Raw genomic sequence first — 57,671 nt, forward strand, 5'->3', positions numbered from 1 at the left:
TTGCTGCATGGCCTTGGTCACTGAAAAAACTTAAACAACGTTTGAAAAAAGTAGATTTGAAAGATTATGAAGTGACGTATCAAACGACAAAAACTCATTAATTTGTAATTTTGATCAAATCTGTTGTAAGGAATAGGCAGTGTATTTTAGGTTTTCATGAAATACACTGCCTTCTTCGTTGAATATCTTCAAGAAATAAAAAAACAGGATAAAGATGAAAGAAGGTCAATCAAGTCGTACCGCCGAAGCTGCTGCTGCATTACGAGCCAATCATTTTCAAAATACAAAGAACCCTGTATTTTCAGACCCTTATGCTTTTGAGCTGACCAGTAAAAGCTGGAAAAAACTTCTCTCCAACTCATTTATTGTTAAAGTAATGAATTCTGCAGTTTTAAACCGCACTTTAGGTTTACTTACTGGACAAGTGGTCGGACGCTCTCGTTACGCCGAAGATTTACTTGATCAGGCAGTTCAGCAAAATACTCAACAATATGTATTAGTGGGTGCTGGCCTAGACTCTTTTGCACTACGTGAATCGCACCATTACCCTACTTTGAAAATTTTTGAAGTCGATCATCCTGATACTCAAGCGGCCAAACAAACTAAGCTAAAAAAGTTAGGAAACATTCCTACTACCGTTGAGTTTGTTGCGATTAACTTTGAAAAAGAGTCTATTTCAGAAGCTCTGACCAGAAGTATCTATGATTCATCCGCTCCTGCATTTTTTTCGTGGTTAGGCACAACGCACTATTTAAACCCGCAAACGACCTTGCAAACTTTAAAAAGTATTGCCGAATTTTCTGCAAACGGTAGTGAAGTGGTACTCGACTATTCGACCGATTTTCAGGAATTAAATGGTATTGAGCGACTTGGAAGTATGGGCGTTGCACAATTTACCCATTTGCTGAAAGAACCTTTATTAGGTCAATTTAAACCAATAGATTTACATCATGCAGTGGAGCAGATGGGATTTGAAGTGGTCGAAGATCTTTCAGGTGAAGCCATTACTGAACGATATTTTAATGCACGAATCGATGAAATTCGCCACACTTCAGCAACGCGTTTATTGCATCTGCGGTTAAACAAAAGCTGAGGTCCTAAGCCAAGAAAGCCCCAATTTTAGAAAAAATAAGCAAACAACTAAGCTTTATTAAATAAACCACTCTTTAGATGAAGGGAAAGCAAAAGCGCCCTTCATCTTTTATTTTTGTACTAAACGCATGGAATGAGGTGTTTTCCCATGCCATCTTTTATAAGCATGAATAAAACTGGCAGGTTCCGCATAACCTAACCACTCGGCAATTTGCTCAACTGAAGCTTTTGGTAATGCCAAATATTGCTCAGCTAAGACCTGCCTAACCTCTTCACGTATTTGAATGAAGGTCATCCCTTCTGAAGCCAAATGACGGCGTAAAGTACGAGCATTTAAATGCAAACGTTCAGCCACGATTTCCATCGTTGGCATTTCACCTCGCACAGTCATCAATTGCTGTTGTACCAAATTAATAAATTTCTTTTGGGTTTGACGCTTATCTAAAATTTGTCGACATTGTTCTTCTGCGGTATGTAGCACCAGCTCATTTGCCATTTGCAGCTTTTGATTAATTTTCTGTGCATCAAGCAGAACAAAACTTTTGCTAGAACCAAATTTAGGCATCACCCCAAATAATTTTTCATAAGCTTCTAAATGATCTGTAGGTTCAAAAGAAAAAGCCAAATACTGGCAAAAGTTATCTTGTACGAGGTCGCGTTGCACCGTAATAAGAGCGGCAGCATCGCGTTCAATAATAAACTGCCTAACCGCAGATGGGATGCCTTCCTCTTCAATATCGACACGTGTTCCTGCATCAGTATCTGAAACTAAAAAACGGGTAAACGCAAAAGTGAGGGAGAAATAAGTGAGAGCTAAATCTAGTGCTTCACGAATACTGGCACTGCTCATGAGTGCCATGCCTAATGGCCCAAATGTTGTAAAATGATAGCGTGTACCTACTTCTATGCCCAACACTGGTCGGTCTGGAAACTGTGCAACCAGATTATGAATGAGCTGTAATTCCTGTTGCCCTGACACCACCATATTCGGGTCAAGCAACTGCTGTTGACTCAATCCTGTTCCATCTAAAATGGTCTGATAAGAAGCACCTGCTTCCACTGCAAAATCAGCCATGAGTCGGACACTATGTATGCTGCGTTCAAATGCCCAAGCGTACGTCACTGTACTTTCCAAAATGTCCTCGAATCACAATATTTTGTCCTCATCCATCCTCTAAATCAAGTTAATAAACGTCTATTCTGCATACAGGAAATTGCGATTCTTTCGCCCACTGTTTTTAAGGATTTAGAGCAGCCTATGTTTAATTCGTCGACTAATTCAAATAAAAATGTACGCATCGCCATTATTGGCACTGGCTTTGGTGGTCTAGGCCTTGCCATTCGTCTCAAACAAGCAGGTTTTGAACAATTTACCCTATTTGAAAAAGCTGCCGATGTTGGTGGTGTATGGCGTGACAATACTTATCCAGGTGCTGCATGCGATGTGCCTTCGCATCTTTATTCTTTTTCTTTTGAACAGGAACTTGGTTGGAAAAAGCGCTACGGAACGTCTCAGGAAATTTATCAATATTTACGCCACTGTGCCGATAAATATGACGTTCGTCCGCATGTTCAATTTAATACTGAAATAGCCAGCGCCGAATTTGATGCTTTGCAAGGTGTATGGCACATTCAAAGCACGACTGGTGAACAGTTCGAAGCTGAATTCTTAGTGGGCGCGGTAGGCCAACTCAACCGCCCTGCCTATCCAAAACTTAAAGGTATTGAAAACTTTAAAGGTAAGGCATTTCACTCAGCGCGTTGGGATCATGACTATGACTTAACTGGCAAACGCGTTGCCGTAATTGGTACAGGTGCAAGTGCGATTCAGTTCGTACCAGAAATTGAAAAACAAGTAGCGCATCTCAATGTTTATCAACGTTCGGCACCGTATGTGATTCCAAAACCAGACCGCATTTACCAGCCACTTGAGAAAAAAGCTTTCCGTAAACTGCCAATTTTGCAAAGTCTGGACCGCATTTTGCAATATGGAAACCATGAAATTCGCCTACTTGCTTTTACAACTTCACTCAATGAAATGCCTTTGGTGGAATATTTATTCCAGCGCCACATTCGTAAAGTCGTCAAAGATGGCAAGTTACGCCATCGTTTAATGCCTGATTACCCAATTGGTTGTAAACGTATTTTAATCTCTAACCACTGGTATGAAACACTGACACAACCTCATGTCGATGTGATTAATACGGGCATTCGAGAAATTACTGAAAATGGCATTTTAGATACGGAAGGAAATCTGCGTGAAATCGATACCATTATTTATGGGACGGGCTTTGCCGCAACGGAATTTATGGCGCCAATGCAGATTACAGGCCTTGATGGTCGTACCTTAAAAGACACATGGAAAGATGGTGCAGAAGCTTATCTCGGTTTAACTGTGAGCGGCTTTCCAAACTTCTTTATGCTTTATGGTCCGAACACCAATCTTGGGCACAACTCAATTGTCTATATGATTGAAAGCCAAGTGAATTATATTTTAGATGCTATTCATACAAGCCTACAAAACAAACTTCTATTCACCAATGTTCGTGCAGAAGTTCAACATGAGTTTAATCAAAGCATTCAAGAAAAAATGAAAAAAACTGTCTGGGCACAAGGTTGTACCAGTTGGTATCAAACTGCCGATGGCAAAAATACCAATAACTGGCCAGGTTTTACTCTTGAATATCGACAACGTACTCGTCGCTTCGATGTTGAAAACTACACTCAGGTTTCGGCTATTTCTTAAACAAGCTTCACCATAGGAAATGAGAAAAATAAACGGAGAATTTTATGAAGTCTTTTAAAAATAAAGTCGCAGCTGTGACAGGTGCTGGTTCTGGTATTGGACAAGCACTTGCTATAGCACTCGCAAAACAAGGTTGCCATCTGGCACTTTCCGATATTAGTGAAGCTGGATTAGCTAAAACAGTCGAGCTGTTAACGCCTTATTCAGTCAAAGTAACCACTCAGAAAGTCGATGTGGCTAAACGTGATGAGGTTGCAACTTGGGCAAAAGCAGTTGTAAATGAGCATGGCCAAGTTAACCTGATTTTTAATAATGCTGGTGTCGCAATAGGTAGCACGGCTGAAGGTGTGAGCTACGAAGATCTTGAATGGCTCATTGGGATTAATTTTTGGGGTGTGGTTTATGGCACCAAAGAATTTTTGCCTTACTTAAAGCAAAGTGGTGACGGGCATATTATTAATATTTCTAGTATGTTTGGCTTAACAGCTCAACCGACCCAAAGTGCTTATAACGCCAGTAAATTTGCCGTTCGTGGTTTTACCGAATCATTGCGCCAAGAACTCGATCTACAAAATGCTGGAGTGAGTGCGACCTGTGTGCATCCGGGTGGTATTCGTACCAATATTGCTAAAGCTGCCCGCATGAATAATAGCGTCCAGTCTTTAGGAATGGATCCTTTAAAAAGTCAGGATGCTTTCGATAAATTACTTCGCACCCCTGCTGACGATGCCGCTCAACAAATTTTAGGAGCTGTGCGTAAAGACCGTCGCCGCTTACTGATCGGAGCCGATGCGAAAGCCGTTGATGTGATTCAACGTATTCTTCCACAGGGTTACCAAAAGATTTTTGCAACTGCGACTGCCTTGCAAACTCGCCTACTCAACAAATCAGCAAAATAAAAACAGTGGTCAGCATACTCTTCATTTTAAGAGATGCTGACTGACATTAAATGCTTAGTATGAGTCCTTATTATGAAGCAGCTTCTTGAATGGACCATCCGTACCACGCTACGTCCAGCTTTATCCCCTAAGACACCATTAAAGCTACAACGCTTTTGTAGTGATGCAGCTAGTGCAATTGTGCTTGGGCCACGTGGCTATAAAACAAAAAAGCAAACAATTGCTCAAGTACCGACCATTTATATTCAGCCCAAAACGACTCAATCAGGACTCGGCATTTTGTATTTACATGGCGGAGGCTATGTGGTGGGTAGCTCAAAAAGTCACGCTAAGCTTGCTGCTCAAATCGGACATGCTGCTCAAGCACAAGTCTGGTTACCTGAATATCGCCTAGCCCCAGAACACCCAAGCCCTGCTGCTATTGAAAATGTGGTTGCAGTTTATAAAGCTTTACTTGCCCAAGGACAAGACCCGAAAAAACTCGTGATTGCTGGCGATTCTGCTGGCGGTGGACTGAGTTTAAGTGCTGCAATTGCTTTACGAGATGCGGGTTTACCTTTACCAGCGGCTTTAGTTTTACTTTCGCCTTGGGTTGACTTAAGTCTTTCAGGAAGCACCATGAAAACTCATGCTGCTCAAGATGCGATGTTGTCAGAGGAATGGTTAGCTTGGTGTGCAAAAAACTATTGCGGACAAAAATCGGCAACCGATCCAACCTGTTCCCCACTTTATGCTGACTTAACTGGATTACCGCCTATTCTGATTCATGTCGGCACTGAAGAAGTTTTATTAGACGATGCAAAACGGCTCGCTAAACAAACCGAAAAGTATGGTATTCCGACGAACTTGAAGGTTTATGACCGAGTCGGACATGTTTTTCAGTTCCACGCAGGTATACTAAATGAATCTAATGACTCGATTGAGCGCATTGGGCAATTCATTGATAAACATACACAGTCAATATAAAAATATCGCCAGAGAGGAGTCCTCGGCATGACAACAAACAATTATGACTATGATTACCTCATTATTGGTTCAGGCTTTGGTGGCAGTGTTTCTGCTTGCCGTCTAACCGAAAAGGGCTACTCTGTTGCTGTAATGGAAATGGGGCGACGCTGGAAAGCTGAAGATTTTGCTAAAAACAACTGGAATACCCGCCGCTGGATTTGGCGCCCGGGCATGAAACTTTTTGGTTATTTCAATATGCGTTTTTTTCGCCATGTCACCATTATTTGCGGTAATGCTGTAGGTGGCGGCTCAATTACCTATGCCAACACTCTACTGGTTCCACCTGAACATATTTGGGATGAAGGCACATGGGCTGATGCTGCGGACTGGAAAAATGAAATGCCACAGCACTATGCTGAAGCAGAACGCATGCTTGGTGTGACTGATAATAAAATTTTAGGCCCTGCCGATCACATGCTTAAACAAATGGGTGAAGCTATCGGTGTGGGTCACACATTTAAACCGACTCGTGTTGCAACCTTCTTTCCACCAGAAGGTGAACAAGGTGGCAAGACCTACCCTGATCCGTATTTTAACGGCGAAGGTCCAGACCGCGGAACCTGTACCGCATGCGGCGGCTGTATGACGGGTTGTAAACACAATGCAAAAAATACTTTAGATAAAAATTATTTGTACTTTGCCGAAAAAAATGGCGCCAAGGTTTACGAAGAAACCAAGGTTGTTGACGTTAAACCACTCAATGGTAAAGCCGATGGCAGCGATGGCTATGAAGTTACGACTGAATGTTCAAGCTCATGGTTTAACAAACAACGTCGTACATGGCGTGTTCGAAATGTGATTTTCTCGGCATCGTCTTTGGGTACGCAAGAGATGTTGTTTCGCTTAAAACAGTCTGGTTCACTGCCAAATGTTTCTGATGATTTGGGCAATCGGGTTCGTACTAATGCTGAGTCGATTTTAGGTGTACGCTTTTTTGGTAAAGATGTCGACATGAGTAAGGGTGTTGCCATTGGTTCAAGTATTTACCTTGACCATGACACTCACATTGAAGCGACTCGCTACCAAAATGGTTCCGATGCAATGGGCCTTATGTGTACGTACATGGCTAAAGGCAAACCGGGTTGGACACGTATTTTCTTTTGGTTATGGGCCTTAATCTGCCATCCATTTATTTTCCTTCGCATGAGTAATCCAGTTGGTTTTGCACGTCAGACTTTAATTTTCTTAGTGATGCAAACAGCAGATGCTTCAATCAATATGCGCTTGAAACGTAATTGGTTTTGGCCTTTTGGTAAAGTGTTATCGAGCGAAGGTAAAAAGCTACCGGTTTATATTCCTCAGGCCAATACCTTTACTGAAAAAGTCGCCAAAATGTTTAATGGACACCCCATGACAACCATTACCGAAATTTTATTTAACGTGCCTTTTACAGCTCACTGTATGGGTGGTTGTGCGATTTCTTCAAGTCCAGAGCGCGGCGTGGTAGATGGACAAAACCGTGTCTTTAACTATAAAAATTTATATGTTGTAGATGGTTCAATGTTAGGTGCCAATTTGGGCGTTAACCCAAGTCTTACCATTACAGCTCTTGCAGAACGCGCAATGTCTTATATTCCAGCTAAACATACTTTAGATGAGCAGCAAGATCATAGAGTAGATGTAGAAACTATAGAGATCACTAAAGCTTCTGCCTAAAATAGAAATTTGTTTTATAAAAAAAGCCTATTAAAAAATAGGCTTTTTTCTTTCGCTTTTAAATTACATCGCCACGGCTTTAGCACGAGCTGCATGCAATTTTTTATAGCTCTCAATCAGACGTAAATGACGATCAAGTCCTTCTAGTTTCATGCTTGTTGGTGTTAAACCATAGAAACGAACGCTACCATCGACAGAACCTAAAACCGCATCCATTCGCGTGTCACCAAACATACGACGGAAATTAGTCAGGTAGTCCTCAAGCTCTAGTTCTTCATCTAACATCACTTCAAGCACCACGTTCATGCACTGATAGAACAAACCACGCTCAACGGTGTTGGTGTTATATTGCAAGTAAGTTTCAACTAGCTCTTTTGCTTCTTCAAACTGTTGTAAAGCAACATAAATCAGCAATTTCAACTCTAAAATTGTGAGCTGTCCCCAAACTGTATTGTCATCAAATTCAATGCCAATAAGTGTAGTGATTTCAGTGTAATCGTCTAATTCACATTCTTCTAAACGCTCAACCAATGCCTCAAGCTGCTCATCATCCAAACGATGCAGATTTAGAATATCTTCACGGAATGAAAGTGCCTTGTTGGTATTATCCCAAATCAAATCTTCAACGAGATAAATTTCTGAATAATCCGGTACTAAAATACGGCAAGCAGTCGCACCTAAGTGCTCATAGACTGCCATATATACTTCTTTGCCCATCTCTTCGAGAATACCGAACAATGTTGCAGCTTCTTCTGCATTCGACTCTTCGCCTTCGCCAGAAAAATCCCATTCAACAAAGTCATAGTCAGATTTAGAGCTAAAGAAACGCCAAGAAACCAAACCGCTTGAGTCAATAAAGTGCTCAACAAAGTTGTTCGGCTCAGTCACCGCATTACTTTGGAAAGTCGGTTGAGGTAAATCATTTAAGCCTTCAAAACTACGGCCTTGAAGTAATTCAGTCAGACTACGTTCCAACGCAACTTCAAAACTTGGATGCGCACCAAAAGATGCAAACACCCCACCCGTACGCGGGTTCATTAAAGTCACACACATTACAGGGAACTGGCCGCCTAACGATGCATCTTTAACTAATACAGGGAAACCTTGCTCTTCTAAACCTTTAATACCAGCAACAATACTTGGGTATTTTGCTAATACGTCTTCTGGAACATCGGGAAGTGCAATTTCACCTTCTAAAATTTCACGTTTTACAGCACGTTCAAAAATTTCTGACAAGCATTGAACTTGGGCTTCTTCCAAAGTGTTGCCTGCACTCATACCATTACTTAAGTACAAGTTTTCAATTAAATTTGATGGGAAATAGACAACTTCTTCATCAGACTGGCGCACAAAAGGTAGCGAACAAATACCACGCTCTACGTTGCCTGAATTGGTGTCATATAAATGTGTGCCAAGTAATTCATCATCTGGGTTATAAATCTCAAGACAGTATTCATCTAAGATTTCTTTAGGCAACTCACCATTTGGCCCCGGTTTAAACCATTTTTCATCTGGATAATGCACAAATTCAGCATTAGCAATTTCTTCACCCCAGAACTGGTCGTTATAGAAGAAGTTACAGTTTAAACGCTCAATAAACTCGCCTAATGCAGACGCTAAAGCACTTTCTTTAGTTGCACCTTTACCGTTGGTAAAACACATCGGAGACTGCGCATCACGAATGTGTAATGACCACACATTTGGCACGATATTACGCCAAGACGCGATTTCAATCTTCATGCCCAAATTTGCCAAAATGGCAGACATATTGGCAATGGTTTCTTCTAATGGCAGGTCTTTACCTTGAATAAAAGTATGGCTTTCTGAAGTTAAGCTTGGCAATAACAATGCTTGTGCATCTGCATCGATGCTTTCAACTTCTTCAATAATAAATTCAGGGCCAGTTTGAATGACTTTTTTAACAGTACAACGGTCAATCGAACGTAAAATTCCTTGGCGATCTTTCTCTGAAATATCGGCTGGTAATTCAACCTGAATTTTAAATGTTTGCTTATAGCGATTTTCAGGATCAACAATATTATTTTGCGATAAACGAATATTATCGGTTGGGATATCTCGAGCGGCACAATACACTTTTACAAAGTACGCTGCACACAATGCTGACGATGCTAAAAAATAGTCAAATGGGCCCGGTGCCGAACCGTCACCCTTGTAGCGAATTGGTTGATCGGCAATTACCGTAAAGTCATCGAACTTAGCTTCCTGTCGAAGATTGTCGAGATAATTAACCTTGATTTCCATGCTGGCACCTAAATATTTTTATGTGTCAGCACAGACACATAAAATTCTAAATATTGAAAAATAAGCCGAATCACAGCGAAGAAATTGACTTAAAAAAATGAGAGATTAAAGCCATGTGTTTAATGAGAGACTCAATTGGCTTTAATAAGATTGGCGGTATTATAGAGGGATTTTGTGCAGTTGATAACTAAAGTTAAAACATTGCTACTCACAATGTTTTAACTCGTCTTTAATTTACTTAAATATTGAGCGTTAAAACTTAAAAGTGTAATCGACATTCAAACGTGTTTCATTTGCCGAATGGAATGTCATATTGGTAGGCATATCGTTACGGTAGTGAGAAAAGCGAGCCCGCATTCCTAAACCTTTTAATTTTCCTTCGGGAATTTTATAGCCCAAATCAAACTCCATCGACTCTTCTTTAAAACGCTGATCGCCATATTGCAACAAATCAATGTCTTCGCCTTTTGCGTAGCGAGTCATAAAGCGTAGTCCGTTTAATGAAACATCACCTAACCACGCATTTTTAAAGTCATATTCATAACGAATCGAATAGACTTTTTCGTCTTTATTTGAATAGTCAGAGCTCATAAAATCAAGCACGACTGGACTTTCTGTTCCTGACAAAAATGGCAGACCAGTTGAACCAAAAGCCTGCATGTAGCCCAAAGAAACTGTATGGTTTTGATAGTTCAAACCAAATAAGCCACTAATATGGCGGTTATCGACCTCTCCTATTTTTTTGCTTCCAGTTTCCTCACTATTAAAGAAACGCACATCACTTAAAAAATTAAGCTGATCATTTAAAGGTTGTTTTCCGTTAAAGCCCAAAAATTGTTGCTGGTAAATGTCTTTCAGTTCAGCATGGTAAGCCCGTAGACGATAGTCCTTTAACTGATAGCTACCACCTAATGTATAAAAAGAGTCAGTGATGGCCGCTTTGTCAAAACGATGGTTAATATTGTCCGTTCCAACATCGGTATAACGAATTGAGTCGCGCTGACGTACTTCGTCGACATAAAAGCCTTCAAGTTGAAGATTTGGAATTTCATTTGAAACAAAGCGGATACCGCGATAAGTCTGAGGGAACAAACGCGCTGGTGATGAAAATATGGTTGGTAATTGTGGAACCAGATCACCTACAAAAAGCTCATTTTTCCTAAATTTAGCCTTTCCTGTAATGCCTATTTTTCCATAATAATCATCACGCGAGTTATCAGTATTCACTGGTAATAAGCCACTACGCGCATAGTCATCAGCACGGCTTCCCATCAGGTTAAAACCTGCCATTGCCAGTACATCGACACCGAATCCAACCGTACCTTCGGTATAACCAGACTGTCCTTTAAAAATTAGACCCTGCGCCCAATCTCTAGCTGCTGTATAGGGATATGGATCTTTTTTATAGTCTCGGTCAAAGTAAAAATTACGTAGTGTCAGCTCAGCTTTACTATCTGAAATAAACTCGGCATGCACAATTTGACTAAATAATGGGCACAAGCATACCCCCACCCATAATGGTGTCTTTTTCATTTTTTATCTCAACTATTTAATTTTTAATGGATTAAGGTGCTGTTTTAAGAGAGTAGTTTTGCTCTTTCTTACTTCGGTAAAAAGCATTACCCAAACTTAAAATCAGGAAAATAGCTAAAACAAAGACCACACCGTAATAGGCATACAGCGTTGCTGGTGCTATACCTTTATCTAGAAAAATGCCTGCAATCGTTGGCGATAAAATTGCCCCAATTCGTCCAAAACCAATTGCATAGCCCACGCCGCGACTACGGATTTCGGCATCATAAATTGTTGGAGAAATCGAATATAAACCTGCTACGCAGCCATTAATAAGTGTGCCGAGTAATAACCCCACCATGAGTGCAATACTGACTTGAGATGAGACTGCGACAAATAGAAAAACACATGCCGAGGTTAGCCCTAAAAACAGGCTTAAGGCATAGAAGATTTTCATGCGTGATGCCAATAAACCAATAATGGCTGCCCCGAAAATACCGCCAATACTAATTAAAATGCCGGTACTTACGCCTTGGTGTGGCGACATCCCCATTGAAATAAGAATTTTTGGTGTCCAGCTCATCACAAAGTAAAAGCCAAACATCACCAAAAAGAATGCAAACCACAAACAAAGTGTTTGAAATCCAAGTTGTCCAGCAAATAATTTGCCCAGTTCACTACCATTTTGCGTACTGATTTTTTCATAACGCGGCATAACGGGTAATTCGTTTAGCCCCATACGATTTACGGTTGCATTAATTCGTTCTAGTGCCTGTTTTGGTCGTTTCGCGAGTAAATAATCTAAAGATTCTGGTAATAACCATGCGCTGATTAGCAGCATTGCAATGGTAGTGATGCCACCTGCTAAAAAGATTGAACGCCAACCTAAATGCTCAATCAATGCCAGTGATAGCACTCCGCCAAGCGTCGCGCCAATTCCATAACCGGTAGACATTAAACTCACCGCGAGACTGCGCCAGCGAGCATTGGCATATTCACTTGCCAACACATTACTACTCGCAAGGATGCCACCCACCCCAATGCCGGTAATAAACCGAAGTGCTGCTAACATGCTGTGGCTTTGTACCAAAGCACAACCCAACATGCTAAGACCTGCAATTACAAGACAAACTAAGATGAGTAAACGGCGACCGATTTTATCGGCTAAAGGTGCGAGAAAAATGGAACCAGCAGCCATCCCAAAAAGGCCTGAACTAAGCAATAAGCCAATTTGTGCACCTGAAAGTGACCATTCTGCTGACACGGATGGAGCAGTAAATGCCATTACCATCACGTCAAAGCCATCAATAATATTGAGACAAATACAGATCAAAATAACGAACCATTGGTAGCGGCTCATGTTGTTTTGATTGATCTCACTTAGAACGTCTCTTTCCATTTGTGTATCTCCCTTGGATAAGACATACACACGACATTGCTAATATGAGCGATTGGGTGGTTATGCATATCCGTATCCATAATGACCTAGAGGAATATTTGTTTTTTGAGCATCCTGCTCTTTTTCTATACTGAATATTTGGATCCAAAAAATCAACAATATTTTTAAAATTTAATAAACAATAAATCAAATCATTGAAAAATATATTTATAATTTATTTTAACTTTATGGAATAAAAAATATGGATCCATAAATTATTTATCCATTTTTAAATTTTTAATTTCGAGAGCTATCCAAATTCAGTATGGGATTGAAGACTTATGGATCCAAATTAAGATTAATAAAAATTTAGCACCTAAAATTCAAAGTAAATACAAAAGTCTTTAACAGCAATTAAAAACCCACAAAACAATCAAACCTAAAGATCAGTATTTTTAAAAAAATATACTGTCTATCAATTGACCAATATTTTTATTTACTATAAATTGGATCCAATAAGTGATAAGGAGTCGTCACAATGTTTATTAAAAATGCTTGGTATGTTGCCTGCCGCCCAGAAGAAATCCAAGACAAACCATTAGGTCGCACCATCTGTGGTGAAAAAATTGTTTTTTATCGTGGTAAAGAAAACCAAGTTGCAGCCGTTGAAGATTTTTGTCCCCATCGCGGTGCCCCACTTTCACTTGGCTATGTAGAAGATGGCAACCTTGTATGTGGTTATCATGGTTTAGTCATGGGCTGTGACGGAAAGACGGTTTCAATGCCAGTCCAACGTGTAAATGGTTTCCCTTGTAACAAAGCATATGCAGTTGTCGAAAAATTTGGTTTTATTTGGATATGGCCAGGCGAGAAAGCTTTAGCAGATGAAGAAAAACTCCCAACTTTAGAATGGGCAGATCATCCTGAATGGAGCTATGGCGGAGGCCTATTTCACATTCAGTGTGATTATCGCTTGATGGTCGATAACCTCATGGATTTAACCCATGAGACGTATGTTCACTCAAGCAGCATCGGACAAAAAGAAATTGATGAATCATTACCAGTCACTAAAGTTGATGGCGACCATGTCATTACTGAACGCTACATGGAAAATGTGATCGCACCTCCATTTTGGCAAATGGCCCTTCGGGGTAATCACTTGGCAGATGACGTTCCTGTTGATCGTTGGCAACGTTGCCACTTCTTTGCGCCAAGTAATGTGCATATTGAAGTGGGTGTAGCGCATGCTGGACATGGCGGTTATGACGCACCAAAAGACAAGAAAGTTTCCTCAATTGTGGTCGATTTTATTACGCCAGAGACTGAAACGTCACATTGGTATTTCTGGGGAATGGCACGTAACTTCCAGCCAGATAATGCAGAACTCACTGATCAAATTCGTGAAGGCCAAGGTAAAATCTTTACCGAAGATTTAGAAATGCTTGAGCAACAGCAGCAAAATATTTTAAACAATCCACATCGCAAGTTACTAATGCTCAACATCGACGCAGGCGGTGTACAGTCTCGCAAAGTGATTGAGCGCCTACTTGCCGAAGAAAATAAAACACCTCCTGAAACATCCGCACAGAAGTTTCCAAACATACGGATTATTTAAAGGAGTATGAACATGGACGTTATTATTCAAAAAATTCACCAGCTTACCCCGACCATTCGTGCTTTTGAATTGGTCTCGGCAAATGGCACAGCGCTACCGAATTTTGAGGCAGGTGCACATATTGATGTGCATCTTAAAAACGGCCTCACCCGTCAATATTCACTTTCAAATTGTTGCAGTGAAAAGCATCGTTATGTGATTGGTGTTTTACATGATGCTAATTCACGTGGTGGCTCACGTTGCATCCACACTGAATATCGTGAAGGTGATCATTTAAAAATTGGTGAACCGCGTAATTTATTTGAGATTCACCCTCACACAAAACAAGCGGTTTTATTTGCTGGTGGTATTGGTATTACTCCTATTTTGTCGATGGCGTATCGACTTAAGTCAGCCAATATTCCTTTCGAATTGCATTACTTTGTTCGTAGCCATGAAATGATTGCGTTCTATGGCAACTTAACCGAGCACTTTGGTGACCAAGTCCATTTTCATATTCAAGATCAACCAGACACTGAATGTAATATGGCAGATGTTTTAGCCCAAGCTTCACCAGATAGACACTTATATGTGTGTGGGCCAACAGGATTTATGCAGTTTGTCATGAGCTCAGCCGAACAAGCCGGTTGGCACAATGAACAATTACATCAAGAGCATTTTGTCGCTCAAAAAGTAGATACGTCTAATGATGAAGCTTTCACTATTGAAGTTAAAGGTACGGGCCGTCGAATTGAAGTATTACCAGAGCAAACTGCGACTGAAGCATTAATTGCAAATGGTTTTGATATTCCTGTTTCATGTGAACAAGGCATTTGTGGCACTTGTATTACCCGCGTTGTAGAAGGCACGCCAGATCATCGCGATATGTTCATGACCGATGAGGAACATGCACTAAATGATCAATTTACGCCTTGCTGTTCTCGTGCAAAAACTAAAAATCTTGTGATTGAACTTTAATATTTAAGTTCCTTTATTCAAACATAAAGGAACTTACTTCACCTTAAGCGCTTAAAACATTTCTGAGCGTTTCACCCAAAATCACGACACTACTGTGCTCACGCATTAAAGTTTCAGCACGCCCTGCCTGACGATGCACCAACGCATCGAAAATCGAACAATGCTGTAAATGTGCATAGTGCAAACGGCGATATTCTGACAAAGCTTGATTCTGGTCATAAGTAATAGCTTGAGCAGAAGCCATCGGTAATTGGTTGTTTTTTGCCAAGGCTTGTATGAGTGCGACGTTTTGTGCACCTTCAATAATAGTGTCATGAAAAATGACGTTCAAATGATGATAACGTTCGAGTTCGGCATCGCCAAACTCATCTTTATCATTAAATAGTTTTTCAGTTTCTTGAATGCAGTGTTGCAGCGTCTTTTTCTGTTCTTCGCTTAAGCCTTGTTCTGCCAAAGTTTTCGCAGCCAATCCTTCAAGTACACCGCGCACTTCGAGCGCATCATGAACAAGTTGTTCTGAAATTTCACGAACCGTGTAACCACGAGTTGGGTTTTTAATGAGGAGGCCTTCTTGCTCAAGCAACCTAAAAGCAATACGAACAGGCTGCCTTGAAACACCAAGTAACTCGGCAGTCGGAATTTCGGCAATTCTGGCACCGCCTTCAAATTCCCCTGAAATAATCATTTTTCTTAGTTTAAGTAAAACTTGTTGTCCTGAAGACATTCGCTGCCACACATCACCAAAAACGTCACTTCGATGCTAGCAAGTTCATTTGTAAAATGAAATAAATTTTCTGTGTGAATCAGTGCTTAAGCATTTTTGTTGAGTTTAAAAAATTAAATTACCAACCACACTTGATCAAAGATTTTTAAGATTATTGACCATAATATCGAGGTTGTTACGAATTAAATAAGCCAAGTTAATATCAATGCCTTCAAGCATTTTTTCTTCAACTTTTAAAACCACTTCATTACATTTATTTAGCTTTTCAACACCGCTTTGGGTCAATGTAATTAAAATACGGCGGCCATGGGTAGGATCCGGTTTTTTCTCAATCCAGCCATTAACTAGTAAATCTTGCAAAATTTTGTTGGCCGATTGCGGCTTAATGAAAGAGCGCTCAGCAAGCTTGGCATTGGATACATTACTTTTTGAAGCTAAAACAGAAAGTGCAGTAAATTGCGGCAAGGTAATCTCAAGCTCTTTTAAATGTTCTGTTAAATGTTTACTAATAATTCGGTCAACACGAGCAATCATGTAACTTAACTTAGGCTCATCTTCTACTTTTTTTTGAACTAAATTTGAACGTACCATAACCTTTCATTCATCATAAGAAAATCTGTAATAAAAGTATGAGGCTCTAACCCCATACTTTCGTTAAAACTTAGCGAGCACCCGAGCTTTGTACTAAATGTACAGGCTGTTTAGGTTTTTTGACAAGAAGTAATGCAGAGATCGCTGCAATTAAAATCACTGGAATGCTTGAACCAATCACAATGGTCGAGCTTTGTCCAAGCGAGAGTAAAAAACCAGCCATTAAAGGTCCTGCAAAAGAACCGATACGCCCAATTGCAACTGCCGCCCCGACTCCAGTTCCACGCATTTCAGTTGGATAATACATGGCAGCCAAACCGTATAATGCCGATTGTCCACCCACAATAAATAAACCACAGCCTACTGCCGAAAGCGCTAGTAATGCAACGGTTGGAGAAATTGCCAAGCAGCAAAGCGAGAATAGAATGCCCAGATAAATCAGCTTAATCACAAAACTCATGCGTATTTTATCAAGCAATACACCCATTAAGATTGAACCTAAAATTCCGCCAACGTTGTAGCCCATCTGCACATAGTTTGCCTGTAATTTAGATAAGCCTTGCGCGCCCATGAGTAACGGCAACCAGTTTAACAAGAAGTAGAGCACGACTAAGGTACAGAAGAAACTCACCCAAAGCTGAATCGTCGACATACGACGTTCTTTGGCAAATAGAACTTCAAAGAATGGAGTGGTTTTTTGTGCCTGAACTTTACGCTGTAGGTAATCATTTGACTCAGGTAAAAAACGCATAATCAGTGGAATTAATAAAATTGGCGCGATACCACCAATATAGAAAATATGACGCCATTCTGCATCGCCAGCCAATGACATGGCAACTACAGAAGTAAGTAATCCACCAAATGGAATGCCGCTATACATGATACTTACCGCTTTGCCCTTGTGCTGATCAGGTACAGCTTCAGATGCCAGTGTAATCATCATCGGAAGTGCCCCACCCATTCCTAAACCGGTACAAAAACGAATGAGTAACAGCAAACTGAAGTTAGCAGCATAGGCCGTTAGCAAAGACATCATTCCAAAAAGTAAAATACTAAAAATCAGAATTTTCTTACGCCCAACAATATCTGCAAATCTACCGCCTAATATGGCACCTGGTAGTGTTCCTAAAATTGCAGCACTAAATGCCCATGCCATCTGGCCATTGTCCAACATAAACTCAGCCCGCATTCGTGGAGCGGCTACCCCCATTGACTGAAGATCAAAACCTTCAAAAATTGCTATTGCAAAGCATAATAGCAACGTGATTTTTGCCCTTGCAGACTGTCCTAATATCTTTTCCATTGTGTTATCCCTTATTGACTAGTCGTTCCATTTAGCCCTTTGTGTATTATTGTTTAAACACACCAAAAATATCAGTTAAACTTACTAAAAAATCAACACATTTTTATATTAAATTATTTATAAAATTAATTAATATTTAAAATACAATGAATTATAAAATATTTATGAAATTTCATAAAAAAGACTTGAATGTAAGTTTAACTGATATTAAATTAAATCCCAGAACAGCTAAAAATCATTCAAGGAGTATGAAGATGAGTTATGAAAACCGCTGGGAAACAGTAGATGTTAAAGTTGAAGATGGAATTGCATGGGTAACACTAAACCGCCCAGAAAAGAAAAATGCCATGAGTCCTACACTCAATCGTGAAATGATTGATGTACTTGAAGCCATAGAACTTGATCAAAATGCTCGTGTTCTGGTGTTGACAGGTGCAGGTGATTCTTGGACAGCAGGCATGGACTTGAAAGAATATTTCCGCGAAGTCGATACTCAGCCAGAAATTTATCAAGAACGTATTCGCCGCGACTCATGCCGTTGGCAGTGGCAACTTCTTCGCATGTATTCAAAACCAACGATTGCAATGGTCAACGGCTGGTGCTTTGGAGGCGGTTTCTCACCTTTAGTGGCTTGTGATCTTGCGATTGCAGCAGATGAAGCAACATTTGGTTTATCTGAAATTAACTGGGGTATCCCGCCGGGCAACCTTGTAAGCAAGGCAATGGCAGACACTGTTGGTCACCGTGCAGCTTTGTACTACATCATGACAGGTAAAACCTTTACTGGTAAAGAAGCCGAAACTATGGGCTTGGTAAATAAAAGCGTACCGCTTGAACAGTTAAAAGCCGAAGTCACTGAACTTGCAAATTGCCTACTTGAGAAAAACCCTGTGGTTCTTCGCACAGCTAAAAATGGCTTTAAGCGTTGCCGTGAACTCACTTGGGACCAAAACGAAGACTACTTATATGCCAAGCTCGATCAATGTATCCATCGTGATACAGAAAATGGCCGCCAAGAAGGTTTGAAACAATTCTTAGATGAAAAATCAATTAAACCGGGTTTACAGAGCTACAAACGTACTGGTTAACTTTTGATTCTCTAATGGTAATGTAAGGACACAACCCATGCAAAATGTACAGTTACTTATTCACGGTCAATCTGTTGATGCATCAAATCAGGCAACTTTTGAGCGTATTAGCCCCATTGATGGATCAGTGGCAACTAAAGCCGCTGCTGCAACTTTGGAAGATGTTGATCGTGCAATAGACTCGGCACAACAAGCTTTTAAAGTATGGTCGAAACTCTCGCCTACCGAACGTCGCTTACGTTTGTTAAAAGCAGCCGATTTAATGGATCAAAAGACCGAGCAATTCATTGAAACTGGAATGCAAGAAACAGGTTCAACTGCGACATGGTATGGGTTTAACGTTCACCTTGCTGCCAACATGTTACGTGAAGCAGCAGCAATGACCACACAAATTGACGGAAGCCTGATTCCGTCAGATGTGCCAGGCAATCTTGCGATGGGTGTGCGGGTTCCTTGCGGTGTGATTGTAGGGATCGCACCTTGGAATGCGCCTGTCATCTTGGCAACGCGTGCGCTTGCCATGCCTTTGGCTTGTGGCAACACCGTTGTATTAAAAGCATCTGAAGCTTGCCCAGCAACACATCGTCTGATTGGCGAAGTGTTATACGAAGCAGGTCTTGGTGAAGGTGTGGTAAATGTAATTACGCATGCGGCTGAAGATGCACCACAAATTGTGGAGCGTTTAGTGTCTCATCCAGCCGTCAAACGTATTAATTTTACGGGTTCAACCAAAGTCGGAAAAATTATTGCAGAGACTGCTGCCAAATATTTAAAACCTGTTTTACTTGAATTGGGTGGTAAAGCCCCTGTCGTGGTTTTAAATGATGCCGATATTAATGAAGCTGTAAATGCTGTGGCTTTTGGAGCATTCTTTAATCAGGGTCAAATCTGTATGTCGACCGAACGTGTTTTGGTTCAAGACAAAATTGCCGACCAGTTTATTGAAAAGCTCATTGAAAAAACACGTTCTATTCAGGCAGGTAATCCGACCTCAAAAGACAATGTGCTCGGTGTTTTAGAAAGTCGCCGCGCTGCAAACCGCATTCAGCATTTATTGGAAGATGCTCAAAACAAAGGTGCTGACTTACCTTTAGGTATTCATATTGAAGACACCACCATGCAACCGACACTGGTGCTCAATATTAAACCTGACATGTTGCTTTATCGTGAAGAATCATTTGGGCCTGTATGCACAGTTCAACGCTTTTCAAGCATTGAAGAAGGCATAGCACTAGCAAATGACAGTGAGTTTGGGCTTTCTTCGGCGGTGTTTAGCCAAAATATTTCACAAGCATTAGAAGTCGCTCAACAGATTGATTCGGGTATTTGTCACATTAACGGTGCAACCGTACATGACGAAGCTCAAATGCCATTTGGCGGAACAAAATCGAGTGGTTACGGACGTTTTGGTAGTAAAGTCTCTGTTGCCGAATTTACCGAACTACGCTGGATCACTATTCAGACCCAATCACGTCATTACCCGCTTTAGTCGGGCTAATGCGAACACAGACATATTAAATAAAAATTGCATGATGCAAAAAAATAAAGCGCAGTGATGCGCTTTCCATGGAGTGAAAGAAATGCAAATGAATGCCACTCAATCACAAGACCGCGAACGGTTCGTAAAATTAGGGCAACATGATATTCATTATCACCATAAAGATGACACGCTCTATATCAGCCCAAAAGAGCAATTAAAACCGTATCCACAAAAACTGACAGATCGGTTAATTCATTTTGCACAAACCAAACCAGACCATATTTTTGCAGCAAAACGCAATGCTCAAGGCGAATGGGTCAAACTGAGTTATGCAGAAGTTTTACAACGTGCATGGCACATTGCTCAGGCTTTACATGAACGTAAGTTAAGCCAAGAGAGACCTCTGGTCATTTTAAGTGGTAATGATCTTGAACATTTAACACTATCTATGGCTGCCATGCTGGCAGGTGTACCTTTCTCAGCTATTTCACCCGCCTACTCTCTGATTTCTCAAGACTTTGGCAAACTTAAACATGTGTTTGAAGTGCTGACACCGGGTATGGTCTATGCCAACGATGGACAAGCTTTTGCCAAAGCGATTCAGGCATGTATTACATCCGACATTGAAGTGGTGACCAATAAAGGGATTGTGGGTGATCAGATCTGCACGTCTTTTCAATCGCTATTAGATACGCCTGTTTCAAATGTTCAAGAGTTTTATCAAACCCTTGATGAAAACCAAATTGCCAAATTCTTATTTACATCAGGTTCAACCAAATTGCCTAAAGCTGTACCGACCACGCATTTAATGTTGTGTGTTAATCAGCAAATGTTATTACAAACTTTCCCTGAGTTTGAAGAAACACCACCTGTCCTACTCGACTGGCTGTCTTGGCACCACACCTTTGGAGGCAGTCACAATGTCGGTATTGCACTCTATAACGGCGGTACAATTTATATTGATGATGGCAAACCTGTTCAAGGCAAATTTGACGAAACCATTCGTAACCTCAAAGAAATTTCTCCAACCGTTTATTTAAATGTCCCAAAAGGTTGGGAAGAACTCACCGAAGCTTTAGAGAAAGATGAAGAGTTAAGAGATCGCTTTTTTGCCAAAGTTAAAATTTTATTCTTTGCAGGTGCGGCGCTTTCAGAAGCTGGCTGGAACAGACTCGATAAAATTGCCCAGCAACATTGCGGAGAAAAAATTCGCATTATGAGCGGATTGGGCATGACTGAAACTGCACCATCTTGTGCTTTTACAACAGGTCCACGCGTGATGGCTGGCTTTATTGGTTACCCTGCTCCGGGATGCGAAATTAAGCTGGTTCCATGTGGTGACAAACTTGAGTTTTGTGTCCGTGGCAAACATGTCATGAAAGGATATTGGCGCTTAAAAGCAGACCAGCAAAGCACTGTGTTTGATGATGAAGGCTTTTTCCATACTGGCGATGCTGTTCGTTTAGTCGATGTAAATGATCCAACCAAAGGCCTAATGTACGACGGACGAATTGCAGAAGACTTTAAACTCAATACGGGTACTTTTGTAAATGTCGGCACAATACGCAACAAAGTGCTCATTCAAGGTAATTTACTGGTTCAAGATGTCTGTATTACAGGTTCAAACCTAAATGCGGTTGGCTTTTTGATTTTTCCAAAATTAGAAGCTTGTGCTCAATATGCAGGCCTTAAGCTTAGTGAGCATTCTGCAACAGAGATATTACAACACCCTAAAGTTCAGCAATGGTTCCGCCAATTTTTAACGACCTTTAATAAAGATGCGACTGGCAGTTCAAATACAGTCTCAATGCTTTATTTAATGACTGAACCACCTCAGCTCGATGCAGGTGAAGTGACCGATAAAGGTAATCTCAATCAAGGCAATATTACTAAACGTCGTGCTGCCTTAATTGATGAACTTTATCAAAAACAGGTCGAAAACCCACTGATTATTCGGGTACCCACCTTAAAGCAATAAGCAATTGAAATAAAAAGGAAGCTCAAACTTCGGTTTGGGCCTTAGCCTCACTTTTGCCTAAAAAAAGGTTCAACATGCCACACGATACAGAATTTGAACTATTTCGAGACAGCTACCGCAGATTCTTAAAAGAACAGGTTGCTCCATATTATGAACAGTGGGAACACGATGGCCTCATCCCGCGTGATCTATGGCTTCGTCTTGGGGAAAATGGCTTTTTGTGCGTAGATGTTCCCGAAGAATACGGGGGGTATGGTGCTCCTGTGCACTATTCGCTCATGCTGGTTCAAGAAACTGCTCAAGCTGGTTTTGCATCTTTAGCTGTTGCCATTGGTGGGCAAAATGAGTTGGTCTCTCCTTATCTGCAAAATATTGGAACTGAAGAGCAAAAACTTTATTGGCTACCCAAAATGGTGACAGGTGAAGTCGTCACTGCAATTGCTATGACCGAAGCCAATGCGGGTTCAGACTTACAAGCCATACGCACTCAAGCGATTTTAGAAAATGACCACTACCGTATTAATGGTTCAAAAACTTTTATCTCAAATGGATTACATGCCGACCTGATTGTTCTGGTGGCGAAAACTGATCCGCAAGCTAAAGCAAAAGGCATTTCAATTTTATTAGTCGATGCCGCTTTAGACGGCGTTAAAAAAGGCCGCTCTTTACAAAAAATTGGACTACATGCCCAAGATACAGCTGAACTATTTTTTGATGATGTTTGTGTACCTGTCACACAACGTTTGGGTGAAGAAGGACAAGGTTTTGCGTATTTAATGCAAGAGTTACCTCGCGAACGTTTGAGCATTTCTATGATGGCTTTGGGGTCAATTTTAGGGGCTATTGAAATTACTAAAGACTATGTTTTGGAACGTAAAGCTTTCGGACAACCGTTAAGCCAAATGCAAAACACTCGGTTTGTGATTGCAAACGCGCAAATCAAAGCAAAAGCCGCTCAAGCTTTTGTAGACCAATGTTCAGCGCTGTATCAACAACACCAGTTAAGCGTCACTCAAGTTGCCGCATTGAAATGCTTTATTACCGATGTCCAATGTGAAGTGATTGATCAATTACTTCAGCTTTTTGGCGGCTACGGCTACATGCAGGAATACCCGATTTCACGCTTTTTTGTGGATGCACGGGTACAAAAAATTTACGGGGGAACTAATGAAATTATGAAAGAAATCGTAGCCCGAGAACTGCTCGGAAAATAATTCGATTTAAAAACCAAACAAGGCTGACACAACAACTATGCCTTGTTTAAAACAAAAAAATGTTATTTCAGGAAGAAATGCTATGTCGAAATTATGGATGTACTCTACCCTCATGCTCTCTGGTTCAGTGTGGGCTGGCAATTTTATTGACAACAGTTCAGTAGAACTCACCACACGAAATTTCTATTTTGACCGCGACTACCAAGAGCAATCTGCTTACCCTGCTGCCAAGGACTGGACACAAGGTTTTATTCTCAAAGCCAATTCAGGTTATACCGAAGGGACTATCGGTTTTGGGTTGGATGTGCTTGCAACGGCGGGTTTTAAACTTGATGCCGATGCAGAGCATGGCGGTACAGGAAACTTACCTAGAGACACGCGCACCAATGAACCTACTGACTCTTATGGCGAAATTGGGGTCACAGCAAAAGCCAAAATGAGCCAGACCGAGCTACGTATTGGTACCTTAATGCCGATGAACCCAGTTTTAGTGGCTTCCCCTGCTCGTTTACTTCCTCAAACCTATCGAGGAATTTCACTGACCAGTAAAGATATAAAAGATTTCGACTTACAAGCGGCCTACCTCGACAAAGTGAATCATCGTGATTCGACCAACTATGAAAAAATTAAAATTTCAGGGGTGAATGGACGATTTAAAAGTGCTGAGACTGATGGTCTCTATTATTTAGGTGGAAACTATCAGCTTGATCCAACAATCAAACTCACAGCTTTTTACATGGATGTTGATGATCTTTATAACCAGACCATGGTCGGTGCCCTACACCAACATAAAATTAATGACACCACTAATCTTAGCTCGCAATTACGCTATTACCGTAGCCGAGATGACGGACAAGCAAAAGCAGGCTTAGTCGATAATGATCTTTATCATGCGCATTTCGAACTTAAACATCAAAACCATAAATTTATTTTTGGAACCTTCCAACATCACGGCGACACCGCGTTTCCGTATTTGACTGGAGGTGAAACTGGGCTTCTTATTGACACATGGCCGGGCGAGTTTTTAAACCCAAAAGAGAAAGCCTATAGCTTCCGCTATGAATATGACTTTAAAGATTATGTGCCGGGTTTACGTTTCATGACTCGTTACACCACAGGTCACAATATTTATGCACCCAACTTAGGTGGAACCAATCTAAAAGAACGCGAAACAGACTTTGATTTAGGTTACACCGTTCAAAGTGGCTGGTTAAAAAATCTAGGGCTACGCGCGCGCTATGCCATTTATGACAACAACATGCTCTCTACAGCAAATATCAAACCTGTAAACGAAACCCGCATCAACATCGACTACACATGGAAATTTAAATAATTCAAAACGAGAGGTTCTGTCACACATAGAACCTCTTTTTATTTCGGGAAATTCATCATGAAGAAAGTTGTAACGCTCCTCTGCGGAATGAGTCTGATTGCCCTGACTCATGCCGAAACGCAATATAGCCCACTCCCTATTCAGCTTGAGCCTTTAGCAAAATTTAGTGTTGATTTAAATGCACCGGTTTGGGAATTAGGCACTACTAGTGACGCAGGTAAACGCCGAATTATTCCCATTACAGGTGGGACATTTGAAGGGAAATCACTTAAAGGCCGTATTTTAAATAATGGCGCAGACTGGCAAATTGTCGACAGTAAAGGACTGGCAATTATTGATACACGATATTTATTAGAAACCGATGACGGCGCACTTATTTATCTTCAAACCAAAGGTTACCGACATGGCTCAGCAGAAACACTAAAACAGCTTGCTCAAGGCAAAGATGTCGACCCGAAAAATTACTATTTCAAAATTACCATGCAGTTTGAAACCAGCTCGCCCAAATATTCATGGCTTAACCAGACCGTTGCGGTAGGTAGTGCAATGCGTTTGGGCAAAGCGGTTATTTATGATGCCTACACCTTGAAATAATAATTTTTATAACACTTACAAAAAGGATGGACCCTTCATTATGGATCAAAAAACTTTAGAACACTTACCCCCCATTCATCACCATTTGGGTGGACACAATATTCATTGGAATGACAAAAACACTGAACTCACCATCCACTACACGGCGCTAGAAAGCTTTACCAATCCACGCGGCACCATTGAAGGCGGCATGATATGCGCCATGCTTGACGACGTGATGGGGCTTTTTGCATATCTCGCCAATGACCGTAAACCGGCCACCACCATTAACTTAACGATGGATTTTTTAAGACCCTGTGCTGTGGGCGAAGTCATTACAAAATGCCGATTCATTAAACAAGGCAAAACTGTGCTGAATCTCGAAAGTGAAGCTTGGCAAAACAACAAAATGATTGCACGAAGCACAGCTAATTTTCTGGTTTTAGATTAATTGCAACCATTTATTCAATAAGGATATGAATAATGAATTACACCAACAATAAACGAATTTTGACCCACTCCGCTTTATTGCTTGCCATGCTTGGCACTTTGACAGGCTGTGGAAGTGATAATGATGACATAACGGTTCCCTCAACAACCAAACCACCGCAGTTGTCTCCTGCTGTGGGCGTAAAAATGACAGGAAGCTGTACGGACTTACTTGGATTTCAATACAACAATACTGTCATTAGCTCAGCCACTCTTCAAGAGGCAGGCACATTGACGGTAGCCAACAAGCCGATTGGCGCTCATTGTTTGGTCAAAGGTTATATGGACCAACGTCTAAGCCCTGTAGATGGACAAACCTATCAAATTGGTTTTGAAATGCGCTTACCTGTTGATTGGAACGGCCGTTTTCTCTATCAAGGCAATGGTGGAACCGATGGTAATTTAGTACCTGCAACGGGTCAGGTCGGCAGCGGCGGTCCACTGACCAATGCCCTACATGATGGTTTTGCTGTCATTTCTTCCGATGCTGGACATAACGCTTCACAAAATCCAATGTTTGGTTTAGACCCTCAAGCCAGAATCAACTACGGCTACGGCGCGATTACCAAACTCACGCCTATGGCAAAAAATTTAATTAAAACAGCATATGGTAAATTGCCAGACCGCTCTTATGCAGGTGGCACTTCAAACGGCGGCCGTCACGCCATGATTGCTGCAACCCGCTTGGGCGACCAATATGATGGAGTTTTAGCAAGCACACCGGGTTTTCATTTACCTCGTGCAGCCGCGGCTCAACTCTACACAGCACAACAGCTTCGTCGTGTCGCAACAGATGAAAATGACTTAAGTACCGCTCTTACCCTTTCAGAGCGTAAAGTATTAGCAAAAGCGATTTTAGATCGATGCGATGCTCTAGACGGTGTTGCGGATGGCTTGGTTCAAGATGTCGAATCTTGCCGTAAGGCTTTTGATATTCACAAAGATGTACCTGTTTGCTCAAACACAAGAGATGGTACATGCCTAAGCACCGAACAAATTGATGTATTAGCCAACATTTACCGTGGTCCTGTAAATTCGGCTGGACAAGCTCTCTATGCAACCCAGCCTTTCGATCCTGGCTTAGTGGGAAGCAACTGGGCAAGCTGGAAATTCGAATCTTCGGTGGGAACAGCGCGTGACCCAGTTGCAGTCGGGATTCTTTTTCAGGTTCCGCCTGACCCAACTGTGACTCAAAATTCTAGACAATTTTCTTTCAATTATAATTTTGATACCGACTATCTAAAACTATCAGCAACCAATGATGTGTACACTGAAAGTTCGATGTCATTCATGATGCCACCCGATGAACTTAATCTAGATAAACTCCATAATCACGGTGGAAAAATGATTGTGGTACAAGGCACAGCAGACGGCGTTTTCTCTGTAGATGACACCCAAAATTGGTACGATCAACTGCTACAACACTATAAAAATGATGCAAAAGGTACAGCACCTGAATTTGCACGTTTCTTTAGAGTTCCGGGCATGAACCATACCCGTGATGGCATTGCAACCGACCAATTTGATGCATTGACTGCTTTAGTTAACTGGGTGGAATATGGACACGTACCTGACAAAATCATTGCGACTGCACGCGGCGCAGGTAACCCAAGCGGTCAAGTGAATACTGAACTTCCGCAAGACTGGGCACCAGACCGTACCCGTCCACTTTGCTCTTACCCACTGATTGCTCGCTACAATGGTCAAGGTGATAGCGAAAAAGCTGAAAACTTTAGCTGTAGATAACATCCTATAAAATTAAAAGAGAGCTGACCTACGCTCTCTTTTTTTATTTTGCTAAGTATCACTATTGAATCATTATTAAATGATATTTCATCCAATGCCTGCATCACTGCTAAGATAACACCGAAAACCAAAAACTCATTTCGATATGCAAAATCAGACTGCTCCAAACCTCCCCTCAAATCAACTTGGAAAAGCACTGCTTTGTCTTATGACATCAGCATTATTATTTTCCATTATGGGAGTGTGCATTCGTTTTGCTTCACAAACGGTAGACAATGCGACCGTCGTATTTTTTAGAAATGCAGTAGGTTTATTTATTTTTATTCCTATGCTTTTAAAACAGGGCTTAGACTTCGTTAAAACCGATAAACTCTGGATGCACACGTGGCGAAGCTTAGTGGGACTTGCTGCAATGTACGGTTTTTTCTATGCCATTGCGAACTTAAAACTCTCAAATGCCATGGTTTTTAGTTATTCATCTCCTATCTTTATTCCACTGATTGCATGGCTTTTCTTAAAAGAAAAAATTACCAAATCGATGATTTTTGCCGCTGTGATTGGTCTAGTTGGGGTTTTATTTGTCGCTAAACCCGACCAAGGTCTATTTAATTCATTGTCTTTTATTGGCTTAGGTGCATGCTTTTTATCAGCAATGGCTTTTGTCACCGTAAGAGCTTTAACCAGTACAGAGCCGCCTGAGCGTATCGTTTTTTACTTCTGTATTTTTGGTAGTTTAATTTCCTCTATTCCAATGTTCTGGCATTGGCGCATTTTTACGTGGCACGAATTAAGCCTACTCATTGCCGCAGGACTTTTAGCAAACATTAGCCAACTATTTATGTCTTATGCTTATAGCTTAGCGCCAGCAGGACAAATTGGCCCCATGAATTACATTGCCATTATTTTTGCAGGAGTTTGGGGATTTGTTTTTTGGCATGAATTACCGGATCTGTTTACCATTTTCGGTATATTTATTATTTTATTTGCCATCTTGCTCTGTAATCCATTTTTGCAGAAGAAGTTATTCTCTCGATTTAAGTAACAGACATACCTGATTCTAATTTAGGTACTGTATTCGATACTCATTTGGTGAAATGCCTGTCCAGTGACGATAGGCTTTTCTAAAATTAGAAGTATCTGAAAAGCCAATTCTTTCGGCAATTTCATCTACAGTTAAAGTTGTTTCTCGCAAATACTCATCCGCAAGACGGCGTCGAGTTTCATCTAATAACTCTTGATAAGTCAGACTAAAACCTGCCAAGCGCCGATGTAAAGTACGCTTTGACATATGTAACCGTTCAGCCATTTCTTGAGCTGATGGAAAAAGTCCTGTTCCATCCAATAATATTAAACGGATTGTTTTGATCAGCTCAGGCTCTTCAAGTTCAGCAGCACCTAGCATCCGTTCACAAAAGGACTTACACATATCCGCGGTAATCGGGTTGGCATTTGGGCAAGGTACATCGAGCCACTTTAAATCAAAGTGCCATTGCATCACTCCTGCATTAAACTGAACGGGACAATGAAAAACTTTTTCATATTCTTTGGCATAGTCAGGCGCTGGATAGGGCAATAAAAGTTTCTTGGCTTGAAATGGTCCTTCAAGCACACGTTCAATTAAAGTTTGCATAGAGCTAAACCAAAATTCGCACACCAAAGGCAGAAGCTTACCCAGTGCAATAATGTCCTGACCTTCAAAAATGGCAACATCATCTCGTACATAGAATGACTTCTTTAAAATAGGTCCTGCAAGCTTAATGTGTCGAATCCCAAGCTCTACCGCTTGTCTAAAATTACGCGAAGAGTAAAGCGCGTAACCATACACCCCAAAATCTGACAATCGCTGCTTTTGTCCTGCGCGGAGTCCAATTAAAGGATCGTGAGATAGTTTTTGAATATTTTGAAATAGCTGAATTTTTTGGACTTGAGAAATATATAAAGAGGATTGATTCATCGTATCTGGCGAAATATTTGTGCCAGATAGAACATTTGATATTGAATGGCCTTGCGAACCCATTTCATCGAATAAACTGGTCAAACCTAGCAAATATGTATTCGAACCTAAGGATGTATTATCATAATTTCCTTCGATAACACTATTTGCATTTTTATAAAGATTTTTAGGCATTTAACTCACACCATCCCTAGAGTGACGTGCATAATGGCACTAAACTACCTCTTGTTGTCTCAATTTAACATCGACCATACGACGCTTCAAGCATAAAGTATGATAAGCAAAAGTATGGAAGGAACAATAATGGAAAGCTCCACTTTAAAAGAATATAACGGCTCTGCCACAGAACATATGGAACTTATTTTTTCCAAACAACGTGCCAATTTTGAGGCAGATCCCTACCCAAGTCTTGAAGCACGCCGCACAAAGCTGCATCAACTCAAAAAACAAATTATTCGTTATCAAGATGCTTTAGCTGCCGCGATTAATGCTGACTTTAGTTCAAGATCACTCGATGAATCTAAACTACTAGATTTGCTTGGCTCAGTGCTAGAAGCTGATCATGCGATTCATCATTTACGCCGCTGGATGCGTCCAAGTAAACGCCGTACCGAGCTTTTATTTTTATCGAACCGTTTAAGTGTGCAATACCAACCTAAAGGCGTGGTTGGTGTCATTGTTCCTTGGAACTTCCCCGTTTATTTAGCACTTGGCCCACTCATTGCTGCTTTGGCTGCGGGCAACCGAGTCATGATTAAACTCCCTGAAATTACCCCAAATACCAATGCAATGCTACGACGCATGTTAGCTGAAGTCTTTAATGAAGATGAAGTGGCGGTTTTTGGTGAAGAAATTACAGACCCAGCAAGATTTACCTCGTTGCCATTTAACCATATTGTCTTTACTGGCTCCCCAGCTATTGGCAAAGTCGTCATGCGAGCAGCAGCTGAAAATCTAACACCTGTTACACTTGAGTTAGGTGGTAAATCACCTGCCATTGTAAGCCGCAATTACCCGCTTGCCGATGCTGCTAAACGCATTACACATGGTAAAGCGACAAATAGTGGTCAAATCTGTGTAGCACCTGACTATGCGTTGGTTCCAAAAGAAAGTATTGATGAATTTGTGGATGCTGCGAAATCAAGCTTTATAAAAATGTTTGGTCAAAACATTGAAAATAATGAAAATTATACATCGATTGTAAATGACCGCCATTTAAAACGTATTCAAGATATTTTGAACGATGCACAAGAGAAAGGTGCGCGCGTTATTCCTTGTGATACTTACAGCTTTGACCAACAAGGCCGTAGAATGCCTGTACAGATTGTACTGAATTGCACGCCAGACATGCGCATTATGAAAGAAGAACTCTTTGGCCCTATTTTACCTGTGGTGGCTTATGACTCTTTAGATGATGCAATTACCTATGTGAAATCGGATGAACGACCTTTAGCGCTTTATTTCTTTACCCATAGCTCGGTAGAACGTGATCGTATTTTACGTGAAACTCATTCGGGTGGTGTGACCATTAATGACTGGGGTTGGCATGTAGTCAACCATGATGCTCCTTTCGGTGGTATCGGAAACTCAGGCATGGGGTCATATCATGGTGAAGAAGGTTTCCGTGAACTTTCACATGCCAAAACTGTATTTATTCGTCATCGATTTTTCCCGACTCAGCTTTTCCACCCTCCTTATGGGACATTCTTACAAAAGTTAGCGATTCGCTTTTTCTTGAAAAAAGGCGATCCAAATATTAAATAAAGAGTATAGAAAAAGCCTCGTAATGAGGCTTTTTTTATAACAAACGACCTGTAATAGATCTATTAATTTGTTCTTCTGTTAAATCAAAATCTACAAATCGATTTCTTTTAGTTTTTTCAAAAACATAATCTTTTAAATACTCTAATAAAGTTATATTTGTTTTTTCTAATACATTGTCATCAGCATCATGTAATGACCATATAAAGTCATCATTTTCCGCTGTTAGTAAAAAATAAAAATATGTTTCATATTCTCTACTTAGACCGAATATTTTTTTTCAAAAGGGTCTATTTTTCCCTCACTATCACACATTTCGTTATCTTCTTTAATACATTTTTGATAATCTAGAAAATCATCTAAGTTCCATTGACTATTGTACATTTTAAATTCATCACCCCCTAACAACCCTCCTGAACATCTCCCCATTTGGAGTAAAAATTCCCTAAATTGCCCATGTATATCCAAATTAAGATTTCTAGCAATCAATTCTACTTCTTGTTTTGTATAACCTTGTACCTTTTCAGGATAAAAAGGAAGCTGTGTTCCCTCAACACGACAAGCTGCTAATTCTTTAACAAAATCAGTCATTATTTTCTCAATAAATTAATTTATATATAGACTAAATAAATTCCCAAATACAAAGTTTATTATTTTATAAAAATTACTCTTCCAACAATTCAAAGTTAAAAAATTTAAAGAGAATTCTATCATCTTCTAATTGATTTAAGTTGTATTTAACACCATCCCATCCATCTAAATTTTTCTCAATATACATTCTACAAAACTGAGTAAACTTATTACCAACATCATTCAGATAAAGATTAGTAATATTAAAGAATCTAATTTTTATTTTTTCACTATATATCTGATAAATCTTTGGCTAAAACCATATCTAAACTATAGGCTCCACCAAAGTCATCAAAATACATATTTATAGAATGCACATGATCATATTCAACAAATTTTCCATTTAAATTATCAACATCACTCATGACTAATTCCCCCTCTCTTTTATTTACTAATATTTTAAAACAAGCATAAATCACTTGAATGTTTATCCGACAAGCATGATTCCTCATAATCAAAAAAAATCTTCTTATCATCTAAATATTTTTTAATTAGAGTATAATCAACCTTTTCGGGTATATTAATTGCATAATAGTATCTACCTTCAAAGCCTTCCCAACTACATAAATAAGACTCCAAAGTAGTTAATATTTTTCCAATACATTTAATATCGTTATTAAAAAATACAATTCTTAATGTTGAATTATTAGATGGCTTTATTAAATCATCAAAATAGAGCTTTTCATTTTCTATTTCAACATGAATAAGATCATCAAATGCAAGATTAGGCACAAAGAAAGGAATACTTCTAACAAAGTATTGATCAGTCTTGTACATCTCCCCCCATATTAACTCTTTTGATAGTTCATTATTTTTATCTAAATAGTCTATTACAATTTTTTGCTTATCCACTATACTTCCTTTTATTTAAGAATCTTTTGTTTGAATGATATAAATTTTAAATACCTTTTCCTCCTTATAGATTTAATTATAATATCCATCTATGAATATTATAATTGCTTCAACTGGTAGCATATAGTCTTCTTCATAAAATGGTGCATAAAAACCTATCCCGAATTTAAAAGAAGTTAATCCATCCTCATCAATAGCAATATCTTTATCTAATGAAGCCATTAGCTTATAAGCCTCAAATACAGGGAGCTTAGATATCTCTCCACCATTAAAAGCAACTTGAGCGGGTTTATAAAATTCTAATGCTATAGTTTTATCAGCACTGTCATAATATACATTAATACCAATTTCATCATAGCCATCAGTAGCAGACTCTGAATAAGAATTTCGCCAAAATGCTCTAGGCTCATACTCAGACATCAGTTTTCTTACTTCTTCTCTTTTCATGCCAAACTTAATTAAACCGGCTCCCACGTATGGGGTTATCTCAAACATTATTCTTTCTCAACTATTTTTTTAAGTGATTAGTAATTCTATAAGTAGTCTATATACAACCACATTTATAATTTTTTATCATATCTTTTCTCGAATTTTATTTTTATATCACCTATCTCTTTAAGTTTTACCTTTCAGTCAGTTTCTACTTTTAAAAATAAAAAAGCTAGGCACTCACCTAGCTTTAATATAAAAACAACTATACTCGACTTAAATATAATCAACCTTTTGAGCTTTTAAAATATCAAGATGCAACATCTTTTTCTTTTTATATTTATAGGCAATAAACAAACCAATAAACCATACTGGTGAAAACTCTAAAGCAATTAACGTATCATGATCTAAAGCTAAAATTACTATAGTGAAGACTAAAAACAACATCGTCATCCATGCCATAAATAAACCACCGGGCATTTTATATTTTGACTGGATATGTAGTTCTGGACTTTTCTTACGATAATAAATATATGAAAGCACAATCAACATGAATGTAAAAATACATAAAATTGAAGTGAGCGCTGAAATAATCGTAAATGCCGTCATAACATTTGGAACAATAAATAGAATTGATGTCCCAAGGGTCACACAAGCCATTGAAAATACGAGTCCTCTAATTGGAACTTTTCTTTTAGACAGCTTACTAAAGCTTTTAGGTGCATCGTTATCTAAAGCTAAACCATATAACATACGGCTGGTCGCAAATATTCCACTGTTTGCCGAAGATAAAGCTGAAGTCGCAACAACAAAGTTGATTAAACCTGCCGCAATTGGTAACCCAACCAATGTAAACATTTCTACAAACGGACTTTTATCTGGCGATACTTTAGCCCAAGAAGTGACTGCAATAATACAAACCAATGCACCTACATAGAATAATAAAATACGTAAAGGAATAGAGTTAATTGCTTTTGGAAGTGAAGTATGCGGGTCTTTGGTTTCAGCAGCAGTCGTACCAACCAGCTCAATACCCACAAATGCAAAGATGGCAATTTGGAAACCAGCCAAGAAACCTGTTACACCATAAGGAAACATAGATTGTGTTTCAAACAAATGGCTAACCGATGCCTTAACCCCATTCGGAGAAGTAAATCCTGTACTAATTAAATAAATACCAGCCAGAATAAACAAAATAATTGCGGTAATTTTGATGAGTGAAAACCAAAATTCCAGTTCACCAAATAGCCGAACGGCTACAAAATTCAGTATGGTCAAGACAGCCAATGAAGTAAATGCAGGAATCCAGACGGGTAAATCGGGATACCAAAACTGCATGTACCCTCCAATCACAATCACGTCTGCAATAGCAGTAATAATCCAGTTACACCAATAGGACCAACCAAGGAAAAACCCTGCCCACGGACCGAGATAAGCCGTTGCAAAATCTGCGAATGTTTTAAAATTAGTATTCGCCAGCAGCAGCTCACCCATTGCCCGCATTACGAAGAAAAAGAAGAAACCAATAATTAAATAGGTTAATACAATTGAAGTTCCTGAAATGCTTAATGTTTTACCGGAACCCATAAATAATCCAGTACCAATTGCACCGCCAATCGCAATCATCTGAATATGACGATTGGTTAATGAGCGTTGCAATTTCTCCTCTTCTTGTTCAGTCATATGTTGACTACCAAGAAGATCTCCTTCCAGGAATTGCTTTCCGTTATTCTTACTCATGTAATATTTACTCCAATTTATAGCAACCGTCGTAAATGCTTTAATAATATATAAATTATATGATTATTAATTTAGTCCATTAAATCATGTTAAAAATATTATTAAACCACTTAAAACCTTATAAATTCCTTTTTAAAAGCTATTACCTATAACAATAAAAATTAATCATCAATCCTTTCCTTCATTATTATATTAGCCTACCCTCTATCAATATAATTTCAAAAGAAAATTAAAATATATAAATGAATTAAATATTTTAATTGTCTATCTTTTATAGAATAGAAGCAGGCTAATTAATTCCAGCTCAGCGAGCAAGATTGTGTTTATCCATGTACCAATCTTGCGTTAGCGATAATATAGTATTCCTTCTTAAATTTGGTGAAATGTATAGTAATTTCCGCTTAATTAACAGCCATTCGAAAATGCTCAGTGGCTTTGAGTTTATTGACCACTTCTGGACTCGAAACCTGTTTAACTTGAACACTTAGCACCCGAACTAAAGCGCCATTTTCAATATTCAATTGTTTTGCTTGTTCTTTTGTTAACTGCAATATGTTTTGGTGCGGTTTGCTATACACAAGAATCGAGCGATAATTTTCATAATCATCATTGGCGACAATGTAAGCTTCATCCCCTACCGCAATATTTTCAGGTTGTTCAATTTGAACCGCTATAGACTGACTTTCTTTAATCGCCCGTAAATTTTCGATATCGGCCTGCAATGTCGCCCCACCATCAAAAATATCCACATACCCCTTATAGCGCAATCCTTCTTCTAGCAAGAGATTGTAGGCTGGTTGGGTATTTGGATGAACAATGCCTATCGCAGCTTTCGCATCGTCAGGTAACATGTCGACATAGAGTGGATGTCTTGGCATGAGCTCAGCAATAAAAGCCTTTTGCCCGACTCCACTCAAATAATCGGCTTTGGTAAATTCAATATTAAAAAACTTATGACCTACGGCATTCCAAAATGGTGATTGCCCATTTGCATCCGAATAGCCCCGCATTTCAGCAACAATCGTTTCTTCGAAATATTGGCGAAATGCTGACAGAAACAAGAAGCGAACTTTAGATAAAAATTTGCCATTTTTATTTAAGCGATAGTCTGGATCTAAAAATAGAGTACAAAGCTCGCTACAATTTGTATGATCATTACTCAAATACAAAGTTGGTAAAGCGTTATAAACACTTAAGGGTTCAGATGCATGAACTTGGGTTCCTACATGAAAGTTGTACCAAGGCTCTTTTAAACCAAGTGCGACTTCAATACCGCAAACACCGACAACTTTGTTGAGTTCAGTATCTTCTAAAACAAATAAATAGACCTGATCTGCTTTTGATAATTCGCCTGCGACAGTTTTACAAGCCCGCTCAATACGAGCAGCAAGTTTTTCCATATTGGGCTGCAAAGATGTCAAACCAAAACCCGCTTTTTTCGCCAACAGGTAAAGGTCATTAACATCTTTAGGTTCAATGTAGCGAATAATCATCATGCTGCTTGTTCATCCTTTTGAATTTCCACAAAGCGAGCAAGCGCACGTTCAAAGCGTTGTAAGCCTTCATCAATATCAGCCAATGGAATAATCAAAGATGGTGTAAAACGTATAACGTTTGGACCAGCAATCAGACTCAGTAATCCTTCTTCACCTGCAAGGTTATTAATATCTTTTGCTTTACCAGCAAATTTGTCTTTTAAGGCACAGCCAATCAGTAGACCTTCACCACGAATCGACTCAAAGATTCCATATTTTTCATTCAATTTATTTAATGCATTTTTATAGTAGTCATGACGTTCTTTGACGCCATTAAGCACTTCAGGCGTATTAATAAATTCAAATACTGCACCCGCAACTGCGCTTGCCAATGGATTACCACCGTAAGTCGTACCGTGCGTACCGACTGAAAAATGCTTAGCAAACTTATCAGTTGTTAGCATTGCGCCGACTGGGAAACCACCACCTAGTGCTTTTGCAGTCGTTAACACATCTGGAATAACGCCAGAATTCATGTAGGCATAAAGTGCGCCTGTACGGCCGACACCCGTTTGCACTTCATCAAAAATAAGTAAGGCACCAAACTCATCACATAGTGCACGCAAACCTTTTAAAAATTCGATGTCCGCTGGAATAACACCGCCTTCACCTTGGATTGGTTCAACAATCACTGCACATGTTTGCTCATTAATTACTGCTTTTGCAGCTTCTAAATCGTTAAATGCAACGTGGTTAATTCCGTTTGGAAGTGGTGCAAAGTCTTGTGAATATTTAGGTTGACCACCCGCTGAAACGGTAAATAAAGTACGACCATGGAAAGCATTATTAAATGCCACAATGCCGCTTTTACCCGCAACGCCACTGTCTAAACCAACTTTACGAGCTAGTTTGAGTGCTGCTTCATTGGCTTCAGCACCTGAGTTACAGAAGAAAACCTTGTCTGCAAATGTATTTTCTGTGAGTTGTTTTGCAAGGCGTAGAACGGGTTCATTGGTATAACCATTGCCTACATGCCAAAGTTTTGTCGCTTGTTCTGTTAAAGCATTCACTGCCACTGGATGCGCATGACCTAATGCGTTTACTGCAATCCCGCCTGCAAAATCGATATATTCTTTATTTTCTTGATCCCAGATACGTGAACCTTCACCACGTACCGGAATGAAATTTGCCGGTGCAAAAACTGGAACCATCCACTCGTTAAAGTCACTACGTGAAACTGCAAAATTATTCATTTTATCTAGTCCATTAAATTAAAATTATGAGGGTTAGCTGATGACCCTATTATTCAAAATCAAATTGATTCACAAAATTTGTAATTCAGTCAAAAATGAATTATTTTTTACCAATCTGATAATTGACAATTACAATATGGATAACATTGATCAAATTATTTTAGGTTTACTTAAAGATAACGCACGGATGTCTGTTACCGAGTTAGCCGAAAAAGTTCACGTTTCACGCGCAACCGTCAAAAAGAAAATCGAGTATTTGGAGTCTTCGGGCATCATTACCGGATATACGGTACGGTTTAAACCTAATGCTGAACGGAATGTCATCCGTGCGTGGATGAGCATTATGGTTGAAGGCACTAAAGCACAGTCTGTGATTAAAGAATTACGCCTAGAAAGTGCCGTGGAATGTCTACATAAAACCAATGGCAAATGGGACATTTTGGTCGAGCTACGCTCTGACACCTTAGAAAACTTCGACAAAGTTTTAGAAAGAATTAGGAATATTTCAGGTATTTATAACAGTGAAACCAGCATTCTGCTTGCGAGTCATAAAACCTGATAATTCACTTTAATTTCAATTAATAAGAACTCGAAATTGATGAGCTAAACACAAGGTTTGGCTCATCAAGCTGCTCTCGATTAGCAAAATTCCTCTATTGTCTTTCATCAAATCTACTGAATTAGTACAACGATGAGCCTGCTCTAAAAATATTCAATAAATTTTTAATTTTTTAAAACAATAAAATCAAAAACTTAAAATCTAATTTGATTTAAATTCCAACTTTTTTCACTCACTCCTCTTATTAAAGCATTTGACAGAAAATTTAAAACATAATACATATAGTATTATATGTTATATGTTAAAAACCTAAGGACAAGGTATAAAAATGGCTAAAACTCAACTAAAACACTTTATTAACGGCGAATATGTTGCTAGCAAAGGAAATGATTATTTCGACTTAGTCAGCCCAGTGACTGGTGAAGTTTATGCACAATCACCAAATGCAACTGAGGCAGAAGTTGATGCAGCTTATGCTGCTGCAAAAGAAGCATTTAAAATTTGGGGACGCAGCACACCTTCAACTCGTCAAAAAGCATTACTGAATTTGGCAGATGCTATTGAAGCAAATGCGGAGCGTTTAATTGAGGCTCAGAGTCGTAATACGGGTCAGTTAAAACACTTAATTGCATCTGAAGAAGTAGGTGCATCGGCAGATCAGGTTCGTTTCTTTGCAGGTGCTGCCCGTTTACTTAATGGCACAGCTTCAGGTGAATATTTAGAAGGCCTAACCTCTTCTATTCGCCGCGAACCAGTTGGTGTAGTTGGTCAAGTTACGCCTTGGAACTATCCACTCATGATGGCTGTGTGGAAAATTGCTCCTGCTTTGGCTGCGGGTAACACAGTGGTACTTAAACCAAGTGACACAACACCAGAAAGCACCCTTTTACTGGCAGAAATTGCTGCACCTTTTTTCCCTAAAGGTGCATTTAACGTGGTGTTAGGCCAAGCTCAGGTAGGTTCAAAAGTTGTATCCCATAAAACCCCTGCACTTGTTTCTATTACAGGTTCGGTTCGTGCCGGATTACAAGTTGCAGCTTCTGCCGCTGCAAATTTAGCAAAAGCTCACCTTGAGCTTGGTGGTAAAGCACCTGTCGTGGTTTTTGAAGATGCGGACATCGATAAAGCAGTTGAAATGATTGCATTAACCGGCTATTTCAACGCAGGCCAAGACTGTACTGCGGCAACACGCGTGATTGTGGCTGAAGCAGTTCATGATGAGTTTTTAGGCAAATTAGTTGAAGCTGCAAAAAATACCCGTTTTGGTGAACCCGATGATCAAGATGCACTTTATGGTCCACTCAACAATGCTAACCAATTAAAAAATGTTAAAGCCTTTATTGACAACTTGCCTGCTCACGCCAAAGTTGAAACAGGCGGAAAACAGGCAGACCGCCCAGGCTTCTATTTTGAACCAACTGTTATTAGTGGCTTAAAACAACACGATGAAGCCATTCAGAATGAAATTTTTGGACCAGTGATTACCGTTCAAAAATTTACCGATGAAAATGATGCAATTGAAAAAGCCAACGATATTGAATATGGCCTAGCTTCAAGTGTTTGGACCACAGATCACGCCCGCGCAACTCGTCTGTCTCGTGAACTCGATTTCGGTACAGTTTGGATCAACACCCATATTCCTCTCACCGCAGAAATGCCACACGGCGGCTTCAAAAAGTCAGGTTATGGTAAAGATTTATCTGGCTACGGTTTTGAAGAATATACCCGTGTTAAACATGTGATGAGTTCAAACGAATAATAACAATGAGTTGTGAAAGGAGATCAAAATGAATAAACAAGAAATGAAAGACTTGGTGACTAAAGCCCATCACGAGCTATTTAATTTGCACGACACTACTGCTTTGGATCGTTATTTTTCTGAAGATTTTATAGAGCACTCACCACTGGTTGCAAATGGTGTTTCAGGTCTTCGCCAACTTGTAGAAGACTGCCCCGACATGCAACATGAAGCTGTGCGTGTATTGGCAGATGGTGACTTGGTCGCAATTCATGGCCGCTTTCAGGGATTAGATGAAAACCCTTTAGTTGGTTTTGATATTTACCGAGTGAAAGATGGCAAAATTGTGGAACATTGGGATGGACTGGTAGCAGAAGCAACGCCGAATATAAGTGGTCGAACACAATTAGATGGTCCAACCGAAATCGTGACTCACCATGATTCGGAGAAGAATCGTAAGATTGTGACCTCTTTCTTTAAGAAATCATTAATTGATGGCAATTACGAAGCATTTAAAGAATACACCCACAACGATCAGTTCATTCAACATAGTCCAGATATTGGTGATGGTGTTAAGGCAGTCATTGATTTTTTGAACAATATCCGTAATGAAGGACAAGGTTTGGTATACTCCAAAACTCATCGCTCCATTGCTGATGGTCAATTTGTATTGACACATTCCGAAGGAAATATTGCTGGAAATCGACATGCCTATTTTGAACTGTGGCGTGTAGATAACGGCAAAATTGTTGAACTTTGGGATGCAATACCAGCTGTGCCTGAAGATGAACAGGCAGTCCATCAATATGGCGTGTTTTAATCATTTATCCGTTTCATTAAGCTAAGTCACTGACTTAGCTTTTAGAGAATTCGCCATGTCAGCATATACGATAATTTTTGCACCTATCGCTCAGGCAACTCGATCGGAACAAGTTGTAGAACGCTTGGAAAATGCAATTATCTCTGGATTGCTCAAAAGCAATGAACAACTTCCTAACGAGGCGGATCTAGCTCGCTTAATGGGAGTGTCACCCATTACCGTTCGTGAAGCGTTAAATACTTTACGCGTAAAGGGTCTGATTGATACACGACGCGGGCGAAACGGCGGAAGCTTTGTTTGCGAGTTACCTTCCGATTTACTCTTAAACAAGCATCCTCTACGTCAAGCTTCAAATGAATATCTGGCTGATTTAGGTGAGTTTCATAGTGCAATTTTAAGCCATGGTGCATATTTGGCAGCACAAAGAACCACCGAATATGAACTAAACAAAATCAAAGAGCTTATTGAACAATTTGAACAGGCCGTTGAAGCAGACACACGAGCGCAACTTGATTTACGTTGTTTGCTGACCCTCACCTCTTTTGCTCAATCAGCTCGACTGGCAAATCAAGAGTTAACCATACAAGCCGAATGGGCACCGCTCATTGCTGTGCTTTACCAAGATGATCAATTTCATCAACTGGTCGTTGTGCAATACCACCAACTTTTATCATCTTTTGTTCAAGCCAATGAAGATGATGCTGTTATTCAAGCACGAAAAATAATTTCGATGCTAACGGATCAAATGCTTCGATATAAGTTATCTATCGAATAAAAATAATAAAACAGAGCGCTTATCAAATATCGAGTGAGAAATACGGAATTTTAGGAGTTATAGGAATGACCCAACATTTAGATATAGAAGAGCTTCAAAATTTGTTAAAGACGGTGGTTGAGGAAACGACAGCCATTACAGAAAATCTGGCAACCAAAGCGAGCAAAATACTATCCAAACATGAACCTGAAAAAACAAAAGACGTTAAGCTTTCAGGTTCAGAACGTTCAGCATTGCAAAAAGAAATTAAAAAGGCCTTACAAGAAAGCCATTACAGTCAAGGTATTGGCTTTGCAAGTTATAGCCCTGCAACGCAAGAAGAACAAGATTATTGGACACTAGAATGGTGGTATAAAAAAGAAGATCAGTTACAACAAGCCAAACTTGAAAACTATCAAAATGCTCAGCGATTTTTAGATTTTCGCTCTTTTGAATGGTTCCATAAACCTGCTCAAAATAAAAGTCCGTGCATCCATGGGCCTTACGTCGACTATATCTGTAATGGTGCATATACCATCACTCTTGCCCATCCGGTCATGATTCGTGATCAATTTATCGGTGTAATTGCCACCGACATTTTAGTTTCAGCACTCGAAAAACTACTCATGCCGAAGCTGAAAAACATCAAACAAAAAGCAATCGTCATCAACGATTCTTCTCGAGTCATTACTTCAAATGACGTCACCATCAGAACAGGCACATTATTTAAAGGTCAAAAACCCGAGCAGGTTCTCTCACGACCGTGTCAATCTTTCCAACTGGTCGTGATCTAGAGCGAAGTCAAAGATATAAATATTTGATCTTACTTTAGAGCATCACCAAGGCGAAACAGCACCTTAAGCCCTAGCTTTTGTACAAACTTTCTCCAGATAGACGTGTTTATTCAGGTCTAGGGGAATTTTTGGCTCAAAAATAGCATCGCTTTTCCGGATGAAAAGCAAAACAACGAAATTTGAGGTTGAAATGACATGGAAAATAAAACGTCTTCCTTAAAAAAACTGTCTCTTTGGCAAGTCACGATTATTGGTATTGCCTACATGACGCCCATGACGGTGTTTGATACTTTCGGTATTGTCTCTGGCATTACCAATGGACATGTACCACTCGCATATTTACTCGCACTTGGTGCCATGCTACTCACCGCTTGGAGCTATGCAAGATTCAGCAAAAATTCAGAAAAATCAGGCTCAGCATATAGCTACACAGCTGAAAGTTTAGGACCTAAAAGCGGTTTCTTTGTCGGCTGGTGTTCTCTACTCGATTATTTATTATTACCCCTCATTAATGTTTTGCTAGCTGCAATTTATCTCACAGCCCTTATTCCAAGTCTGCCTTATTGGTTTTGGGTGTTTGTATCGGCGGGTCTAGTCACTTTAGTAAATTGTTTCCGCATTCGGTTACTCGCCAATTTAAGTCTCGTGTTTGTATTTGCACCCATCATACTCATGGTCATTTTTGTTTATTTAGTGATTCAGGGTATTGGCTCGACTCAAGGTTATGAGCATGTGCTTACGTTGGCCCCACTCTGGCATGAGCAGCAATCTATACTACCGCTCGTTGCGGGTGCCTCAGTTTTGTGCTTTTCATTTTTGGGCTTTGATGCGGTTACCACACTCTCAAATGAAACCAAACAACCTACTAAAAATATTCCCAGAGCAGTCATGTTAACAACACTGGTTGGTGGGTTCATTTTCTTTACAGCCGCTTGGTTTATTCAACTTTATTTTCCAAATAATCTGCGCTTCCAGCACCCTACTGAAGCACTGCCTGAAATTGTACTGTATGTCGGTGGTGCATTCTTCCAATCCGTATTCTTATGCGGACAAATTATGAACACAGTCGCCTCTGGCCTTGCCTCACATGCCAGCGCTTCGCGTTTACTGTATATAATGGGCACCGATAATATTTTCCCTAAAAAGTATTTTGGGACAATTCACATCTCCTTAGGTACACCATTTTTTTCGGTTTTATTTGTTGGTCTTATTTCAATGTCCGCGGTTTTTCTAGATTTAGCACAAGTCGTAAGCCTCATTAGCTTTGGTGCACTAGTCGCTTTTACAGCTGTAAATTTCTCAGTTTTTATGAAGTTTTATATTAAAGATAAACAGCGCTCTGGGTTTAAAAATAAATTTCTAAATCTCTTTTTACCATTTATCTCAGTCATCAGCATTATTTGCCTCTGGCTTAACCTTGATTCATCTTCACTCACTTTCGGATGTTTCTGGTTATCGCTAGGTATTCTTTTATTTATCTATAAAACGATTAAAAAACAAAGTATTGCAATTAGTAATGCTTATTAATTTTTAAGGAACTTTGTCATGAATATTATTTCTAAACCGCAACTTTTAAAAGACGTGCAATATAAACCAAGTAAATCTCTACAAGTGGGCAAAGAGTGGAGCTGGTTAAATCCAAAACATGCAAAATTTGACACAACAAATGTAGAAGAGGCAGCCGTAGATAATCCAGCGAACTACTATGAAAGCTCACTTTCTGATTGGCATACATTTGACAGTTTACAAGCTGATATTGAATGCGATGTGGTGGTTATTGGCGGTGGCTTATTAGGTTCATCAAGTGCATTACATTTAGCTGAACAAGGCGTAGATACGGTCTTATTAGAAAAAAATCGCATTGGTAGTGCCGCTTCTGGTCGAAATGGCGGACAACTTACCCCCGGTTTAGCTCGCTGGGAAGCTCAAGAAATGGCCGACCGCTTAAGCTATGAAGATGCAAAAAAACTCTGGCTTTTTACCTCCACAGAAGCGATGCAACTGATTGATGATATCTCAGAAAAATACCAGCTCAACTTTGACCGAAAACATGGTCACATTACTGCCGCCGTTCATGAAGGGCATTTAGTTGGTTTAACACAAGGCGCCGATGCCCGAAAATATTTAGGTGAAGACCATACGCGCATTGTAGGTAAACACGAACTCATGGACTTTATTAAGTCGGACTACTATACGGGTGGTTTAATTGATGAGTTAGGCGGACAGATTCATCCTTTAGCTTTGAACCGTGGCTTAATTTATGGCTTTTGCCAAAATGGCGGTACTGTTTATGAACAAACAGAAGTCATTTCAATAGAAGAAAAAGCAGATGGTATTTATGTTCAAACAACAAATGCTGTTGTGAAAGCTAAAAAGTCTGTGGTGTTGGCGGTACACCATGCTTCATTTAAACTTTTATCAGAGCAAAACAATACTACTATTCCGTTTTACACCTATGTTGCAACGACTGCCCCACTAGAGCTTGATACAAAAGAGCTTTTGCCATTTGGGCATCCTGTTTATGACACTCAGTTCCAGATTGATTACTACCGTCCCGTGTTTAACAACCGCTTACTGTTTGGTGGCCAAGGCACAGGAACATGTTGGGGACCAGAGAAAACTTTAAATTATCTAGAACATCGAATTCATACGGTTTTCCCTCAAATTAAAAATCTAGAGATGGATTTTGTCTGGAGTGGTACCACTGATTTAACCGTAAATGGTGCTGTCGATAGCCGTAAGTTTGGTAATAAATTCCCAATTTATGCTGTTCACGGCTGGAGTGGTCACGGCGTTGCACAGACGGTACGCATTGGTAAAGCCATTGCAAATGACTTTGTTGGGCAATCTAATGACTTCGAAATGTTATCTAAAATTGACCATCAAAATATTATGTTTGGTCGTACCCTTGCTCCCGTTGTTATTCCACTCGCAAAAAGTATGTATGGCATCGGTGCAATGATTAACCCGGGCAAAATGGTGTCTTTCTAATTTAGAAAAACTTCATTTTTCTAAAAAAGGATTCGTATAGGGCTGTGCGAATCCTTTTTTATTTAACTGAGTAAAATCCTTTTCAAATTAGGTTATCCCTAACCAATCTATTACAATAGCATCAGCTTTTTTATTCAGCGCATATATTTTGAGCAACTCATCTTCCCAATTAAAACGCGGACTTAAAAATCGCCACATCCAGCTAATCGCTATGGGTGGCGCTGTCGGGACAGGTTTATTTTTAGGCTCTGCACAAGTCATCCAGTCTGCTGGTCCTTCTATTATTTTAGGTTATGCCATTGTCGGTTTGGTCGCATTTTTAATTATGCGCCAAATGGGTGAAATGATCGTAGAAGAACCTGTGGTCGGTTCCTTTAGTTACTTTGCACAAAAATATTGGGGAAGATTCCCCGGTTTTCTATCGGGCTGGAACTATTGGGTGGTCTATATTTTGGTCGCGATGACCGAACTGACAGCAGTTGCTAAATATGTGCATTACTGGTGGCCTCATATTCCTGCTTGGATATCAGCCTTATTTTTCTTTGTTTTGGTCACGTGTTTGAACTTGGGCAACGTTAAATTTTATGGTGAATCTGAGTTTTGGTTAGCCATTATTAAAGTCGCGGCGGTTATTGCAATGATCGTGTTTGGCTTATATTTATTGCTCACCGCAGGTAGCGATTCTATCGCTAGCTTTTCAAACCTATGGCAGCATGGCGGATTTTTCCCGCATGGGTTCTCGGGCCTGTTTTATATGCTTGCCTTCTTAATGTTTGCTTTTGGTGGTATTGAACTGATTGGGATGACTGCTGCTGAAGCCGAAAATCCTGAAAAAAGCATTCCACAAGCCATTAACCAAGTCATCTTTCGAATCTTGGTTTTCTATGTGGCTTCGCTTGCTATTATCATGTCGCTTATTCCGTGGAATCAGCTTGACCTCGGTGGTTTAGATAAAAGTCCATTTGTGATGATTTTTAGCCAGCTTGGTATTGGCTGGGCAGCGCATTTGCTTAACTTTATTATTTTAACGGCTGCACTATCGGTTTATAACAGCGGTATGTACGCAAATAGTCGTATGTTATATGGTCTAGCAGTACAAGGCCACGCATCCAAAATTTTTACAAAAGTCAGCAAACAAGGGGTTCCAACACCTGCGGTTATCTTTTCTTCTATTCTTATTTTTGGTTGTGTATTACTAAACTATTTTATCCCAGAAGAAGCTTTAAGCTATCTCATGTACATGGCTGTGGCAGCTTTAGTTTTAAACTGGGCAATCATTAGTTTTACCCATTTGAAGTTTAAACGTGCCATGAAACTTGAAGGTAAAGTTGTCAAATTCCCTGCACTATTTTCACCTTTAAGTAATTATATCGTTTTGATTTTTATTGGCATGATTTTATACATCATGTGGACTCAAGGCTTTGAAAAATCAGTTATTTTAATTCCAATTTGGATTGTATTTATGTTTGGATTATATAAATTTTTAAATTGGAAAAAATCGCTCTAATATTAAAAAAAGGCTTATTCAAACAGGATAAGCCTTTTATCCTTGAATAGCTCATCTCCCTAAGTAACTTCAGAAAATCTACTCAAAAAACCATTCACATTCTATTCATCATTATTAAATTGTTCTCTGCTAGACACATGGATATGTAACGCTAAGTCATTCTAAAGTTTGGTTTTTAATGGGATAATTATTAAAGTACAAGTGTTTACATGATCTATAAATATTTGTGTCAATGTTCAGCTAAAATCGAAGCAGACCAGTTTATGGTTGCAATCATCGATCAGGCAAAGCGCTTAATGATAAGTATTGTTTTACCCACTCTCTGATTCAAGCCCAATCTACTGTGTCACTCAATGATGAAAGACAGGAAATTTTATGGAAAAAGCTCTGCAATGTCCTAAGTGTGGTTCTACAGAAGTTGAAGCACGTGACCATGACAAATTACTTAGAACAACTGGCGGTGTTTTATTAACAGCTGCTGGCACAACGGCAGGCACTGTAGGTGGTGCAGCCACTGGCGCCACTGTGGGAGCAGCGATTGGTACTGTTGCTGGCCCTTTAGGTGTGATTGTTGGCGGAACTGTAGGAACTTTTGTCGGTGCAATTAGCGCAGGTATTACTGGCGGTGTAGTTGGCAATATTTTTGGTAAAAAAGCGGGCGTGATGATCGATAAAAATATTTTTCAGGATTATCGCTGTCTAAAATGTAAATATCGCTTTAAGCAAAAGAAGTAATATTTATCTAAGTTAAGCTCAGGTTTAATTTATTTAAGAAATAAGGAAAGTAAGCAACTTTGGTTACTTTCCTTTCCCATTCGTCCTTATGTTTCCTATCACAAAGAAATAAAGAATAATCTAATAATTTTTCTCTTTCATCTGGCTTGTTTGGATCTAAAAGCGGAACCATTGCCCCATCAAACAAATAAAAACATATGCGCATCTTGTTTTGAAGCATTTGCATTGGTTGTTAAAAGCAAAGTATAGATTTCATTAATAGACCAGTTTCTATAGTCAACTACGGTCTGATACGCCTTTGGATGTGTTTTCGCAATTTCAAAAATAGCCTTAAAAGGTAACTGATAGAGTCCTTCTAAATCGGCATGTAAAAAGTGAATTTTCCTGTAGACAACACCTAATACCCTAGAATCTAATTTTGATTATTAGATATTACTATTTCTAAAATTAAAATTTAGGCATTTACCTCCATATCGAAATTCTCATCTAAATTAGGCTCATATAGAATAAATTTATCATTATATCCCTCAATAAAATCCCATTTTTTAGCTTTTTTTGCACGTTCTTCATATTCAATAGCACGTTCTATATTTTTTTTAAATCCATCTATTCCTAATTTGTAAACAGTTGATAAAACATATAAGGCATGAGGTTCACCCATATTTGCTGCTTGTTGATATAAAGGATAGCATTTGGAAAAATCGCCGTTATTATAATACCATTCAGCTAAAGCTGAGATAGCTGGTGGAAATCCTAGATTTGCAGCTTCTTCATTTAATTTCAATGATAACTTCTTTCTAAAATTACTCTCACGACCACTGAACAACATACTAAATAATAGTAAAGCCTCGGGATCGCGAATATTAATTAATGGCTGAAGTATTTTTTTAAGCCTGCGTAAACTTATATTACGATCGCTATTGTAGTGTTCACGAAAATTTTTCAAAATTTCATTTCGATTATTCATTCTTAATCTCAGTTACTATGTGGAGTTATTTTCTCGCCTTTTGGTGTTATACACTTACAAGCAACATGATGAATATTACTAAAACCTTGAGGTAAACTTGACACTGCTACTTTGACTGCAATTGCTTTAGCTTGAGCTATTGTATTTCCTATACCTACTCCAGAGCCATAAGCTCGTTGCCCTTCACAATTTGTTCCTTGCGCCCTACAGTGACATACATATTTCCCTGATTTCTTCTTAGGCCATTCAACAGTAGGAGCATTATCTGAAGTATTAGGCATATTATAAATTAAACTAATAGCCAAACCTAAATTAACGGTTTCACCTAAGCCAAGAACTGGAATTGCTGCCGCCAGTCCCTCCGGATCAACTAAAGATAAAGCATTCGCTCCAACATACCCATAAGTATTTAATCCACCCTTTAAACCTATCGGGTCACTTTCAATATAACGTCCAGTGATCGGGTCATAATCACGGAAATAATTGTAAAATAAGCCTACTTCCGCATCATAATACTGTCCTGCATGCCTAAGTGGGAAAATGAGATTTCCTGTTGGTAATACATCACCAAACTGATCACCTTCCCAACGCCATACAATTTGATTGTGATTATCAGAGATCGCTCTCGGTGTACCTAAATGATCAGTATGAACTCTCAAGATTTCATTTGGATATTGATAACTTCTTAAGCCCACTAAACGATTTTCTAACCAGATATATTCTCGTATCACGGCACCTTGTGGTGTGTATTCGCCAAGTAACTGTCCATTTTCATCATAAACAAATAAAGTTTGGGTTTGGTTACCTGCATTACTACCAATTTTTTGAATACGTTGTCCAAAAGCATCATAAATATTAAAACTACTACTCGTCCCAGTACTAATCTCTTCACTTCGCCCTTGTGCATTATAAGCATAACTTCTTACCCCATCATTGGTGATCTGACCTGTTGCCAAATAGGTATATGTTCTACTGTTCTTTCCTTGGGTAATGCTATTGATATGGTTATTGCCTGTCTGAATGACATAATTTTCCGTCGTATTAACACCATTTTCGATTTGATTACGAACTAAACGGTTACTATTAGCATCATAATTATATTTAAAAGTTTTGGTTGCTAAGTTTTGTTCAATTAAACGGCTCAATGCATCATGCGTGTAGCTACTGCTAATATTGCTATTGTTCGGATCAGTAATAGCTAAGATTCGATCTGCAACATCATAGCTATAGTTCTTTTCATAGACATTTGGCATGAATATCTTTTGAATTCTTCCATCCAAATCATATTGAAATTGTACTTGGTCACCTACCTGACTATATGTCCAACCTTTGATACCATTGGCAGAGTATTGAACATTACTAATAAATGACTGATTATTTAGCCTTATTCCAGCTAGTTGTCCCTTGTCATCATAGTCATAGTTGACAATATTACCGCTTGGTAATCCTACCTGACTAAGTTTTCCACCTAAACTATAACCATAATAAACCTTAAGTTCAGGCGCGGCATTTTGCTGCGTAGTCAAATATTTAATCGTTTTCCGCCTAACCTGTCCCAAATCATTATAATTAAAAAATATTTCTGCCCGTTTATTATTTGCCTGCGCTAATCTACCTTGATCTTTACCTGTCTGCCCATAGGCAAAACTAGTATCTTCATATTGATCTGTACCATCAGTATATTGATCTTGCTGTAAAGTAACTCGTCCTTGGGCATCATATTGGTATCGATGTCTACGCTGATTAGCATCCACTTTTTCCAGTAGTTTGCCGTTTTGATATTGGTAAGTACTTGTGCCTGTATCTGGGCTATTTTGTTGGGTCATCTCACCAAAGGCGTTATATTGATAAGTCGTAGTCCCACCTTTAGCATCAATGACTTTTTTAAGTTGGTCTAAAGCATCGTATTCATATTGACTGCTTTGGTTCAGTGGATCAGTCTCTTTAATTTGACGGCCCAACACATCATAATTATAACTATAACTTTGATTGAGGGCATTTTTATCACTAACCTGTTGGTCATAGGTATTATAGGACAGGGTTTGAATCTGTTGGTTATTACCTAATGTTTGTTGTAATCGTCCGAAGTTGTCATAGACTTGCTGACTTTTGGCTTCTAACTGCCCTGCAACCCCATAAACATCGGTTTGAATAATGTCTCCATTATTATTCAAGGTATAAACTGTACGATTGCCGGATTGGTCTTTAACTTCTGTTAAACGGTGTGCACTGTCATATATATATTCAATTCGTTCCCCATCTGGCATGGTCGCAGCAGTCAATAAACCCCGTTGGTCATACTCAAAACTCTTGATTGCTTGCTGTGCAGGGACAGGATTTACTACAACAATATATTTTTGCTCAGACTCAGTATAGGGTGTATTTTCGTCAAATAAGTTATACATGGCATTCACTAGAATTTGCCACCAACTCAAACCATCTTCACTATTTTGTTGTTGTAAGTTGTCACTCGTGATTATTTGTTTTCGTTGAATTATTCTTCCTGCGTCATCATAAACCAGTTCAGTGACTAATCCTGTACTAGTTTCAATATGAGTAGGCTGCCCATCTGCATTGTGTTGACTATATGTCGTTACAATACCATTAGCATCTGTACTGCTTAGCAAATTTCCCTTCTTTCCATCATATTGATATGTCGTAATTTCCCCATTTGGTATTGTCTGTTTAGTCATCTGACCGAAGTTATTGTATTCATAACTCCAAGTCCGAGTTTCTTGAGTAGTTGAGTCAATAATAGATTTAGTTAAAGCATTACCTTGTGCATCATAAGTATATGCAGTTGTTCTAATCACCAACCCTTGTGAGATTTCTTGTATTTGAATTGGTTTGGCAAAATCACTATGCCATGTGGTATTAATCGTTCTTTCTTGTGGCGTACCCACCGCTTCTATGCGAGAGATTTCAAGGTTACGAGACAGATCATAGGTATAATTAGTTGTTAAACCTTTTTCAATTTTTTTGGTAACGTTGCCTGCAATATCATAAGTATTTTGCTGCTGTAAAACATTCCCCCTAAACTTGTAATTAATTTTAGATATGTCTGATGCAGAGTTATAACTATAGTACCATTCGGTATTATTAGGATCTATTACCTCAGTTGAGCTGTTATTATAGATTAAAGTATAGCGTTGAGTATTGTCAGCATGTTCAGTAAATATTCCACGATCTCGAGCATCATAAGCATAGTTAGCGTATCTTTTGCCTGTTTCATCCGTAATTCCTGTCAGCAGATTCAAATTACCTGAGGGCGCTACAGTACTATTTTCACTATAGTGGTATATTTTTGTACCATAACCTGGCCGTGTGACACTAGTTAAACGATTAGCATCATCATATTTATAGATAATTTGCTTATTATTAGGCAAAGTAACTGAGGCAATTGAACCTTGGGAATTATAGTTAAATTTAAGTACATACCCAAATCTATCCACAACTTGGCTTAATACATTATTTATATAGCTCAAGTCATAAATTTGCCCATTATTATACTCAACTCGGATAAGTCTACCATACTCATTATAGATTTCTTTTTTCTCATCAAGATAAGTAACTTGCCAACAATTATTAAATAAAGATTTAATTGTTATTTTTTTATTTTGATTTATTTTAAATAAAGTTTCAGTAGCATTTTTTTCAATGTTAAAAGTAGTTTCAGAACCATCCTCACCAACAAGCACTCCCCAAGTATATTTAATATTTGGTTGAGTTTCTTTTCTTAAATATTCAAATTGATCAATTTTCTCACCATTGTCAGGATTTGGCATATACATCACCAACCGGCTATTGAAATTATGCGTCCAAATAGGAGAGGAATCAGTTCGACTAGGTAAGCTTTGAAAAGTTCGATAAAACTTAAAATCACTTGTAGGAGATTGCCAATCTACTTCTCGCTGATATTTATTCCCAGTCATAATTGAACAAGGATTACCAACACTTAAGGAACATTGCCGAGGTGGTGATATAGGCCTACAGTAAAATGGTGGCACCTTCTTATAATCTATATCAACCTTAGCTGAATCTTGAGGACATTGCCAACCCACCTTCGGTCTACGTTTATAAAATCCCCACCCCCATTCATTAGTCCAATTTTGACTTGGATTTGAGGATTTATGGACATACGGGCCATAAGTATTTAATCGAACTAAAGAGGGAAGATCATTCAATGGTACGTCAAGAACAGATAAAATATCCTCACTTTTAATATAATAAGCACCCACTTCAGACAAATCCCAGTTATTTGAGTTTGCTTCATATTTAAAAAAATCTTGTACAACTTCAGCTAATGTAGAGCGGCCTTCGGGTGGCGTCATATTAGTCGCACTGGAATAATTCCATGGACCTGTATAATGTGGTGGTATTGGAGATATACACTCAGATGTCCCTGAGTTCTGCATACATGTACCTGCATAACTTAAAGAGACTACCCCAGTAAACATTATTAAAGCAAAAAAGTTTTTTTTCATTTTTATGAAGAAATTAAAACACTTACAACATTGTAAACTTTAGTAAATATTTTTAAAAGTCCTATAAATTATTTTTATTATGACATTAACTTGATTATAGAAATCTATTTTAAATACTTACTAAGATTATTAAAAACAACTCCAAACTCCCTAACTTCTAGGATAAGACTGCAGTAGACCATGTGTTATAGCACCTATAGAGTATAGTGTTTTAATGCTGAGAAATCATATTTTCAAAAATAAAGATCTTTCCATCATAACTTATAAAGAAAGATTTATTTACTCTAAGTCTGCATCAATCATTACTTTAATCCTGTCAAAGATTTGAACTGATAATAGTACAAAAGGATAGTAAGCTTGAGTACTCTAGTTTTCTTAAAATTCAGATAATTTTTAAAAACTAGAGTACTCACAATTCTAGTACAAACAGAATTAATTAACTCAAACTAAGTATTGATGACATGGCTTTGTGCAATTCATTTTCCGCCGATTCAATTTTGTTGCTTTGCCAAGCAATATAGCCATCTGGTCTGATCATGATGCAAGCATTTTCATCATTGCCCCAAGAGCGGGACAGTTCTCCATAAGAGTCTTCAACGTCTCTTTTTGGACCTACCTGTATAACGTTAATATCCAAGTTAAGCTGTTTATTCAGATTGTCTACAGCAAGTTTCCATTTATCACCTTGTAACCAACAGAACAGCGTAAACTTTCCATTTCCGATTAAGTCTAAAGTTGATATTTTTTTATGATTTTTGACTAGCCATACATGAGGAAGTTTATGGCCAGAGGTAAATGAAGGATAATAATGAAGATCTTCATCTCTACTAGAATCTATTTTATTTTCAATAGCAGACTCTCCTCCAATAATTGCAGATGAATAATACCGTACGTTAGTTTCTACTCCTAAGGCAGCAAATTCATAAGCTTTATATTCAATTGCAGATCTTAAATCACGGCGTTTAACAGCACCTTTTTCATTACCTTCGCTTAAGGCATTTATGCTTCCTTGCATCGTCTCTGTACTGTACTTTCCATCTAATTCTAAAGCAGAAAATATTGTAGAGAACTCTTTAACACTTTGATTTGCTCGTTTAACAATTCGCTCACCAACAGGTGCTCGTTCTTCATTAAAACTGTCTAATAAACCACTACCCGCTTTGCCATTTAATACAAATGCTAATTTCCAACATAAGTTATAAGCGTCTTGAATAGATGAGTTTGAACCTAAACCATTCGAAGGTGGATGACGATGGACAGCATCACCAATGCAGAAAACTCGCCCTTTCGAATATTGCTCTGCATACATTTCATTTACTGTCCATAACGACTTACTACTTATGTTTATTTCAATGTCGTTATCACCAATAAGCTGCTTGCAAATTGCAATCGCTTCATCATCAGTAAGAGAGGGTTCTTCTTTTTCAATGTCATACCCCCAAACAATCTGCCATTCATTCCAAGGTCTGACCATACGCAACAACCCTAACCCGATTCCTCCAATATTTGCTCCAGGTTGTATAATCCACCACAGGTATCCAGGTCGATGTGAAACGTATTTTGTTAAATCGGCTTTAAAAATAATACTGATACTGCCATTTTTCCCCATTTTACCAGCCATAGGTAAATCTAAATCTTTTACGACTTTGCTGCTCGACCCATCAGCTCCGATTAAATACTTACAACGAATTAAGTATGTTTGTTTAGTTAATCTATCTAAAACAGTGACTGTTACACCATCCTCATCTTGTACATGAGATAAGTATTCCGTATCAAATCTTGGATGACTCCCTCGTGATGCTGCATTTGAAAGTAAAATAGGTTCAAATAGATGTTGAGGAAGATCGCACTGTTCACAGGGACTCGCTTTAGCATATTCTGATATTCTTTCTGGATGATTCATTCCATAAGGAAAGCGTCCAGTTTCATCACCTGTTAAAGATGTGCAATAAACAACATCTCCCATGACTTCCTTCGGTGCAGCCTTGGCTATTACTTCATCAGATATCCCTAAATCTCGAACAATTTCCATAGTTCTTTGACTGATATAATGGGCACGCGGACTGTTTGCCAGCCATCTATATTTAGTTATTATGATATTTCTGATTCCATAACTACTTAACATAAGTGCAGCAGAAGAACCAGCCGGACCACTCCCAACAATTAAAACATCAGTTTCTAACATTTTTATCCTATTACTTACATATTTTTGACAGCTAAATAGTTATTACGTGTATTTAAAGAAAATAACCATTTTGAATATAATATTGCTTCTAAAAACTCTTTTAGATCATGGAGGTAAAAACTTCACAACATTAAGTATTAAATAAGTCTATAAAAGTTATAAAGCAGATTTTTAATAAAAATTGATATATCTTCACAGTTCAAGATTCTAATAAATAAAGGAAAATTTAAAAACCAAATGATCTAGAGTCTAAAATAAATATAACATTTAGATTTTATTGGTAGCATTGGCAAATCCCTACATAATATATGTTTTGGGTAGACCTAGTCCCCCGGTTCAATTTCTATTTTTAAGCGGTTTTTTTATTTATTAAAATCCTATGAGCTATACTTTTAAAATAAAATTATGAAGTAATCATTATTTCAATTGTACTTTATACAGACGAATCTTATTAACACGATCAATAGGAATTATGAGTTATGGAAAAGCAAGATATGATATCGATTGTAGATAGATATTTTTCCAATACAATTTCTAATCTAACAAATTTTCCAATACATAAGCTAAAAAATGACCCTATTGAAAAAGAAAGTTCTTTCTTTTTTATACATGACTTTGGTACTTATGAATTAGAAGCTAAATTCAATTATTGTGATGGTTTTCCACAAAAAATAGCTTTACTGATACATGGCGGCAATTCTGATTTAAGTTCTTTAAGCCCTTTAGAAAATTTACTTAGAAGTAAAAATATTGGAACGCTTTCATTCAATTTAAGTGGCTTAAATAATACGAGTGAAACACAGTCATCTTTATCTCAGAACATAAATGAAAGTTTTGTTTTTTACAGTCTTTTAAAAAAAGTAGATATTGTCATTGGATATAGTTTAGGCGGTTATCTTGCAATCAATTTAGCGAAAAAATTTCAAATTGATCAATTGATTCTATTATGCCCAGCGATATATTCAGATCAAGCAGTCAAGAAAATGTATGGAAATGAATTTAAGGATGAAATTTCCAAACCTTATAGCTTTTATTCATCATCAATTTGGCTTTTTTTAATGGAATATAAAAAAGAACTCACAATAGTTTATGGAGAATGGGATGGTATAAAAACAGATAATGGAAAGTCGAAAGGGTTTTATGAAATTAATGGTATTACGAAGTACTCCCCCATTCCCTATGAAATAGTCCAAACCTTAAAAAAAATTTCCATGCGAAAAACTAACTTTAATTTCATAATTGAGAAAGATAAAGATCATTACCTCTTAAAAAATATCAAAAATTATAATATTTAAAAATTTATTAGGTTGGACTGCAAAAATCCTCTTCTTGTTAAAAGCGAATAGATTGAATTTTCAACTCCTACTATGTTAGGTGAATTTGTTATCGTCGCAAAAATAAAGCCCCTTAAACGTTTTAGTTCAAAAGGCTTTTAAAATTCATTTAAATAAGAAATAGCTTTAATTTGTAGGGGCTAATTCAAAATCTGAAACAATACTGCAAAGAGTAGAATATTTGCGACAACTATAGCCCAACCACCATATAGCATGTATTTCAGTTGACTTGAACGTGCTAAGCCCATTTGACCAAACATATCAGAAGATGGAAAAGGACCAAACCAGTCTACTTGGGAGCTTGATAATAAAACTGCTGTAACCGCAACAGGTGGAACGCCATTTGCCAGTAAAATTGGTCCAAAAATTTTATTGGTAAAAGTCATTTGTGCAACAGCTGCCCCTGGGATATGCCCCACAATATTAAATAAGAAAATACCAAAACACAGCATAGCAGGACTTAAGTCGACCAAATACGGTGTCGCATTATCTAACAGTGTTTGGTAAGCATTAAGTTTTTCAACAAGAACTAAAATTGGATTGTATAACCAGTAAAGAATAAACATCCACACTAATTTACCGCACCCCTCATAGAGTGCTTCCAAAATTTGTTTAGGACTAAACCCCGCAACTAACCCAGTTAATGTGGCAACAGTAAGCATCACAATAATTGCAAAACTAAAGCCTGCTTTAAAAATAATTCCAAGAATTGCCATCGTGATAATTGTGCCAATAAATACAATCGCTGCACGTTTACTTCTTTTCAATTCAGAGGCACTTTCTATTTTTTCAGAAGGTTCTAAAAAATTTTCATTATAGGTATATTTTCCAAAAGTCCACTTTTGGATATAGCCAGACATAAACCAACCTGTAAGAAGTGTGACAATACTCATCGGAATGGCGCAAGCACTCAAATATTGTGGGTAGGTCAAGCCTCCCAACTCTAAAATAGTCACAGTACTTGGTGTAAAAGGTCCCATAAAAAGACCGACAGAACCTGCTGTCATCAAAAGTAATGCAACGGTGGGTGGCGTTAAACCAACAGCTGCTGCAATTGGAATAATG

The 57,671-nt window shown here is 38.7% G+C and carries 46 protein-coding genes and 2 pseudogenes (2 of these 48 only partly in view); 28 read left to right on the top strand and 20 right to left on the bottom strand.

Annotation, left to right across the window (positions count from 1 at the left end):
* Positions 1–101, top strand: partial view of a flavin-containing monooxygenase gene (locus F935_RS09910; RefSeq protein ID WP_016138806.1) — the 3' portion only. The gene continues 1,423 nt to the left of window position 1, outside the view; the window shows 101 of its 1,524 coding nt (coding positions 1,424–1,524); the start codon falls outside the window, past its left edge; its stop codon occupies positions 99–101.
* Between the two features lie 113 nt (positions 102–214).
* Entirely contained in the window at positions 215–1,093 is an 879-nt protein-coding gene (locus tag F935_RS09915) for a class I SAM-dependent methyltransferase (protein ID WP_016138807.1), read from the top strand.
* 108 nt (positions 1,094–1,201) lie between these two features.
* Here F935_RS09915 and F935_RS09920 read toward each other — a convergent pair whose 3' ends face one another.
* Entirely contained in the window at positions 1,202–2,215 is a 1,014-nt protein-coding gene (locus F935_RS09920; RefSeq protein ID WP_035366205.1) for an AraC family transcriptional regulator, read from the bottom strand.
* 135 nt (positions 2,216–2,350) lie between these two features.
* On the opposite strand from F935_RS09920, the gene F935_RS09925 reads away from it, so the two are divergent.
* The 4 genes from F935_RS09925 (at position 2,351) to F935_RS09940 (ending at position 7,401) form a co-directional block, all read left to right on the top strand.
* The gene (locus F935_RS09925) at positions 2,351–3,838 is read left to right on the top strand and encodes a flavin-containing monooxygenase (RefSeq protein WP_035366208.1); all 1,488 of its coding nucleotides are present in this window, start codon (positions 2,351–2,353) and stop codon (positions 3,836–3,838) included.
* 44 nt (positions 3,839–3,882) lie between these two features.
* Positions 3,883–4,737: an SDR family NAD(P)-dependent oxidoreductase gene (locus tag F935_RS09930; RefSeq protein WP_016138810.1), complete on the top strand. Its 855-nt coding sequence runs from the start codon at positions 3,883–3,885 to the stop codon at positions 4,735–4,737.
* A 72-nt stretch (positions 4,738–4,809) separates the two neighbouring features.
* Positions 4,810–5,703 carry an alpha/beta hydrolase gene (locus tag F935_RS09935; protein ID WP_016138811.1) on the top strand — a complete coding sequence of 298 codons (894 nt, stop codon included), beginning with the start codon at positions 4,810–4,812 and terminating at the stop codon, positions 5,701–5,703.
* Positions 5,704–5,730: 27 nt separating this feature from the next.
* The gene (locus tag F935_RS09940; protein WP_016138812.1) at positions 5,731–7,401 is read left to right on the top strand and encodes a GMC family oxidoreductase; all 1,671 of its coding nucleotides are present in this window, start codon (positions 5,731–5,733) and stop codon (positions 7,399–7,401) included.
* 63 nt (positions 7,402–7,464) lie between these two features.
* On the opposite strand, the gene F935_RS09945 is transcribed toward F935_RS09940, so the two are convergent.
* From F935_RS09945 to F935_RS09955, 3 genes are all read right to left on the bottom strand, one after another.
* Complete coding sequence (locus F935_RS09945; protein ID WP_016138813.1) at positions 7,465–9,663, bottom strand: OsmC domain/YcaO domain-containing protein; 2,199 nt, start codon at positions 9,661–9,663, stop codon at positions 7,465–7,467.
* A gap of 252 nt (positions 9,664–9,915) precedes the next feature.
* Complete coding sequence (locus F935_RS09950) at positions 9,916–11,196, bottom strand: OprD family outer membrane porin (protein WP_016138814.1); 1,281 nt, start codon at positions 11,194–11,196, stop codon at positions 9,916–9,918.
* Positions 11,197–11,227: 31 nt separating this feature from the next.
* Complete coding sequence (locus tag F935_RS09955) at positions 11,228–12,574, bottom strand: MFS transporter (protein ID WP_016138815.1); 1,347 nt, start codon at positions 12,572–12,574, stop codon at positions 11,228–11,230.
* Between the two features lie 517 nt (positions 12,575–13,091).
* On the opposite strand from F935_RS09955, the gene F935_RS09960 reads away from it, so the two are divergent.
* Positions 13,092–14,168, top strand: a complete 1,077-nt coding sequence (locus tag F935_RS09960; protein WP_016138816.1) for an aromatic ring-hydroxylating dioxygenase subunit alpha — start codon at positions 13,092–13,094, stop codon at positions 14,166–14,168.
* Between the two features lie 12 nt (positions 14,169–14,180).
* Positions 14,181–15,125 (top strand): PDR/VanB family oxidoreductase, encoded by a 945-nt coding sequence (locus F935_RS09965; protein ID WP_016138817.1) that lies wholly within the window; start codon positions 14,181–14,183, stop codon positions 15,123–15,125.
* 43 nt (positions 15,126–15,168) lie between these two features.
* Here F935_RS09965 and F935_RS09970 read toward each other — a convergent pair whose 3' ends face one another.
* The 3 genes from F935_RS09970 to mhpT all read right to left on the bottom strand — a co-directional run bounded on the left by F935_RS09970 (position 15,169) and on the right by mhpT (position 17,743).
* Positions 15,169–15,861, bottom strand: a complete 693-nt coding sequence (locus F935_RS09970) for a GntR family transcriptional regulator (protein ID WP_080645585.1) — start codon at positions 15,859–15,861, stop codon at positions 15,169–15,171.
* Positions 15,862–15,984: 123 nt separating this feature from the next.
* Positions 15,985–16,440 (bottom strand): MarR family winged helix-turn-helix transcriptional regulator, encoded by a 456-nt coding sequence (locus F935_RS09975; protein ID WP_016138819.1) that lies wholly within the window; start codon positions 16,438–16,440, stop codon positions 15,985–15,987.
* Between the two features lie 70 nt (positions 16,441–16,510).
* The gene (gene mhpT, locus F935_RS09980) at positions 16,511–17,743 is read right to left on the bottom strand and encodes a 3-(3-hydroxy-phenyl)propionate transporter MhpT (RefSeq protein WP_016138820.1); all 1,233 of its coding nucleotides are present in this window, start codon (positions 17,741–17,743) and stop codon (positions 16,511–16,513) included.
* 248 nt (positions 17,744–17,991) lie between these two features.
* On the opposite strand from mhpT, the gene F935_RS09985 reads away from it, so the two are divergent.
* The 9 genes from F935_RS09985 (at position 17,992) to F935_RS10025 (ending at position 28,686) form a co-directional block, all read left to right on the top strand.
* Positions 17,992–18,831, top strand: a complete 840-nt coding sequence (locus F935_RS09985; protein WP_171068109.1) for a p-hydroxycinnamoyl CoA hydratase/lyase — start codon at positions 17,992–17,994, stop codon at positions 18,829–18,831.
* 37 nt (positions 18,832–18,868) lie between these two features.
* Positions 18,869–20,320, top strand: coding sequence for an aldehyde dehydrogenase (locus tag F935_RS09990; RefSeq protein WP_016138822.1), 1,452 nt, complete (start codon positions 18,869–18,871; stop codon positions 20,318–20,320).
* 82 nt (positions 20,321–20,402) lie between these two features.
* The gene (locus F935_RS09995) at positions 20,403–22,289 is read left to right on the top strand and encodes a feruloyl-CoA synthase (RefSeq protein WP_171068110.1); all 1,887 of its coding nucleotides are present in this window, start codon (positions 20,403–20,405) and stop codon (positions 22,287–22,289) included.
* Positions 22,290–22,363: 74 nt separating this feature from the next.
* The gene (locus tag F935_RS10000) at positions 22,364–23,503 is read left to right on the top strand and encodes an acyl-CoA dehydrogenase family protein (protein ID WP_016138824.1); all 1,140 of its coding nucleotides are present in this window, start codon (positions 22,364–22,366) and stop codon (positions 23,501–23,503) included.
* An 82-nt stretch (positions 23,504–23,585) separates the two neighbouring features.
* The gene (locus F935_RS10005; RefSeq protein WP_016138825.1) at positions 23,586–24,836 is read left to right on the top strand and encodes an OprD family porin; all 1,251 of its coding nucleotides are present in this window, start codon (positions 23,586–23,588) and stop codon (positions 24,834–24,836) included.
* A gap of 57 nt (positions 24,837–24,893) precedes the next feature.
* The gene (locus tag F935_RS10010) at positions 24,894–25,430 is read left to right on the top strand and encodes a DUF3237 domain-containing protein (protein WP_016138826.1); all 537 of its coding nucleotides are present in this window, start codon (positions 24,894–24,896) and stop codon (positions 25,428–25,430) included.
* A gap of 40 nt (positions 25,431–25,470) precedes the next feature.
* Positions 25,471–25,860: a PaaI family thioesterase gene (locus tag F935_RS10015; protein WP_016138827.1), complete on the top strand. Its 390-nt coding sequence runs from the start codon at positions 25,471–25,473 to the stop codon at positions 25,858–25,860.
* 32 nt (positions 25,861–25,892) lie between these two features.
* Positions 25,893–27,644, top strand: a complete 1,752-nt coding sequence (locus tag F935_RS10020) for a tannase/feruloyl esterase family alpha/beta hydrolase (RefSeq protein WP_016138828.1) — start codon at positions 25,893–25,895, stop codon at positions 27,642–27,644.
* A gap of 145 nt (positions 27,645–27,789) precedes the next feature.
* Positions 27,790–28,686: a DMT family transporter gene (locus tag F935_RS10025; RefSeq protein ID WP_016138829.1), complete on the top strand. Its 897-nt coding sequence runs from the start codon at positions 27,790–27,792 to the stop codon at positions 28,684–28,686.
* Positions 28,687–28,701: 15 nt separating this feature from the next.
* Here the strand turns inward: F935_RS10025 and F935_RS10030 are convergent, their stop codons facing one another.
* On the bottom strand, positions 28,702–29,772 hold the full coding sequence (locus F935_RS10030) for an AraC family transcriptional regulator (RefSeq protein ID WP_016138830.1): 1,071 nt from the start codon (positions 29,770–29,772) through the stop codon (positions 28,702–28,704).
* Between the two features lie 129 nt (positions 29,773–29,901).
* Between F935_RS10030 and F935_RS10035 the strand changes: the two genes are divergently transcribed.
* Positions 29,902–31,362, top strand: coding sequence for a coniferyl aldehyde dehydrogenase (locus tag F935_RS10035; RefSeq protein ID WP_016138831.1), 1,461 nt, complete (start codon positions 29,902–29,904; stop codon positions 31,360–31,362).
* 34 nt (positions 31,363–31,396) lie between these two features.
* Here the strand turns inward: F935_RS10035 and F935_RS10040 are convergent.
* The 7 genes and pseudogenes from F935_RS10040 to F935_RS10070 all read right to left on the bottom strand — a co-directional run bounded on the left by F935_RS10040 (position 31,397) and on the right by F935_RS10070 (position 37,738).
* Positions 31,397–31,950: pseudogene (locus tag F935_RS10040) on the bottom strand (SMI1/KNR4 family protein).
* 269 nt (positions 31,951–32,219) lie between these two features.
* Entirely contained in the window at positions 32,220–32,354 is a 135-nt protein-coding gene (locus tag F935_RS19140) for a hypothetical protein (RefSeq protein ID WP_016138833.1), read from the bottom strand.
* A 34-nt stretch (positions 32,355–32,388) separates the two neighbouring features.
* Complete coding sequence (locus F935_RS10050; protein ID WP_016138834.1) at positions 32,389–32,841, bottom strand: DUF4265 domain-containing protein; 453 nt, start codon at positions 32,839–32,841, stop codon at positions 32,389–32,391.
* Between the two features lie 72 nt (positions 32,842–32,913).
* A complete protein-coding gene (locus tag F935_RS10055; RefSeq protein ID WP_016138835.1) occupies positions 32,914–33,336 on the bottom strand; it encodes a hypothetical protein in 423 nt (140 codons plus the stop codon).
* Between the two features lie 210 nt (positions 33,337–33,546).
* Positions 33,547–35,010: an amino acid permease gene (locus F935_RS10060; protein WP_016138836.1), complete on the bottom strand. Its 1,464-nt coding sequence runs from the start codon at positions 35,008–35,010 to the stop codon at positions 33,547–33,549.
* A gap of 401 nt (positions 35,011–35,411) precedes the next feature.
* Positions 35,412–36,506 (bottom strand): arginine N-succinyltransferase, encoded by a 1,095-nt coding sequence (astA, locus tag F935_RS10065; RefSeq protein ID WP_016138837.1) that lies wholly within the window; start codon positions 36,504–36,506, stop codon positions 35,412–35,414.
* The gene (locus F935_RS10070) at positions 36,503–37,738 is read right to left on the bottom strand and encodes an aspartate aminotransferase family protein (protein ID WP_016138838.1); all 1,236 of its coding nucleotides are present in this window, start codon (positions 37,736–37,738) and stop codon (positions 36,503–36,505) included. The genes astA and F935_RS10070 overlap by 4 nt, the downstream gene beginning before the upstream one ends.
* A 136-nt stretch (positions 37,739–37,874) precedes the next feature.
* On the opposite strand from F935_RS10070, the gene F935_RS10075 reads away from it, so the two are divergent.
* The 9 genes from F935_RS10075 (at position 37,875) to F935_RS10115 (ending at position 47,636) form a co-directional block, all read left to right on the top strand.
* Positions 37,875–38,297 (top strand): Lrp/AsnC family transcriptional regulator, encoded by a 423-nt coding sequence (locus F935_RS10075; protein ID WP_035366510.1) that lies wholly within the window; start codon positions 37,875–37,877, stop codon positions 38,295–38,297.
* A gap of 328 nt (positions 38,298–38,625) precedes the next feature.
* A complete protein-coding gene (locus tag F935_RS10080) occupies positions 38,626–40,056 on the top strand; it encodes a gamma-aminobutyraldehyde dehydrogenase (RefSeq protein ID WP_016138840.1) in 1,431 nt (476 codons plus the stop codon).
* Positions 40,057–40,084: 28 nt separating this feature from the next.
* The gene (locus tag F935_RS10085) at positions 40,085–40,855 is read left to right on the top strand and encodes a nuclear transport factor 2 family protein (protein ID WP_016138841.1); all 771 of its coding nucleotides are present in this window, start codon (positions 40,085–40,087) and stop codon (positions 40,853–40,855) included.
* A 55-nt stretch (positions 40,856–40,910) separates the two neighbouring features.
* Positions 40,911–41,630, top strand: a complete 720-nt coding sequence (locus F935_RS10090; protein WP_016138842.1) for a FadR/GntR family transcriptional regulator — start codon at positions 40,911–40,913, stop codon at positions 41,628–41,630.
* 65 nt (positions 41,631–41,695) lie between these two features.
* Complete coding sequence (locus tag F935_RS10095) at positions 41,696–42,403, top strand: cache domain-containing protein (protein ID WP_016138843.1); 708 nt, start codon at positions 41,696–41,698, stop codon at positions 42,401–42,403.
* A gap of 195 nt (positions 42,404–42,598) precedes the next feature.
* Entirely contained in the window at positions 42,599–43,930 is a 1,332-nt protein-coding gene (locus F935_RS10100; protein ID WP_016138844.1) for an APC family permease, read from the top strand.
* 18 nt (positions 43,931–43,948) lie between these two features.
* Positions 43,949–45,394 (top strand): NAD(P)/FAD-dependent oxidoreductase, encoded by a 1,446-nt coding sequence (locus tag F935_RS10105; RefSeq protein ID WP_016138845.1) that lies wholly within the window; start codon positions 43,949–43,951, stop codon positions 45,392–45,394.
* Positions 45,395–45,542: 148 nt separating this feature from the next.
* A complete protein-coding gene (locus F935_RS10110) occupies positions 45,543–46,901 on the top strand; it encodes an amino acid permease (RefSeq protein ID WP_080645587.1) in 1,359 nt (452 codons plus the stop codon).
* A gap of 375 nt (positions 46,902–47,276) precedes the next feature.
* Complete coding sequence (locus tag F935_RS10115; RefSeq protein WP_016138847.1) at positions 47,277–47,636, top strand: hypothetical protein; 360 nt, start codon at positions 47,277–47,279, stop codon at positions 47,634–47,636.
* Positions 47,637–47,745: 109 nt separating this feature from the next.
* On the opposite strand, the pseudogene F935_RS19070 reads toward F935_RS10115, so the two are convergent.
* From F935_RS19070 to F935_RS10135, 4 genes and pseudogenes are all read right to left on the bottom strand, one after another.
* Positions 47,746–48,022 (bottom strand): annotated as a pseudogene (locus F935_RS19070) (TetR family transcriptional regulator); the annotation flags it as partial.
* A gap of 68 nt (positions 48,023–48,090) precedes the next feature.
* Positions 48,091–48,603 (bottom strand): SEL1-like repeat protein, encoded by a 513-nt coding sequence (locus tag F935_RS10125; RefSeq protein ID WP_016138848.1) that lies wholly within the window; start codon positions 48,601–48,603, stop codon positions 48,091–48,093.
* 8 nt (positions 48,604–48,611) lie between these two features.
* Positions 48,612–53,018: an RHS repeat-associated core domain-containing protein gene (locus F935_RS10130; RefSeq protein WP_228253327.1), complete on the bottom strand. Its 4,407-nt coding sequence runs from the start codon at positions 53,016–53,018 to the stop codon at positions 48,612–48,614.
* 505 nt (positions 53,019–53,523) lie between these two features.
* On the bottom strand, positions 53,524–55,272 hold the full coding sequence (locus F935_RS10135; RefSeq protein WP_016138850.1) for an FAD-dependent oxidoreductase: 1,749 nt from the start codon (positions 55,270–55,272) through the stop codon (positions 53,524–53,526).
* Positions 55,273–55,751: 479 nt separating this feature from the next.
* Between F935_RS10135 and F935_RS10140 the strand changes: the two genes are divergently transcribed.
* Complete coding sequence (locus tag F935_RS10140; protein WP_016138851.1) at positions 55,752–56,567, top strand: alpha/beta fold hydrolase; 816 nt, start codon at positions 55,752–55,754, stop codon at positions 56,565–56,567.
* 179 nt (positions 56,568–56,746) lie between these two features.
* On the opposite strand, the gene F935_RS10145 is transcribed toward F935_RS10140, so the two are convergent.
* Positions 56,747–57,671, bottom strand: the 3' portion of a protein-coding gene (locus F935_RS10145; RefSeq protein ID WP_016138852.1) for a Na+/H+ antiporter NhaC family protein. The gene runs 503 nt beyond the window's last position; the window shows 925 of its 1,428 coding nt (coding positions 504–1,428); its start codon lies beyond the right edge, outside the window; its stop codon occupies positions 56,747–56,749.

This window comes from Acinetobacter calcoaceticus ANC 3811 (assembly GCF_000399665.1).
Taxonomy (GTDB): Bacteria; Pseudomonadota; Gammaproteobacteria; order Pseudomonadales; family Moraxellaceae; genus Acinetobacter; species Acinetobacter calcoaceticus_B.

Excerpts from the sequence above, each read along its gene's own strand:
- F935_RS09915 (WP_016138807.1), top strand. The coding sequence starts at position 215 with ATGAAAGAAGGTCAATCAAGTCGTACCGCCGAAGCTGCTGCTGCATTA.
- F935_RS09925 (WP_035366208.1), top strand. The coding sequence starts at position 2,351 with ATGTTTAATTCGTCGACTAATTCAAATAAAAATGTACGCATCGCCATT.
- F935_RS09930 (WP_016138810.1), top strand. The coding sequence starts at position 3,883 with ATGAAGTCTTTTAAAAATAAAGTCGCAGCTGTGACAGGTGCTGGTTCT.
- F935_RS09935 (WP_016138811.1), top strand. The coding sequence starts at position 4,810 with ATGAAGCAGCTTCTTGAATGGACCATCCGTACCACGCTACGTCCAGCT.
- F935_RS09940 (WP_016138812.1), top strand. The coding sequence starts at position 5,731 with ATGACAACAAACAATTATGACTATGATTACCTCATTATTGGTTCAGGC.
- F935_RS09945 (WP_016138813.1), bottom strand. The coding sequence starts at position 9,663 with ATGGAAATCAAGGTTAATTATCTCGACAATCTTCGACAGGAAGCTAAG.
- F935_RS09950 (WP_016138814.1), bottom strand. The coding sequence starts at position 11,196 with ATGAAAAAGACACCATTATGGGTGGGGGTATGCTTGTGCCCATTATTT.
- F935_RS09955 (WP_016138815.1), bottom strand. The coding sequence starts at position 12,574 with ATGGAAAGAGACGTTCTAAGTGAGATCAATCAAAACAACATGAGCCGC.
- F935_RS09960 (WP_016138816.1), top strand. The coding sequence starts at position 13,092 with ATGTTTATTAAAAATGCTTGGTATGTTGCCTGCCGCCCAGAAGAAATC.
- F935_RS09965 (WP_016138817.1), top strand. The coding sequence starts at position 14,181 with ATGGACGTTATTATTCAAAAAATTCACCAGCTTACCCCGACCATTCGT.
- F935_RS09975 (WP_016138819.1), bottom strand. The coding sequence starts at position 16,440 with ATGGTACGTTCAAATTTAGTTCAAAAAAAAGTAGAAGATGAGCCTAAG.
- mhpT (WP_016138820.1), bottom strand. The coding sequence starts at position 17,743 with ATGGAAAAGATATTAGGACAGTCTGCAAGGGCAAAAATCACGTTGCTA.
- F935_RS09985 (WP_171068109.1), top strand. The coding sequence starts at position 17,992 with ATGAAGATGAGTTATGAAAACCGCTGGGAAACAGTAGATGTTAAAGTT.
- F935_RS09990 (WP_016138822.1), top strand. The coding sequence starts at position 18,869 with ATGCAAAATGTACAGTTACTTATTCACGGTCAATCTGTTGATGCATCA.
- F935_RS10000 (WP_016138824.1), top strand. The coding sequence starts at position 22,364 with ATGCCACACGATACAGAATTTGAACTATTTCGAGACAGCTACCGCAGA.
- F935_RS10005 (WP_016138825.1), top strand. The coding sequence starts at position 23,586 with ATGTCGAAATTATGGATGTACTCTACCCTCATGCTCTCTGGTTCAGTG.
- F935_RS10010 (WP_016138826.1), top strand. The coding sequence starts at position 24,894 with ATGAAGAAAGTTGTAACGCTCCTCTGCGGAATGAGTCTGATTGCCCTG.
- F935_RS10015 (WP_016138827.1), top strand. The coding sequence starts at position 25,471 with ATGGATCAAAAAACTTTAGAACACTTACCCCCCATTCATCACCATTTG.
- F935_RS10020 (WP_016138828.1), top strand. The coding sequence starts at position 25,893 with ATGAATTACACCAACAATAAACGAATTTTGACCCACTCCGCTTTATTG.
- F935_RS10025 (WP_016138829.1), top strand. The coding sequence starts at position 27,790 with ATGCAAAATCAGACTGCTCCAAACCTCCCCTCAAATCAACTTGGAAAA.
- F935_RS10030 (WP_016138830.1), bottom strand. The coding sequence starts at position 29,772 with ATGCCTAAAAATCTTTATAAAAATGCAAATAGTGTTATCGAAGGAAAT.
- F935_RS10035 (WP_016138831.1), top strand. The coding sequence starts at position 29,902 with ATGGAAAGCTCCACTTTAAAAGAATATAACGGCTCTGCCACAGAACAT.
- F935_RS19140 (WP_016138833.1), bottom strand. The coding sequence starts at position 32,354 with ATGAGTGATGTTGATAATTTAAATGGAAAATTTGTTGAATATGATCAT.
- F935_RS10055 (WP_016138835.1), bottom strand. The coding sequence starts at position 33,336 with ATGTTTGAGATAACCCCATACGTGGGAGCCGGTTTAATTAAGTTTGGC.
- F935_RS10060 (WP_016138836.1), bottom strand. The coding sequence starts at position 35,010 with ATGAGTAAGAATAACGGAAAGCAATTCCTGGAAGGAGATCTTCTTGGT.
- astA (WP_016138837.1), bottom strand. The coding sequence starts at position 36,506 with ATGATGATTATTCGCTACATTGAACCTAAAGATGTTAATGACCTTTAC.
- F935_RS10070 (WP_016138838.1), bottom strand. The coding sequence starts at position 37,738 with ATGAATAATTTTGCAGTTTCACGTAGTGACTTTAACGAGTGGATGGTT.
- F935_RS10075 (WP_035366510.1), top strand. The coding sequence starts at position 37,875 with ATGGATAACATTGATCAAATTATTTTAGGTTTACTTAAAGATAACGCA.
- F935_RS10080 (WP_016138840.1), top strand. The coding sequence starts at position 38,626 with ATGGCTAAAACTCAACTAAAACACTTTATTAACGGCGAATATGTTGCT.
- F935_RS10085 (WP_016138841.1), top strand. The coding sequence starts at position 40,085 with ATGAATAAACAAGAAATGAAAGACTTGGTGACTAAAGCCCATCACGAG.
- F935_RS10090 (WP_016138842.1), top strand. The coding sequence starts at position 40,911 with ATGTCAGCATATACGATAATTTTTGCACCTATCGCTCAGGCAACTCGA.
- F935_RS10095 (WP_016138843.1), top strand. The coding sequence starts at position 41,696 with ATGACCCAACATTTAGATATAGAAGAGCTTCAAAATTTGTTAAAGACG.
- F935_RS10100 (WP_016138844.1), top strand. The coding sequence starts at position 42,599 with ATGGAAAATAAAACGTCTTCCTTAAAAAAACTGTCTCTTTGGCAAGTC.
- F935_RS10105 (WP_016138845.1), top strand. The coding sequence starts at position 43,949 with ATGAATATTATTTCTAAACCGCAACTTTTAAAAGACGTGCAATATAAA.
- F935_RS10115 (WP_016138847.1), top strand. The coding sequence starts at position 47,277 with ATGGAAAAAGCTCTGCAATGTCCTAAGTGTGGTTCTACAGAAGTTGAA.
- F935_RS10125 (WP_016138848.1), bottom strand. The coding sequence starts at position 48,603 with ATGAATAATCGAAATGAAATTTTGAAAAATTTTCGTGAACACTACAAT.
- F935_RS10130 (WP_228253327.1), bottom strand. The coding sequence starts at position 53,018 with ATGCAGAACTCAGGGACATCTGAGTGTATATCTCCAATACCACCACAT.
- F935_RS10135 (WP_016138850.1), bottom strand. The coding sequence starts at position 55,272 with ATGTTAGAAACTGATGTTTTAATTGTTGGGAGTGGTCCGGCTGGTTCT.
- F935_RS10140 (WP_016138851.1), top strand. The coding sequence starts at position 55,752 with ATGGAAAAGCAAGATATGATATCGATTGTAGATAGATATTTTTCCAAT.